Consider the following 55583-nt stretch of genomic DNA (forward strand, 5'->3'; position numbering starts at 1 on the left):
CTCCTTAACGTCTCCGTCATACCCAAAACGTGCCTTTACCCCGCTTATTAAACCTACCCCGCCACAACTCTTCTGACCGGATTTAATGCTCTCCCTTAACGCGGCAGCTCCTTTCTGACGTACGTCCCCGTCTATCGCCCCTGCCGCCATAAATACAGGCAAGCCCTCCGTTATCAGCTCAAGGCCCGCCTTCCGGTTCCCTTTATATACCGCTATAATCTCCCGCCCTAATTGCTTTAAATACGCTTTCCCTTCGTCCTCGCTCCTTTCTAAACCCTCTTCCTCTAAAGCTGTATATTCCTTATACGCAGCACGCGTCCCCTCTTCACTCACTAAACCACCCCAAAAACTTTTTACCCACTCCTTCTCCTCTTCCGTCTTCGCTTCCATCAACCCACGCGCTAAAACCTCTTTCATCTCCTTTTCATACGCCAATTTAAACGCTTCATACGTCAGACCCTCTTGCCCGCTTTCAGAATCAAAGCCTTCACGCAATAACTTCACTACCCCTTTTACCTCCGCCACCTTGTCCGCTACCGCAAATTTGCCGTTGCGTACACGCGCGCGCTCTACCGCATGCTCTATACCATCAGATACCTGGGCGGAAATACGGGCTTTTTGTTGAGAAATGGAAGAGGCTGCCTCCGCGTAAGAGGGCACTAAGGAGGTGAATATTAATGTGGCGCTCAAAAGCAAAGACAGAAATTTCATCATAAAAATATTCTCCTACGGATATTCTGACAAACGAGAGGGCAAAAAAACAGGGCCAAAAGTCCTATATTTATAAGATTTTTGGCCCTATGTGGGATATATGAAAAAAGAGATTCTTCAGCTAAATTAAGAGGAGACCGGCGTCTGCAGCGGGTTTGTTCTGAAAATATGCTTTCCCGGGAAAAAGGGAAAAGCAGAACACGCCCCGCCTTGCAGGAAAGGCTCCCGCCCGGCAGGCATGTACGCAACCGAAACCCTTGTTTCTTGCAGTACATACACTATCTCCTTTTAATTGCTCCAACTATATTGTAGTAAACTTAAAAAGAGATACACAAGGGGCCAAAAGACCTAATTTTTTTCTGGGTCTTTTGAGCAGGAAGGAAGATTTTTTGCAGGGAATTTGACACGCAAAGCGCGGGCGGTTTCTTCGGACACATAACCCGGAATTTCCCTGCCGTAAGAAAAACTTTCACGCACGGCAGACGAGCTGACAAAACAGAACTTAGGATCTGCCGGAAGCCATACAAATTCTACAAAAGGAGCCAACAACCGGTTGGCGTAAGCGTAGGAGGCTTCTTCTTCCGCGTCCGCCACACCGCGCACACCGCGCACTACCACAGACAAGCCTTCTTGCGCCAAATAATCCACCAACAGCCCGCCGTAACCGGCAACGCTTACGCCTGGGATATCCGCTGTGTTTTTACGGATTAAATCCAGTCTTTCCTGCACAGAAAACAACGGTTTTTTATGCGGGCTGGACAAAACAACCACCCGCACCGTTCCAAACACGCGCGCCGCGCGGCGGATAATGTCCACATGTCCGTTGGTGATAGGATCAAACGAGCCGGCATATACCACAGGTTTCATATTACTAAATACGCTCCAAACATAAGGCCTCTCGCGGGGCTTTATATTATGGTATCATAATTTTATGAATAAAAACCCCTTTGCTGAAGAATTGTATTTAAGCCGCAGCCATCCGCACACACCGGACGTGCGGGACGAATATTTCCGGGACCAAACAAAAATTATTCATTCTCTTCCGTTTAGAAGATTAAAACATAAAACGCAAGTATTCTTTGCGCCGGACAATGACCATATCTGCACCCGTATAGAACACGTCCTGCATGTGGCTACTATTGCGGCCAGCATTTGCCGGGGGTTAAATAAAAGCGGCAATTGGGACTTAAACCAAGACTTGGCTTACGCCATCGGCCTTGGGCATGACATTGGACACGCGCCTTTTGGGCATGAAGGGGAACGGGCCATTGCCGCCTGTATAGCCCCCAAAACCTTTTTGCATGAAATTAACAGTTACCGCGTAGTGGAACACCTGGCCAACTGCGGGGAAGGGCTCAATTTAACTTTTGCCGTAAAAGACGGAATTATCTGCCACTGCGGGGAAGATTTCGCCACAACCCAGTTACGCCCGGCCGCAAAACCCAATGATTTGGAAAAAATTACCGGACGAAACCAAATGCCCTCCACCTACGAGGGCTGCATCGTGCGCCTGGCGGACAAAATCGCCTACTTGGGCCGGGATATTGAAGACGCCATCAAAGCAAAATTAATTACAAAAAAAGATATCCCCCAAGCCGTACAGCGGGAACTGGGCACGAATAACGGGGAAATTATCAGCACGCTTTCGCTGGATTTGATACATCACTCGGCAGATAAAGATTATATAGGCTTTTCCCCGGAGAAATTTGAACTGCTGTCCTGTCTGCGCACATTTAATTATGAGCATATTTACCACAACGCCCAAATGCGCCAACGCAAAGAAACCATAGACCGCCGCATAGCCGATTTATTTGACTATCTGCGCACTTTATTTGACCGCTACGGTTTTGATTTCCCCTCCTATGATAAAGAAGGAAAACAAACCGCGCATACCTTCGCCAATTATATACGCTCCATGCAACGTGTATACACGCAGCTAAGCCAGCGGGATGAAATTATTGTGGATTATATCGCCGGGATGACGGATTCCTACGCGCTTAGCGTAATGGAAGACGTTATTTTGCCCAACTCCATTAAATTCTTAGGGTAACACGCCGCGGATTTTATTTGCGCTTGTTCTTTTTAACCGGGCGGAGCAGTTTGGCAAAATCCTGCGGAAGAAGCGGCTTATGGAACAGATAACCTTGAGCCAAATCACACCCGATAGACTGTAAAAACTGCGCTTGTTCCGGCGTTTCCACGCCTTCCGCCACAATACGGCTGTTTAACCCTTTTATCATGCTGACCAAGCCCGATATAATAGCCCGCATGCGGCTGTTGCTCTCCTCACACATTAAAAATTCTTTATCCAGTTTAATACAGTCAAAATCCAAATTCTTTAATACGTTCAAAGAAGAGTACCCGGAGCCAAAATCATCCATAGCTACGGAAAATCCTTTCGCGTGCAAATCATCTACAAAACGCTTCATTACAACCGTATTGCCAAAAACCACGCTTTCGGTTAATTCCGCCTCCAACAAGCGGTGTTCCACGCCGTATTCGTCCGCCAAGCGGGAAAGTTCTTCCACAAAATTAGGTTCATCTAAATGCAAACGGGAAAAATTAATCCCCACAGGCACCACTTCCAGCCCAACCTCTTGCCATTGTTTAAGCAAAGAAAGGGTGCTCTTAAACATAAACCAGTCCAACTTTAAAATAAAGCCGTTTTTTTCAAAAACGGGAATAAAATGATCCGGCGCTATAAGCCCCTTTCCGGGTTGTTCCCAACGCACCAGCGCCTCGGCGCTTTCCACTTGGCCCGTTTCAAAATTGCATTTAGGCTGCAAATAGATTTTAAATTCTTCGTTTTGCAGAGCGTCTTCCATATGGCTTTCTATGTTTTTCTCCGCCACGATTCGGCGGCGGAACTCCTCGTCATAAAAAGCATACACGGCGCCGGCCCGCTGGCGGGCGGAAGACAGGGCCAGTTTGGCACGGTCCACCATGATATAAAAAGGAACGTCTTCATCCACCACATACACCCCGCAAGCAAGGGAAAGGGGCATACATTTCCCATCCGCCTGGCAAAAACGCCCGGCGCGCTGGGCGACATTGTCTAACCGAAGAGCCAGATCCGTACGGCCGGGGCAGGCAAGCAATAATAAAAACTCATCCGCGGAAGAACGGCAAAACAACTCTCCTTCCTGTAAGCCTTCCTGTAAAGCATGGGCCACTTGTTTTAAAATTTTATCCCCTTCTTCAAAACCGTAAATATCGTTAACGGCTTTAAAACGGTTGATGTTTACCACTACCAAAGCAAAAGGAACCCCTTTCTGTTTAAAACTTTCCACAGCCGCCGCGTATTTAAAGTGAAAAGCGTTTAAATTGTCCGCTTGAGTGAGCGCATCCACAAAACCCATTTGATACAAAGCCCGTCCGTTTTGGTGCTGCATACGCAAAATAAACACAATAAAAACAACCAATACCGCTATGACGGAAAAACAAATCAGCCACGCCATTACCATCAGTCCCAACGCTTTTTGCGCCACAAAGGCCGTAGGCAACACGGCAAAAGCATACCATTGGTTGAATTTTAACGGATAATATGAAGCAAACCGGTGTTCCCCATTAAAAGAATACCCGCTCAGCCCGTCCCCGCCGGCAGAAATATCTTCTTGTATTTTAGCGGAAGAAAACCCGCGGTCAAAAACAAAATCCTCCGCCATATCAAAAATATTGCCAAAAGAAGACTTGGGGGCGGATAAAACAATATCGCCCGATTTATCCATAATAATCCCGATACCGTTCCCTTGCCATAAATTAGCCGTCAGCGTCTGGCGGTAAAAAGAAGCGGAATGCGTGGCAAAAACAACGCCTGTTTCTTTCCCCTCTTTTAACGGAACGGCAAAAACCAAAATATCATCATTGTCAAACGGATCTGTACGGAGAGCCGACATATATCTTTTCTGTTCGTAAACGGTTTTTACCTCTTGGGGAGACAAAAACCACTTTATCTGTTCTCCGTTAGAAAACCAAGCGGTCCCGTCCGGCGCCTGATAACCGGTGGAATCAAACAAATTACGATTGTTTTGCCTTTCCAAATAGGATACCAGCCGGTCCTTATAATTTAACACGGCAGGGGTTTCTAAAGAAACGGAAATGGAAGAAAGTATTTGAAATTCCGCTTCCAATAAATAATTAAAATTTTCAGCCAGCTCCCGCCCGGCCGAAGCGATAGACTCCCTGGCATCTTGGGACAAACGACTAGTAACTTGCTGCCAAGCCAAAACGGACCCCGTAGCCACCAATACGGCGGCCACTAAAATAAAAACAAACGCCCGTTTAAAACCGCGCAAATTATAACTATTTTTACGTATACGGCCCAATTCTTTGTTTTCCATGATTATAGTCTAGCAAAAAAGTTCGCCCGTGATAAAAACAAAACCCCGGATAATTGGGTTATCCGGGGAGAGAGGCTATGAAAAAGTACAAGTTATAATAAAGAGAAGTTTTCGTCAAACAGGCGGGATACTTCTTTCATTCCAGGTTGGCGGGAAACACGGCGCACCGCCTGCGGAAGGGTTAATCCGCTTAAGTCTTTTGTCTTTTCTAAAATATCCTGTTTTTCATCTTGGGCCACTTCCGCCAGCAAGCCCCCTCTGGACAGTTTGGCCTGTATACGCTGCATGCGGGCAAACAAGCGGGTCTTGGGGAAATATTTTACAAAGATATCCGCTTTTCCGTAATTTAACTGGGCGCGCAGCGGAGTTTCCCGCAAATCGTTCTTTTGCTCCAGCAGCTGCTGGAAACGGGCTTCAAAATCTTGCGGATAGAAATGGCGCAAAGACCGCAACAGCGCTTTAAAAGTTTTCATATCCCGCGCCACATGCAACACGTTGTTGCCGTCTTTTCCGGTGTGAAGCAAATACTCCCCGTTGGGGGCAACTTGCTGCAGCCACGCCAAGCCGCGCACGTCTCCTTTCAGAGCCGCCGCAAACACCAGCGTATTGCCATAGGCGTCTTCTTTATTAAAATCAATCGTGGGGGAAAAGCGCAAGTTATTTACCAGCTGTTGTTGGGCAACCGGCTGTACACGCCACATTTTATGCAAAGAATTTTCCGGTTTGGCTTGTAAACCGGACGCGCAAAACAGAATAAATAAAAAACCTAGAATCTTTTTCATAACGGCCCCTTACTTTACAGTATAATTTCCCGATAGAGAACAACCAGGGCCCTTGGACCTATTTCATCGCCCTTTTGGGCCTATATAAAAATGGGACCCATAAAAAAACCCTCAGGTATCTCTGAGGGTTTTTAAATGGAGCGGGCGAAGAGAATCGAACTCTCGTCTCAACCTTGGCAAGGTCGCGTTCTACCATTGAACCACGCCCGCAAAATCTGTTCTTCTTGCAACAATACTATTATAACAAATTTTATTTTAAAAGTATAGGAGCTATTTTTTTAAGATAAGTGTTCTGCTGTACGGCCTTGCGCACCAACGGATTCTTCTTCATTTCCACCAAATAATGGTTGGAATTAATAATCTGGGCGGCTTCCTGGGGATGATCCCGGTAGTATTTGCCGGATTTGCTAATCAATAAAAACGCCATAAAACGGCTGTTGGCTATTGTATTTAACAATTTTTCGTCAGACAAAACCCGGCGCACCGTCCCGTCTTGGAAGAATTCATCCATGGCAGCTTGGTCTTCCACAAACAATTTAAGTTCTATGGGATCATTTAACAAGTTGGCGGCGTCCGGACGGGTGATAAAAGCTTTAATCATATCATCACGGTTAAGCAGATAAGGGAGAATGTCCGGGTCATCCACATTGGAACCAATATTCAGCGTCAGCGCCCAGGGCGCCGCGCCGATGGTCTCCAAATTCCCCTGGTTTAGCGTTTGCAAATTAAAACGGCTGATGATGGGGATAGTGGTTCCCAGGCCGATAACGGTGGCGCTGCGGTCCTGCCCCTCGCTCACTTGCACGTAACGGACCCCGGAGGATGGGTTAAAGTCCTTTTGTACGGATAAACCCTGTACGTTTTCCGGGTCTAAAGAGGCGGGAATATTCTCCGCTTTGTTTTTAGATGCCATCACAAAAATGAGAGACAAAAATAACACCCCAAGCGTAATACCCATCGCTATTAAGGGCAAAAAATCCAACCAAGTCTTAGGCCGCGCAGCCTCTTTGCGGCGGTTTTCCGCAAGCTCCGCCTGGCGGGCTTGTTCTTTGACTACTTTTTGCGGGGTACGCAAACGCTTTTTTATTTCCTCTAAATTCATATTCTCATTGTAACAAATCTAAGCAATAAATTCAGCCCGCATAATAGGTATAATAATATATATGAAATCACATACCGCATATTTGCATATAAACACGCCAAAGAGATACCAAATTGTTAATATTACCCCGCAAGTGGAAGAAGAATTAGCCAAAAGCGGTATTCAGGAAGGGTTTTGCCTGGTAAATTCTATGCATATCACTTCCAGCGTGTTTATTAATGACAATGAGTCCGGCCTGCACCAGGATTTTTTGCGTTGGACGGAAGAATTAGCCCCGTACGGAATAGATAAATACCAGCATAATTTGACCGGGGAAGACAACGGCGATGCCCACCTAAAGCGCACTTTGCTTGGGCGCGAGGTAGTGGTAGCCGTTACCAAAGGGCGGTTGGATTTTGGCCCCTGGGAAACCATTTTTTATGCAGAATTTGACGGACAGCGCGACAAACGCGTTCTTGTAAAAATTATCGGAGAATAATCATGAAAAAAACCATTTTTTACCACGATACGGACTGCGGAAACGTAGTTTACTACGCCAATTATTTGAAGTTTTTTGAGGAAGCCCGTACATTATATATGGCGGAAAAGGGCTTCAGCGTACCCGCCCTTATCCAACGCGGTTTGTACTTTGTGGTGGCCCGGCAGGAAGTGGAGTATAAATATTCCGTACGCTATGCGGACGTAATTGACGTAAGCACCCGCGTGTTGGAAGTGTCTGACATCAAAATCGTGTTTGAAAACATCATCACCAACCAAAACGGGCGTTTATGCACCAAAGGTAAAACCACTTTGGTATGTGTAGACAAAACCGGTATGCCCACCCCCATGGGGGCCGATGTAAAAGCGGCCATGGCTCCCGCGGCATAACGCAAAAACCATTTAAAAACCCCGGCTGTTAAGCCGGGGTTTTTTATTAAGCATTTCAACTGGCTAATTAGTAAAAAAGTTACGTAACGCAATGCGTATGTTGCGGGAGCGGCTTTCCGTTTCCGTTTGTTGGACGTCGTTTATTTTTTCAAACGCGATGCGGGCTTTTAACTGCGCCGCCAAATCCAGCGGGGTGCGTCCTTTCCCGTCTTTAAGAAAAACGCTGTACGGGTTTCCCTTAAGAAAGCTTTCCAATAATTCCAGCGCTTTGGGCGCATTGCCGGAGCACTGACGCACCAATATATGCAAAACCGTGTCCCCGGCTACGGTTTTACGGTTCAAATCCGCGTTTTTGGTGAAATACAAAAAAGCCACGTCATACCGCCGGGCGCGTACTTGATACATAATGGGCGTTTCGGAGCGCAAATCCCCGGCATTAATTAAAGCGGTTTTAAAAGCGCGGCGGTCAAAAACATCCGTCAAATCATCCGTCTCACGCCCGCGCAAAATGGCGTAGGTCTTCATCAGTTCCAAGGCCGTGTTGTAATCCCCGGCCAAGTGAAAGGCGTTGCGTTTGCGCCCGTCTTTAGCTTGAAAAATGCGCGTATCCGGCAACACTTGGGCCAATTTGGCAATTAACTCCACGTCCCGGTCTTGGCTGGCCGCCAATAATAAAGTTTGGTCATTTTCCCGGTAAGATAAAACACGGCGGACTGTTGCTTCCGCCGCCGGGCCTTGATGCAAAGACATAATTTCATGACGCAAACCCGCCAAGGTTTTAGGCCGCGGAGCCTGCGCCCACGCAGAAAAAGAGAAAAACAAAAACGACAAGAACAAAAAAATTGCCTTGGTATGTGTCATAAATCCTTCCATTTATGGGGCCCCGTACAAGCGGCTCCCCCTCATTTCCTTTATAACAAATCTTGGCAAAAAAACCAAGCCCCTGTTTGCAAGGAAAGCAAAAAATTGGATTTATCTATAAAAAATAAAGGTTTTTATCAGCTTGGCTTGTTAAAATGAACATGCCACAGGTATTCCGTGTTGCCGTGCGTTCCTTTGATAGGGCTTTCCATAAGGGCCATGGAGCGGGCGCCAAAGCGTTCTTTTAAATGTTCTTCAAAAAAACCTTGCACGCTGGCGATGGCCGCGCGGCGGTTTTCTTCCGTCTTTACAATACCATGAGGAACCTGCTTGGGGGAAAGCTCAAACTGTGGCTTAATTAAAAAAATAATATCCCCTTCCCGCGCCATGGCGTTAAACAAAGGCTCCATAATCATTTTTAAAGAAATAAAAGACACGTCCACCGCCGCAAACTGCGGGGCATTGGCAAACAAGTCCGGCGTCATATACCGGGCGTTGGTTTCCGGTTTAAAGTGGAAATTTTTATAGCGAAGCATCTCGCTGGCCAGCTGCCCTTTGCCTACATCCACCCCGTACACTTCTTTGGCTCCGGCCTGCAGCATGCAGTCCGAAAATCCGCCCGTGGCCACGCCTATATCCACGCATACTTTGTCTTTTACGCTTAGGTTCCACTCTTTCAGCGCGCCCGCCAGTTTAAGCCCCCCGCGGGAAACATACGGACAGCTTTTTTCTTTCACGCTAAGTACGTCCTCAGACAAGACGGAGCGGTCCGCGCGGGTGTCCACCTGCCCGTTTACCAAAATTTCACCGGCCATAATGCTGGCTTGCGCGCGGGTGCGGCTGGGGAAAAAGCCCTGTTCCACCAAGGCCATATCCAAACGGAGTTTTTTACTCGGCATCGTCGTCTGCTTCCTGCGCGTCAAACGGGGTTAAGGAGAGGCTTTCTCCCTGGCGCTTTAACGCGTTTACTTTAAATTTTACGTCTTCCAGCTTGGCGCTAAGCGCTTGGGAAAGCGCCATACCCTCTTCAAATAATTTTACGGAAGCGTCCAAATCCGTCTGTTCCGCTTCTAGGGCGGAAACAATTTCTTCCAAACGAACAAGCTGTGCTTCAAACGTTTTTTTAGTAGTCATGCGGTCCTCACTTTACTTCGGCGCGGATAGTGCCGTCCTGCACTTGAATAAAAAGGGTTTCCTTTTCCGCGGTTTGTAACATGCGGCTGATAATTTGCCCCCGCGCGTTGCGCGTAATGCTGTACCCCCGTTTCAGCACCGCCTGTGGGTTTAGCGCGCTTAATTTATGGCGGGCGGCCTCCAAGCGGTTAAAATAGTTTTGCACGGCCTGCTGCATGTGTTCTTGCAGGGAAAGGGTTAGCTCGTCCACGCGCTGTTCTTTTTCCCGCGTTAAGACGGACGGATCCAAAAACACCCGGTTATTCACGGCGGCTTCCAACCGGCGGGCGGCGCGCTCATACAAAACAGACACAGCTTGGGCCAAACGTTTGGCCAGCTGGGATACTTTTTCCCGCGTGTTTTGCGCGTTTTGCACCACCAGCTCCGCCGCCGCGGACGGAGTGGGGGCGCGCAAATCGGCCACGAAATCGGCGATGGTAAAGTCCACCTCGTGCCCTACGCAGGAAATCACCGGTACCCGGCTGGCGGCAATGGCTCGGGCGACGGGCTCCTCATTAAACGCCCATAAATCTTCCATACTGCCGCCGCCGCGGCCCACCAGCATAACGTCTATGGCGGGTTTTAACTGGTTTAAATCTTTAATGGCCTGCACGATTTGCGGGGCGGCCTCGTCCCCCTGCACCAAAACGGGCGCAATAATCACATCCAGGTTGGGGTTGCGGCGGCGGAGAACGGATAAAATATCCCGCACCGCCGCACCGGTGGGAGAGGTAACCACTCCTATGCGTTTGGGATAGGCGGGAATGGGTTTCTTGCGGGCCTCGTCAAACAGCCCTTCCAGTTGGAGTTTCTTTTTGAGTTTTTCAAATTCCAAAAACAATTTGCCCTGGGAAAGAGGCTCCACCGATTTCACCACAATCTGATACCGCCCCTGTTTGGCGTAACAGCTTACGTCCCCCATTACCCGCACGTTTAAACCGTCTTCCAGCATTTGGGCAAAACGCCAGCCGTATCCCTTAAACAGCACGGCGGCCAGCACGCCGTTTTTGTCTTTTAAATCAAAATAAATATGCCCGCTGGCGGCCTCGCGCAGGTTAGAAACTTCCCCCTCCACAAAAATGCCGGCAAATACGCCCTCCAGCATTTGTTTGATAACGCCGTTTAGTTCCGACACGGAAAATACCTGCCCGCAAAAAGGTCTTTCGGGTTCCATTTATTCCTCTTTCATTTTTTTAAGGCGTTGGGCCAAGGCGGATTCTTTGCCCAGTTCCCCGGGGTGGTAAAACTGCAGCGGGCTGGGCATGTACTGCTGTTTCACATAATGGTTGGGAAAATCATGCGCGTATTTATACCCGCGGTTTTTTCCGCCGGAGCGCAAATGGTCCGGCACCGGGCGGTAGCGGCCTTCGCGCACTTCGGCCAGGGCGGAATTAATGGCATTGTAGGCGGAATTACTTTTGGGGCAGCAGGCAATATAAATAGCCGCGTGCGCCAGCGGAATGCGTACTTCCGGCATGCCCAGCACTTCGGCGGCTTTAAAGGCGGCCTCGGCAATCATAATGGCGGCGGGCTCGGCCAGGCCCACGTCTTCACTGGCGCAAATTAAAATGCGCCGGGCGATAAAGCGCGGGTCTTCCCCGCTTTCCAACATGCGCGCCAGCCAGTAGACGGCCGCGTCCGGATCGGACCCGCGCATGGATTTTATAAAAGCGGAAATAATATCGTAATGCTCATCGCCTTTTTTATCATAATTTAAGTGGCGTTTTTGAATGCACTCTTTGGCGATATCCAAATCAATTTGTTTAATGCCCCGCGCGTCCGGCTCGGTGGTCAGTACGGCTATCTCAAACGCGTTAAGCATTTTGCGCCCGTCCCCGTTGGATTGGGTAATGAAATAATCGGTTGCGTCATCGGTAAGGGCGGCGCCTTCTTTTTTGGCGGCGCGGAAGAGAATTTGCCGCAAATCGCCCGGCCCCAGCGGCTTAAACTCAAACACGCTAAAGCGGGAAAGAAGCGCCGTGTTGATGTAAAAATAAGGGTTTTCCGTAGTAATGCCAATTAAGATAATGTCCCCGCGTTCCACGGAAGGGAGCAGCACGTCCTGCTGGGTTTTGTTAAAGTGGTGAATTTCGTCCAAAATCACTAAGGTGCGGCGTTCTTCAAAACCCGGGTTGCGCATGCGTTCTTTGGCTTCGGTCAATACTTTTTTTAAATCCGCCACGCCGGCGGCCGCGGCGTTAAGTTCCACCGTTACCGCGTGCGTACGCGAGGCGATATAGCGCGCCGTAGCCGTTTTGCCGCAGCCGGGCGGGCCGAAAAACACGGCGGATTTAATGGTGTCCGTTTCCAGCAAACGCCGCAGCATTTTGCCTTTGCCCAACAAATGCGGCTGACCGGCAAAATCCTCTAACGTTTTGGGTGCCTGGCGCGCGGCCAGAGGTATTAAATTTTCATCATCCGCCATAATTTTCCTTACTGCAGAGAAGATTTTAATTTAGCGATTAAGCCGTCCACCCGGGTTTCTTCTTCCTTGCGCCGGCCGCCTTCGTTTTCCCCCTGCACATAGGCTTGGGCGGCAAAATAAAGAGCCGCCAGCAAAGCCTGTTTGAGGGTGTCAATTTCCCCGTTTTCACGGATTTCGGCCATTTTTTTGTCCACTTCTGCCGCCAGGTTGGTAATTTCCACCCCGCCCAAACCTTGTATTTCCACATCCAGCGGGATTTTGCGTATTTCCACTTGTATAATATCTTTTGCCATATTTGTATTGTACCTTTTTAACGCCGCCAAGCAAGCCCGCAAAACAGGCTAAAAAAGGGGAGCCGCGCCCCCCTTTAAAACCTACCCGGGAAGAAAAACGTCACACAATTTCGTTGCGCTTCTCTTGGGCTTTTTGGATTTCCTTATCCAAGCGGGCGGCTAAACGTTTCAGCACCGTTTGGGTGTTGCGCTTCCACTCCCGCAAGGTTTTTAGCTCGCTTTCCGTTTCACGCAACTTGGCGGAGGCTTCTTCCAGCTGGCGTATGCGCTGGCGCAGGGCGGCGTTTTGGGCTTCGGCCTCTTTGCGCCGCGCCATTACCTGTGAAACCAGCAGTTCCAGCTGTTTGAGTTTTTCCTGCATAAATTACCTTAAGCTGGCGCCCAGTTTGGCGCCCAATTCCGCCACTATTTTATTAAAAGCGGCGTCCGTTTCCGCGTCTTTCAGCGTGCGCTGCGGGTGGGAAAACGCCAGGCTAAACGTCATGCTCTTTTTGCCGGCAGGGAGGTGTTCCCCTTGGTACAAGTCAATCAGTTCATAGCTCATTTTCACGTCCAGCCCGGTTTGGCCCAATACGCTTTCCACCTTGGCGTAGGGGACGTTTTCATCCAGCACGACGGATAAATCCCGCAAAGACGGCGGGAATACGGCCGGCGCCGTCATGGGTTTAAAATCCTGCGCGCAGAAAGCTTTTTCCAGCGCTTTGCAGGAGAATTCAAACCCCCACACGTCCTGCCCTTTTACGCCAAAAGTCTTTAGCGTAAGCGGGTGGAATTTGCCCAGCACGCCTATTTTTTTGCCGCCGTCCAAAATATCCATAGAGATTTTGGGGTGCATATACACCGGCGCCTGGGCGCTGGGGACCAGCTTTACCGCCGTACCCAACAAGTTTTGCACCACGCCTTTTACAAAGTAAAAATCCGGCTTAGCCAGCCCGCCCGCAAAGAAAGGCCGGGTTTGCAAATGGCCCGTAAGCACGCCGGCTACGGTATAATTTTCACCGGGGTAATTTTTAAACAAGGCAAATGTTTTGGTGGCTTCAAAAAACGCCAAATCATGCTGGCCGTGCTTTTGGTTAAATTCAATATTCTTTAACAAAGAAGGCAGCAGCGTGGGGCGTAAATAATCCCACCCCAGGGCCATGGCGTTTTTAATGTGTATGCAATGTTTGGGCTCAAAACCAAAAGCTTTTAATTCTTTCTCACCCAAAAAATCAATGTTTTTGCATTCATAGAAGCCCATGCCGATAAGCTCCGCACTCATCTTTTTGGTTAAATCAATGCCTTTGGGGTTATCGGCAAATACCACGGTGGCTTTGCTGGGGGCCAGCGGGATATTGTCATACCCGGCAAAGCGGGCGGCTTCTTCGGCCAGGTCCCAGCGGGTGGTTAAATCGCGCCGGTAGGTGGGGGCGCGGAAAGTCCACTTGTCCGCCCCGGCGTTAAATTCAAGCGCCAAGCGGGAGAAAATGCCTTTTAGCGTTTCCTCATCCAACCGGGTGCCTAAAATACCGTTAATTTGGGCCGGGGTAAATTCCACCACCGGGTTTTGGTATACCGTGGGATAAGCGTCGGCCAGTTCGCTGGGGGTGCCGCCGCAAATATCGCAAATCAGCTGGGTGGCGCGGCGCATGGCCAGCATGGCGCCTTCTATATCCGTGCCGCGTTCAAAACGCTGGGAAGAATCCGAAGAGACGCCAAAGCGTTTAACCGTTTTGTTAATGGTGGGCGCGTCAAAATAAGCGGCTTCCACAAATACGTCTTGCGTGTCTTCTTTAATACCGGAATTGAGGCCGCCCATCACCCCGGCTAAAGCCGTGGCTTTTTTGTCATCGGCAATGACTAAAGAGTCTTCCGCCAGTTCCAATTCCCGCCCGTCCAAAATGGTAAATTTCTCACCGGGCTTGGCAAAGCGCACCACCACATTATCGCCCTCCACTTCCGTGCGGTCAAACGCGTGCAGCGGGTGGCCCAGCTCAAACATCACGTAATTGGTGATATCCACCAAAGCGTTTTTGGGGTTGAGCCCCATGGCGCTGAGGCGCTCTTGTATAAACTCAGGCGAAGCCGTGTTTTTTACCCCGCGTATCACGCGGCCGATATAGCGCGGGCAGCCCTGCGGGGCTTGAATGTCAATATGCAAAGAGGCCCCTTGGGTTTTTACTTCCGGTATTTGGGGAAGCTTGACGGGTTTGTTTAATAAAACGCCCAGTTCCCGCGCTACCCCTAAATGGGAAAGCAAATCCGGCCGGTTGGAAGTGATTTCCAAATCAAACACCGTGTCTTTTTTGCCGTACAGGGTGGAAACGTCCGTCCCCAGCGGAATATTTTCATCCAACACCAAAATACCGTGGGCGCGGGTGCGGGTAAGGCCCAGCTCATCGGAAGAACAAATCATCCCTTCCGAAGCAACCCCGCGGATAACCGCCGCTTTCAACACCGTCTGCCCCAGGCGCGCGCCTACATGGGCCAGCGGCACCTTCTGCCCCACCGCCACATTGGGCGCGCCGCATACCACACGCTGGGTTTTGCCGCCGCCTAAATCCAAATCCACCAAGTGGAGGTGGTCTGAATTAGGATGGTCCTCTATATGGGTAATTTGGGCCACGTAAACGCCTTCAAAATCGGCCCCGGTGGTTTCTACTGAGGCTACTTCTATGCCCAAGTGAACAAAGTTCTGCACCATTTCCTCAGGCGTTAAATCCAAATCAATAAAATCTTTTAACCAAGAATACAGTATTTTCATTTTGCAAAGTCCTTAAAATTGGGAAAGCACGCGCACGTCGTTTTCATAAAACGTGCGGATGTCATTAATATTCATCATCATCATGGCCAGGCGTTCCACCCCTACGCCAAACGCGTAACCGCTGTATACTTCGGGGTCAATGCCGCAGTTTTTAAGCACATTGGGGTGCACCACGCCGGAACCCAGCATTTCAATCCAGCCGCTGCCTTTGCAAACCGGGCAGCCTTTGCCTTGGCAGAATACGCATTTTACGTCCACCTCCGCGCTGGGTTCCGTAAACGGGAAGAAAGACGGGCGGAAACGTATTTGCGCTTTATTGCCAAAAAGCCCCTGCATAAAAGCGGTTAAATCTTGCTTTAAATTCGCCATGCTGACGTGTTTATCCACATACAAGCCTTCTATTTGGTGAAAAACGGGGCTGTGGGTAGCGTCTAAACTGTCATTGCGAAACACGCGCCCCGGCGCCATAATGCGTATAGGGGGTTGGTGTTTTTCCATATACCGGCTTTGCACGTTGGAAGTATGCGTGCGAAGCACCATGGAAAGCATTCCCGTATCGGCAAAAAACGTATCCTGCGCGTCCCGCGCCGGGTGGTGTTTGGGAATATTAAGCATATCAAAGTTATGCTTTTCATCTTCCACCCAAGGGCCTTCCGCCCATTCAAACCCCAAGCGGGAAAGAATGGTGGTCATGCGGTCCATCGCCACGGAAAGCGGGTGCCGGTGCCCTTTGGCAACGGGAAAGGCGGGGAGGGTTAAGTCTAAATTGGTTTTATTTAATTCATCATTAATTTGCTTGGCGGCAAAAAAAGCGGTTTTTTCATCCAGCGCGGCCGTTAAAGACGCCTTGAGGGCATTGCCCAGCGGGCCGGCGGTTTTTTTGTCTTCAATAGAAAAATCTTTTAAGCCTTTTAAAAGTTCCGTCAGCGCGCCTTTGCGCCCCAGGGCGGCAACGCGCAGCTCTTCCACGGCGGGCAAATCCGCCGCCGCGGCAATTTTGGTTTTATATTCCTGCTCTATGGCAGAGCAAGCGGTTTTGAATTCTGTAATAGTCATAAATATATTATAGTATTTTACACGTTATATAGGAAATTTAAGCTTTTTTAAACTTTTTTTGCGCCATCATGTTAATTTTAGATAAAAAAACGGGCATGCGCCCGTTTGCCTTTTTTCCCGTGAGGCTTGGGGTTAACCGTTAAAGCGGCTCATCGTTTTTTCCAGCCCATTGGCAAGCCAGCTTTCCACCGCGTCCGCCGCTTTGCAAAGCGCCGGTGAGAGTACGTCCATATCCGCCCGGGAAAAGCGCGACAGCACAAAAGCCGCCGTATCAAAAGCCGCAGGCTTGGGCCCAATACCTACCCGCAGGCGGGCGATATTTTGGGTACCCATTAGCTCAATGATGTTTTTCATTCCCTTTTGCCCGCCGGCCGAACCGGACGCGCGCATGCGGATATGCCCCAAATCAAGCGATAAATCATCAAAACACACCAGCATGTTTTGGGCCGGAACTTTAAAAAACCGGGCCAGACTAGACACCATCCGGCCCGATTCATTCATATAAGTAAGCGGTTTGGCAAACAAAACGTCTTTGCCTTGCAAACATACTTTGGCATATTCTCCCAGGTTTTGCCAGGCTTTGCAGTCCGCCCCGTGGCGGCGGATTAATTCATCCAGCACCATAAACCCGGCATTATGCCTGGTTTGCTGGTACTCTGCCCCGGGGTTGCCCAGCCCGGCAACCAGGAAGAGTTCCGCCATGTTATTTCTTCGCTTCGGCGTTTTTGGTCAGGTTGCCGTCCTCGTCTTTTTTGCCCTTGGTGGAAGAGCTTTCCGGCTCAGCGGCGGCATCAGCAGCCGGGGCGGCGGCAGGGGCTTCTTCCTCTTTCGGAATCATTAAGTGAGCCACAGGGGCTTGCGGATCGGTTACCAATTCTACGCCTTTGGGCAGTTTAATATCGCCCGCGACAATCCCTTTGTTGATAGTCATGGGGGTCATATCCACTTCAATTTCATGCGGAATGGCGCTTACCAAGGCTTTGACTTCTATTTCGCGCAAAATGTGTTCCACCAAAGCGCCGTAGCTTTTCACGTCGGCGGCTTCGCCAATCAATTTAACCGGCACAACAACGTTCATCTTGTCGGTCAAGGATACGCGCTGGAAATCAATATGAATAGGGGTGTCTTTCACCACGTGGTATTGAATTTCTTTTACCAATACTTGTTCTTTGCCGTTAGGCAAGGCAACTTCTACAATGGTGTTTTTACCGGCTTTAATGATTTTTTCCACATCTTTCAAGCTTACGGTAATGCTAATAGGTTCTTTATGGCTGCCATAAATGACGCCGGGTACATTCTTTTCCGCCCGGATTTTAGATAAAGCACCTTTTACGCCGATGCCTTCTCTTAAAGAGGCGGTTACATTCAATTCTTCCATTTTTATTTCTCCTGTATTTCCACTAAGTGAAATTAGTTAAACATATCGCTGATAGAGCGTCCGTCATGGTTGCGCTTAATGGCATCCGCCAATAAATACGAAACGGACAAAACATCCACCTTCGGCCCTAAGTCCCGTATGGGCAAAGAGTCCGAAATAATCAGCTTTTGAATATCGGATTTGTTAATTTTGTCCAAAGCGTTTCTGGACAATAACCCGTGGGTGCACGCGGCGTAAATTTCCCGCGCGCCCCGTTCTTTGATTTTTTGGGCCACGGTGGTGAGGGTGCCGGCCGTGTCCACGATATCATCAAAAATAATGGCTATTTTGTCTTTTACGTCCCCAATGACGTTATACACCACCGCTTCGTTGGCTTTCGGGCGGCGTTTATCAATAATAACCAGCCCCGCGTCCAACCGGGCGGCAAATTTGCGGGCGCGTTCCACGCCGCCCACATCGGGGGAAACCACTACGATATCGGAATGGTTTAAGTGGTCAAAATAGTCCAAAAACACTTTGCGCGCGCGCAGGTGGTCCACCGGGATATCAAAAAAACCCTGGATTTGCCCCGCGTGCAGGTCCACCGTCATGATGCGGTCCGCGCCGGCTTCGGTAATCAAATTGCTGGCCAGCTTGGCGGTAATCGGCACGCGCGGGGAAGCTTTGCGGTCCGCCCGGGCGTAGCCAAAATAAGGGATAACCGCCGTAATTTTACCCGCGCTGGCGCGTTTAAAAGCGTCTATCATAATTAACAGTTCCATCAAGTTCTCATTGACGGGCGGGCAAGTAGGCTGGATGATATAGCAGTCATGCGCGCGGACGCTTTCCAAAATTTGTACGTCAATTTCGCCGTCGGCAAATTTTTCTACGCGCAATTTACCCAAATCCATATTCAGGTGTTCGCAAATTTTGCGGGCCAACGCCGGGTTGGCGTTGCCGGTAAAAATTCTCAAATCGCCGTTTACGCTTTTAGTCATGTTTGATACCTTTTTTCTCCAAAACTACCTGGCGCGAACGGGCTATTGCCAAAGACTCCTGCGGCACCAACTTGGTAATGGTTGACCCCGCGCCGATTTTTGCATAATTTTCCACCGTTACCGGTGCCACAAAATTGACGTTGGACCCTATAAACACATGGTCCCCTATTACGGTTTTATGTTTGTTTTTCCCGTCATAATTGCAGGTGATGGTCCCCGCCCCCACGTTTACGCAGGCGCCCATTTCCGTGTCCCCGATATAGCTTAAATGGTTCACTTTGGAGCCTTCCCCAATAACGGATTTTTTAATTTCGGAAAAATTACCTACTTTGGCGCCTTTTTTAAGTACGCTCTGCGGGCGCAAATGCGCGTAGGGCCCCAGCTGGCATTCTTCCTCTACGGAGGAATCCTCTATATACGTCCCCATTTTAAGGATGACATTATCCCCTATGGTGGAATCTTTAATAAACACATTGCCTTCCAGCATGCAGTTTTTGCCAATCACCGTTTTGCCGCAAATGTAGCAGCCGGGGCAAATGAAACTGTCCGCCCCGATTTGGGCCTGCGCGTCAATAAATACGGCCTGCGGGTTGGGAATAGTGACGCCCTCATCCATCAGCCGGCGCGCCACGCGCCCGCGCATAATCAGCTCCGCTTGGGAAAGCTGAAACTTGCTGTTTACGCCAAGGGCTTGCTCATAATCTTCGCTGCCGTAAACTAACACAGGGTGTTTTTGCGATTTAATATAAGATAAAGTGTCCGTCAGGTAATATTCGTGCTTAGGGCCTTGCGGGGTAAGCGCTTGCAAGGCTTTGTCTAAATGGGCAAATTTAAAAATATACATGCCGCTGTTAATTTCATGAATTAACAAGGTTTTTTCATCCGCGTCGCTGTGTTCTACAATTTTTTCAAAAGTGCCGTCCCCCGCGCGCACCACACGCCCGTAACCGGAAGGCTCCGGCACGCTGACGGCCAGCAACATGGCACCCGCCTCATTGTCTTGGAAAGCGCTGTACATTTGTTCCAACGTTTGCGCTTCCACTAAGGGCGTGTCCCCGTTAAGCACCATGACGTCTTCAAAACGTTTCAGCAAAGGCAAGGCGGCTTTTACGGCAGAACCGGAACCGGATAAATCTGTCTGCTCCACAAACACCAACGGAGCCGTTACGCCCCACTGGGGAAGCCCTTCTTTCACCGCTTCTTCCATTTTTTGGGCCTCATGACCGACAACAAGGCCGATAGCGGCCGGGTTCAACGCCTGGGCCGCTTGCAAAATATGCGCTATAATGGGAAGCCCGCAAACCGGATGCAATGGTTTGGGGAGAGGGGATTTCATCCGGGTGCCTTTGCCGGCCGCCAAGATGAGCACACACAGATTTTTTTTGGCTACCATTTTGTTTAACTCTTGCCTAAAAAGAATCTAACTTGTTAACTAACAAATTATATTAATATTATACCAAAAACAAAAAACGCCGCCAACTGCAAGGGTTTGGTATTTCCTGCCTAGGCGAAGCATTACCTATATTGTAGCATTAAAATACAATACCCGTTCAGCCCGCTGTTACAGCCGGCAGATATATCGCCCGAGGCAAACGCCCTCTTGGGCTTGCTCTATTTCCGCCGTCACCAACCCTTTGGCCCCTTGCGGCGCGCCGCGCAGCAACACCTGCTGAAAGTTAGAGGTAACGCCTTTTACCCAGCCCTCATGCCATGTTTCTATAAACACTTCCTGCCGGGTTCCTATTAAAGAGGCGGCTTCGGCCGCGCGGAGCTGTTTATCCAGTTCACGCAGTTTGTCCGCGCGGCGTTTGATTTCTTCATGCGGCAGCTGCGGCAGCAGGGCCGCTTTGGTCTTAGGACGGGGCGAATAACTAAATACATGAAGCCCCGCCAAACGCAGGTTTTTAATAAAAGAGAAAGTCTCCTCAAAATCCGCTTCGGTTTCCGTAGGAAATCCGGCTATCACGTCCGCAAATATGGCTATACCCGGCACGCGGGAGCAGAGAAGCGCCACCTTAGCCCGGTAGGCAAGCGTATCATAATGGCGGTTCATATCTTTAAGCACTTTATCGCACCCCGCTTGCAGCGGCAGGTGGAAATAATTGCAAAACCGGTCCGGCCGGGAAGACATGCAATCTATAACGCCATCGGTTACCGTTTGTAATTCTATAGAGGAAAAACGTACCCGGAACCGCCCCGGCATTTGGGCTATTTGGCGGCACAAAGCGGCTAAATCCGCCCCTGTTTGAGGGCAAAGATAATTTCCTATATTAATACCGGTAAGCACAATTTCCGCAAAGCCTTTTTGCTCCAGGGCAGCTATTTCCCGCAACACGTCCGCCGCGGGTTTGGAGCGTTTGTCCGGACGCGCAAAAGGCACAATGCAATAAGAGCAAAAACAGTCGCACCCGTCTTGTATCTTTATAAAAGCGCGGCTGTGGCCTTCATGGCCGGAAACCGTCCAACATAAATCTTCGGTGCCGAACAGGGCTTTGCCCAAATCATACTTGCCCACAATTTGCACTTGGGGAAAAGTTTGGCGGATATGTTCCTGATGAGCCGCCGCGTAGCAGCCCGTAAGCACCAGCCGGGCGGCGGGATTGCGGCGCAAAATTTGGCGGATTTGTTTTTCCACGTCTTTATCCGCCTGGTGGGTAACGGTACAGGTATTTAAAAGGCAAATGTCCGCCTCTTCAAAAAGAGGGGTTTGCTGCCAGCCGTGACGGCGGCAATTTTCAAGCAGAGCCTGGCTTTCCACTTGGTTCACGCGGCAGCCAAACGTTTTTATAAAAAATTTCATAAGATTTTAGCCGCTGAGGCAATACAGGCGGTTTCCGCCCGCAAAATATTAACCCCCAGCGTAACGGGAAGCACGCCGTATTGGGCGGCAATCACAATTTCTTCATCCGTCCAGCCGCCGGCGGGGCCCACATATACGCGCAACCGTTTGGGGCGTAAAAGGCTGTCCAACCCCCAAGCCACAGTATGGGATTCTTCCGCCTCATAGGTAATTAAAGAAGGGATTTTGTCCTGCACCGCGGTTAAGAAAGAAACCGGCTCCTGGATTTCCGGCAGACGGGGGGTGTCGCACTGTTTGCAGGCGCTAAGCATAATTTGACGCCAGCGGGGGTATTTGTCTTCCCATTTGCGCATCACATCGTACTCGCTGCGGGCGGTGGTAATGGGGCAAAAGGCCGCCACTCCCAGCTGGGTGCATTTATCCAGCACTTCCTCCAACCCGGTGCGGGAGTTAGGCGCAAAATAGAGTTCCAGCTCCACCGGGGGCAGCCGAAGCGGCACTTTTTTAATTAAAGACCCTCTTATAAATTTTTTTTGTATCCGGTCTATCCGCCCCGTAAATTGAAGCCCTTTGCCGTTAAATACGGTGATTTCGTCCCCTTCTTTATGGCGCGCGACAGCCGCCACGTGATGGGCTTCTTCCTCCGTAATAAAAAATTCGGTTTCTTTGATATCGGCAAAATATTGGCTCATAATTTTATTTTAATAAACTTTACGCCCCTGTACCAGCCATACCCAAACAAAAACCCGGGGTGTTTTCCCCGGGCGGTTATGAATCAATGCAATTTAAGAAAACAGCTCTTGAAAGAAACTTTTTTTGCCGCCGGTTTCTTTAGCCAGCTGTTCCAAAAGTTCTTTCTGTTTGGCTGTGGGTTTTTTAATCACTTCTATCTTTACGTTTACCAATAAATCCCCAAAGCCTTTTTTGCCCAGGCGCGGCATGCCGTTGCCCTGCATTTTAAGCACTTCCCCAAATTGGGTTCCTTTGGGGATATCCACTTCCAATTCTTTGCCTTCAATGGTGGGCACTTTAATGCTTCCGCCCAAAACGGCCTGCGGATACGTAATGGGTGCGTCTATGATTAAATCATCGCCTTCCCGGCGGAAAATTTTATGCGGTTTTACACGCACCTCTACATACAAATCCCCAAAACCGCCGCCGTTGGTGCCGATGTTGCCGCCGTTTGCCACGCGAAGCGTAATACCCGTGCGTACGCCGGAAGGGATTTTAACCGTCAGTTTCTCTTTCACCCGCTCCGCGCCGCTGCCATGGCATTTTAAGCAGGGTTTTTCTATCACGGTTCCGGTGCCGTTGCAATCCGGACAGGTTTGGCGCATGGAAATAAAACCCTGGGAATAGGTTACCGTACCGCTGCCCCCGCAGGAACGGCAGGTTTTGCGCGCGCTTCCTTCCTGCGCGCCGGTACCGTGGCAGACGGAGCAAGTGTCTAAGCGGGTGTAGGAAACTTCTTCCTCTTTTCCGCTAAAGGCTTCCTCTAAAGAAACCTCCACATCTACTTTTAAATCTTCCCCGCGCTGGGCCCGGGGCTTGCCCGCACGGCGGCCGAAACCGCCGCCGAAAATATCCCCAAACACGGAACCGAAAATATCGTTAATGTCGGCAAAGCCGCCGGCGTTAAAGCCGTTAAACCCGCCCGCGCCGGAAACGCCCTCGTGACCGTATTGGTCATACATCTGGCGTTTTTGCGGGTCAGACAAAACGGAAAAAGCCTCATTTACTTTTTTAAATTGTTCTTCAGCCTGTTTATCCCCGGGGTTGCGGTCCGGGTGGTATTTCATGGCTTGGCGGCGGAAGGCCGATTTTATTTCCACTTCCGTTGCCGTTCTTTCTACATTTAAAATTTTATAGTAATCTTCTTTCATAGCGGTAGGCATACAGTAAAAACCTTCTTATGTATATTTTATGAAATTTAGCCCCCTCCTGCACGCATTGCTGCGCTGGCATAACGGTTTGTTATAATACCGTTATGCCTCCCATTACGGAAACTTTTTATCCCCATACAAGAGAAGCCTGGCATTTATGGCTTAGCCAAAATCATCAAAATAAAAAGGAGATTTGGCTTCTCTATCCGCATAAAAACACCGGCCTGCCCGGCATAGCCTACCCGGACGCCGTGCAAGAAGCCATTTGTTTTGGTTGGATTGATGGACAACGACGCAAGTTTAACGAAAAATTTTCCTGCCAACGCTGGACTCCTCGTTCTGCTGTTAGTTCTTGGAGTGAATTAAATAAACATCTTGCCCGTTTGGCGCTAAATAAAGGGATGATGACCCCTGCCGGGTTAAAAACGCTGCCGGATTTAAACCCTAATACCTTTGCTATTCCGCCCCTTTTGTTACAAGAACTTAAAAAAGATACGCGGGTTTGGAAGCACTTTTGCGCATTTCCTTCGCATTACCAGCGCATACGCCTGGATTATATAATCCGCCGTATGAACCGCCCCGCGCTATACAAAAAAACGCTGGAGCATTTTATAAAACAAACCCGGGCCGGGAAGCGATACGGCCCTTTCAAAGACAGTCCGGATATATATTAATCACATACCTAAAACACTTGCCAATCAGCGGGCTGAATCCCCCTTCCCTGAAAATAAAAAACCCCGCTTTTTAAGCGGGGGCACAAACAAATAAAATGAATTTTACTCCTCAAGCATTAAACAAAAGTCTCTGCCTTCTTGGGTAATGCCTTGGCATTCCCGCAAGCCGGGGTGGGAAGACTGGTCCAGCCACATAGAGTAAATAAAGTTAGAGTTTACACGGCACGCCTCCCAAGAAGACGCCCCGGGACAATGGTATATTTTTACATTCCAGCTGTCTTGGTCCAGGCCGGCGTTTTCCAAATTATCAATATAAAAATGGTTATCACACTGCAATATATCGGCACCCGTACAAGAGCCTTGGTAATCATAATCTAAATTTTCCGTATCGGGAGTGTATTGGTTATTTGCGACAAAATAAATTTCTTGTGCTTTTCTTATGCTTTCCGCCACCTGCTGCGCGCCGGAAAAGCGTGAGCGGAGAACCGCTTTCTCATACTGAGGAACAGCAATAGAAGCCAAAATGCCAATAATTAAAACTACTACCAATAATTCTATTAATGTAAAACCTTGTTTCATAAATCCTCCAATACCCAGTATTATATAATAAAAACAAAAAAAGGGGCAGGTTTTTACCTGCCCCTTTGGTGATTTACCACCCAAACTTATTTGTCAACCACTTCGGCTTCTACCACATCGTCCTTACCGGCGTTGGCACCCGCCTGTTGGGCGTCAGGCCCCGGCTGAGGGCCCGCCTGTTGGGCGCCCGCCTGGGCGCCGGCCTGAGCCTGCTGGGATTTGTACATCGCTTCACCCAGTTTTTGGCTGGCCTGCAAGGCGGCGTCCGTAGCGGCTTTCATCTTGGCGGCGTCTTCGCCTTTCAGCGCGTCGCGCAAGTCGCTCAAAGCGCGGTCAATAGCCAGGCGGTCATCTTGGGAGACTTTATCCCCGTATTCTTTCAGTGCTTTTTCAGTCTGATAGAGCACGCTGTCTCCCTGGTTTTTAGCCTCAATGACTTCTTTGTGTTTTTTGTCTTCATCGGCAAATTTTTCCGCGTCTTTTACGAACTTTTCCACTTCCGCATCGCTCAGCTTGTTGGGAGAGCTGATGGTGATATGCTGTTCTTTATTGGTACCCAAGTCTTTGGCGGAAACGTTCAAAATACCGTTGGCATCAATATCAAAGGTTACCTCAATCTGCGGTACGCCGCGCGGAGCGGGCGGAATGCCGTCCAGGTCAAACTTGCCCAAAGGCACGTTGTCTTTGGCCATGGGGCGTTCCCCCTGCAAGACGTTAATGGTTACCGCCGGCTGATTGTCAGACGCGGTGGAGAAAATTTGCGTCTTGCGCACCGGTATCGTGGTGTTGCGCTCAATTAACCGGGTGCATACGCCGCCCAACGTTTCCAACCCTAAGGAAAGAGGGGTAACGTCCAACAAAAGCACGTCTTTTACTTCACCGGTCAAAATACCGGCTTGTACCGCCGCGCCAATGGCCACGCATTCCATGGGGTCAATACCGCGTTCAATTTTTTTGCCTACCAAATCTTCCACATATTTTTGCACAATCGGCATACGGGTGGGGCCGCCTACCAAGATAATGCGGTCAATCTGGGAAGCCGTTAAATTGGCGTCAGACAAGGCTTGATTAACGGATTTGCCGCAGCGTTTTACAATCTCATCCACCAAGCTTTCCAGTTTGGCGCGGGAAAGTTTAAGCTCCAAGTGTTTGGGGCCGTTGGCATCCGCAGAGATAAACGGCAGGTTGATGTCCGTTTCCATGGTGGTGGAAAGCTCAATTTTGGCTTTTTCGGCCGCGTCTTTTAAGCGTTGAGCGGCTTGTTTGTCGTTAGACAAATCAATACCGGTCTGCTTGCGGAATTCGTCCACCATCCAGGCGATAATGGCGTTATCCATATCCGTACCGCCCAGCTGCGTATCGCCGGACGTAGCCAACACGTCAAACGTGCCTTCTTTGCCCATTTCCATAATGGTTACGTCCAAAGTGCCTCCGCCCAAGTCAAACACCAAGATTTTTTGTTCTTTGCCGGCTTTATCAATACCAAAAGCCAAGGCGGCGGCGGTCGGTTCGTTTACCAAGCGGACCACGTCCAACCCGGCAATACGGCCTGCGTCTTTGGTGGCTTGGCGCTGGTTGTCGTTAAAATAAGCGGGTACGGTGATAACCGCTTTCTCAACCGGTTCGCCCAAAAAGGCTTCCGCGTCTTTTTTCACTTTCTGCAACACAAAGGCGGACAACTGCTGCGGGGTGAATTCCTGCCCGCGCAAGTTGTATTTGAAGTTTTCCCCCATTTTGCGTTTAAAGGCGGTTACCGTCCCTTCCGGGTTGGCAATGGCCTGGCGGCGGGCGGGTTCACCCACCAAACGCTGCCCGTCTTTGGTAAAAGCCACATAAGACGGAAAAGCTTTCCCCCCGATAGAGCTTCCCTCGGCGGACGGGATAATGGTCCCGCGGCCGCCTTCCATAACGGCAGCAGCCGTGTTGGAAGTTCCTAAATCAATACCAATAATCTTTGCCATACTTAATTTCTCCTTACTGTTTCTGTTAAAAAATGATTAATCTTCCGATTCTTGTCCGACAATGACGCGCGCCGGGCGCAATACATTGCCGTCCATCATAAAGCCCATTTGCACTTCCTGCAACACCAAACCGGCTTGTTCCGCAGAAGACGGAATCATGGCCACTACTTCTTGGGTGTTGGGGTCATAAGGCTTGTCTAACACATCCATGCGGGTTATGCCTTCTGCCGTGAAGGCTTTTTCCAGCTCGCTTAGAATCAGGCGCATGCCGTCGCGCAAGCTTTTTGCTTCCCCCGTCAACTCCTCCCCTTTAGGGGCTTTGTCCATTTTCTCGCGCTCGCGCAGCATTACTTCATACGCCGGGAGCAGTTTTTCTGCAAATTGTTTTTTTCCGTAGGCTAAAAAGGAAGCCTTTTCTCGCTCCGTGCGTTTGCGGTAGTTGTCAAAATCCGCGCTTAAACGCACAAATTGTTCATAATAGTCCGGACGGCCGTCCGGGTGGGATTGCTCCTGCTCGGGCAGGGGCCCTTTTTGCGCTTGGGCCTGCGGGGCCTGCGGCTGCTCAAGGGTTTCTTCTTGTTCTGCTTGACTGCGGTTTTTTTTACTCATAATCGTCTTCTTTAGCGGGCAGCGCGTTCCAGTTGCGTATGGTCGCTTCCAGCAAATTTCCTATGAAATTCACCAGGCTCATCACCCGGGTGTACTCCATGTGCTTGGGGCCTATAATGCCCAGCATGCCCACTGTTTTATCCCCCACTTGATAGGCAGAAGAAACAATACTTAAGTTTTTTAACTCTTTCAGTTCGTTCTCACTGCCGATGCTTACGTTTAACTTCTGGTTGGATTTCTGCATATCGGTCATCTTCTCGCATAATAAAGAGGAAAACCGCTCGCGTTCTTCCACCACTCTCATCATTTGTTTCAAATCTTCATAATCGTCTGAACTGGTATTCTCCAGCAGGCGGCCAAAACCTTCCACATACAATTCATCCGCGCTGGCCTGCGGGCGTTCCATATCTTTTAAAACCTGTACGGCCAAATCCGCCACGTCCGCAATTTCTTTATGGCCGGAATTAATATACTGCCATAATACCCGCTGGGCCTGCCCCAAAGGCAAACCGGCTATTTCCGCATTGATAAAATGGCTTAACATGCGCAGGCGGTTAGGCGCCAATATATACCCAAAACGTACCGGCCAATGCCTCACCATGCCGGATTCCGTTACCAGCACCGCCAGCACCACCCCCGGGGCAAGCGGGATAAAGTCCAACCGCCGCACACACTGGTCTTTGACGTTGCTGGCGTACACAAACCCCGCCGCGCCCGATAACATGGCCAGCAGGCGGGAAGTTTGCACCATCACGTTGTCCACCTCGTTTACACGCTGGTCATATTGGCGTTCTATCTGCTGGCGTTCCTGCGCGGCCATTTTCTGCACGCTGGTCAGATAATCCACATAATACCGGTAGGCTTTATCCGTGGGAATACGCCCCCCCGAAGTATGCGGCTGGTACAAAAAGCCCTCGTCTTCCAAATCCTTTAATATATTGCGAATGGTGGCGCTGGAAACATCCGGCAAGGCACTGTCCGCTATCATTTGCGAACCGACCGGCCGGCGGGTTTCCACATACTGCTGGACCACCCAACGCAGGATTTTTTCTTTACGCTCTTTGGCAACTTCGGGTTTAAGTATTCTCATAATTCTCTGAGGTAAACCAGCTTTTATTTTAGCACTCTTTACTATCCACTGCTAAAATTATAATCAATTATTTTATTTTTGTCAACCCCTTTTTTAGACTGCTAGTTTTGAATCCCTTTTCAAAGAACATAAACTACCCTTACAGGATAGAAAGAGCTGGCGCCAAAAACAACGCTCTTTTTATACTAGGCCGCAAAAAGCTAGAATAATATATATGAACCTTTTTATTGATTCCCATGCACACATCAATGACCCGGCCTTTGACGCAGACCGCCAAACCTTGTTATCCCAAACACTGCCCCAGGCCGGCGTTATACACAGCGTGGAAATAGGCTGCGCGCCGGACGAATGGCAACCCGCTTTAGCCCTGTGTGACGCCTACCCCCAACTGGTGCGCGCCGTCTTGGGCGTTCACCCGGAATACGCCCCCCAACTAACTCCTGACGGGCTGCGGCAATTAGCCGCTTTATTGCCGGACAAACGCAACAAAGCCGTGGGAGAAATAGGGTTGGATTATACCTGTCAAGACATCAGCCCCAAAGACCTGCAACAAAACACGTTTATCCAAATGCTGGAACTGGCAAACCAAGTACAAAAACCGCTGGTTTTACATGTACGCAGGGAAGGAGAAGATTACTCTGCCTATGAGGATACTTTCCGCCTGTTAAAACACAACTGGAAGCCCGCCGCAAACGCCGCTTTTCCCGGCGTGCTGCATTGTTTTTGCGCCCGGTATGAAGAGGCAAAACGCGCCCTGGATATGGGCATGCTGCTAGGGATAAACGGTTGTTTTTCTTATAAAAAAAATGAATACATCCGCGAGGCGGTAAAAAAAGCCGGAGCGGACAAAATTATTTTGGAGACGGACTGCCCCTACCTTTCCCCCCAAGGCAAACGCGGACAAAGAAACGACCCTTCTAATATCCCGTTAATTGCCACTTTTGTAGCGGATTATTTAAATATCTCGCTTGCGCAGCTGGCCGAAATAACCACCCGCAACGCAAAAGCATTGTACGACTTGCCTTAAAATTTGTTATATTGCCTAGAAGAGGATTTCTATGAGCAAAAAACATTTTATACTTTTACTGCCCGCCCTGTTATTGCTGGGAGGCTGCGAAACAAGAGACAAAGTAGTTTCTTTTTGGGCCGGACAAGCCCAAAAATTAATGACCACCCCTTACGGTATGATGATGTTAATGGGGGCCATGCAATACGGCGCCAAGGCGCATAAAAATTTAGATATTTTAAATATGCCGCAAGGAGCGGAGGAAAATATACCCTGGTTACAGGGGATGCAAAGTCTTCCCGCCGGCAATGCTTTGGAACCACGCACGGAGCCGAATGCGGCCCCTGCAAAAAACACCCAACGCGCCGCCGCAAAGCCCAAACCGCAGCCGCAGCAGTTTATGGAGATTTCTATTGAGAGGGAAACCCCAGAGTTTAAAGGACTGGCTTCCGAGAAAGACCAGCGTGCCATGCAACAGAGCATTGATTTTATTAAAAACACCAATCAACAAGCCCTGGGAGACGTGCAGCGCTTAATGGGAAATGCCGCCCGGGATGAAGTGATTTTATTAAACACCCGTACGGAAAAGAAACTGGAAAAAGTCAGCTTGCAGGCCAAGACATTAAAGCAATACCAACAACAACAAAATATCATCCTGCAACAACATAAAACCCAGTTCCAAAAAATATTGGCAAAATACCAACACAAGCTAAACAGTTAGTTAAGCGCAGACACGCCGGGGAAAATATTCATGAGAACAGGACAGTTAATTGTTATGCTGTTGGCGGTGATGATTGTAATGACGCTGGTATCCCAAAATTTAAAAAGGATTACTCCGCTGATCGGGCAATTTGCCTTTGTACAAAAACAAAACCAACCCTCTCCCTCGGATGCCAAACTGCTAAAACAGATTGGAGCGCAAGACTTACAATCCCCCCAATACCAGCAGGTACAAAAAATATTAAGCCAGCTGGCAGGGGCATCAAACGTTGAAACTGCGTCTTGGCACGAACAACCGGACTTGCCCAAAGAAACCAGCCTGTTTAAAGACTGGGTGGACGCGGCAATAAAAGACGTACAAACAGAGGCAAAATCTTTAAACAAAGAAAACGCTGCTTTTTCGCCTGCCGACAACACAAAACCTTTTATACAAATCACGCAAGAATTTCCTCCGGAAATCACTAACCCGCATTTCACCCCGCGCCAGCTGCGAAGCGCCCGCATACGCCTAAGAGAAATGAGACTTAATTACCAGGATACGGCAAAAGATGTGCGTCTTCAGTTTGGGGCCCAAGCCGAAGAACAAGTAAAACAAGCCGCCGCGCAGGCGGAACAAAAAGCGGTTAACGCCGCGCAAACCGACGAAAACTGGGCTTTGTTTGAAAAATCTTTGCAAAAGATTCATACCGAATACGAAGCCAAACTAAAACAAATCCTCCAAAAATACATCTGATAATTTTTACACCGCCGGAGGATTTCCTCCGGCTTTTGTTTAGAGGGCGCCGCCCTTTGCCCTCCATAGGTTTTATACATCGTTCTAAAACTCAGCAAATCCACGACGCAAACCCCGCAGTTTTTAGTATTTACCCCAACAAAAAACCCCCGCTTTAGGCGGGGGTTTTGTGCCTTTAAAAGAAACTTAATTGGCGGCGGCTTTTACCACATCAACCAATTTTTTGAAGGACACCGGGTCTTTAATAGCCATTTCAGACAACATTTTGCGGTTAAGCGTAATATTGGCTTTGGCTAAGCCGCAAATGAATTTGGAATAGGAAAGACCTTCTTCACGCACAGCCGCGTTGATGCGGGTAATCCACATCTGGCGGTAGGTGTGTTTTTTGTCCTTGCGGTCCACATAAGCATGGACGTAAGATTTGTCCAGCTGTTGGGTGGCCATGCGTAAGCGGCGGGATTTGTCCCCATAATAACCGCTGGCGCGTTTCAAAACTTTTTTCTTTCTGGCATGTCTTGCGACGCTGAATTTAATTCTCATGTTCTAACCTCTTATTTGGCAACGGGAAGATACTTTTGCAAGGTCTTCCCTTTGGCGGACTCGGGCGTGATGACACCGGTCGCTCTCATATCATGCTTTCTGGAGGCAGAAACAGGCGTAAGCAAGTGTTTTCTGCCGGCTTTGCGATGTTGATATTTACCCGTGGCGGTGATGCGAAATCTCTTTTTCGCGCCGCTGTGGTTTTTGAGTTTTGGCATTGTATTACCTCTCGTTTTAAATGGTTCTTTTTGACTTACTGCTTGCGCCAGGAGCCGACACGCCCCGCACGCAATACTGCTCCAAAAGAACCTGAAAATTTATTTTTCGGTCTTGGGGACAAAGGTCATAGACATCCGGTTGCCTTGGGACTGCAGCCCTCCGTCTACATTGCCTAAAGGTTCCAAACGTTTGGCCGCGTCGTTTAACAACTGCATGCCCAAGTCTTTATGCTGGTTTTCACGCCCGTGGAAAACAACCGTCAGGCGCACCATGTCTTTCTTGCGCAGGAACTCTTCTATTTGTCTTAGTTTGACGTCCAAATCATGCGCCGCGATGCGGGATTTAATACGCAATTCCTTCAGCGTTACTTTAGCCTGCTTTTTCTTGGCGTCTTTGGACTTTTTCCCTTGTTCGTAAACATACTTGTTGTAATCCAGTATTTTACAAACAGGAGGCTCGGCGTTGGGTGAAATTTCCACCAAGTCAAGCTCTTGTTCTTTTGCCAGAGCGATGGCTTCCGCCACCGGTTTAATTCCAATCATGGTGCCGTCAGAATCAATCAGTCTAACTTCCGGCACGCGAATATTCTGGTTTCTTCTGTATAAATCTTTTTTAAATTCTCTTTTAATATCGTATCTGGCCATTTAATTATCTTTATTGTGCACAAAAATGTCCCCCCTCATCAGGGGACCTTTTTATTATATCAACTTCCTTTTATCCCTGTCAACGAGAGGAGCCCGGCGGGTTGCCCGCTTGGTAGATAAGCAGATCCCCCTGGTACAAAAACCATCCGTCCGGCATACGTTCCAGGCGCAGGTCCGCTTTTTTCCAGATAGGGCCGTCCGGCGTAAGCGTGCGGTTTAATACCACGGGTTCCCCCTGCGGCAAAAACAGCTCTGTAAGGGATCCGTCCGCAGAGATAATGACAAAAGCGGAAGCTGTGGCTTTTTCATCTTGCGCGTTTTGCAAACGCACGCCCGCTTCCCACAAACGCAGGCAGTCCCCGGCCACAGAGCTCCAGGTATATCCGGCGGAGGCGATACAGCCTTGCGCGTCCCGGTCGGCCCCGGTTCGCGGGGCGGTGGCGCCGCAGGCGGTCAACATAAAAACAGAGGTTAACAAGAATAATTTCTTCATAAAAATATTGTAGCAAAATACACCGCGCGCAATAACCTTTTTATACAGGACGCAAAAGCGTTAAATTTGCTAAAATTTACACAAGATCATTTATAATTTTGAAGGTGGACTGCTATGAGCAACAGAAGAACAGCCAGAGAAAACGCTTTACAATCCCTTTATTACGCGGACAGCCTGAAAGAATTGGATATAGACGATGTGTTGGATTACGCTCAAGATTACCGAAAAGAACTGGCGGACTGTTATCCCTTCTGTGAAGATTTGGTAAAGGGAACATTATCCCATTTGCCGCAAATAGACAAAATGGTATCCGCCTATGCTAAAAACTGGACGGTTGCCCGCATGTCCGCGGTGGACCGTTCCATCCTGCGCATGGCCACGTATGAAATGGTTTTCAGCCCGGAAAAAACCCCTGTACCCGCCATTATAGACGAAGCCATAGAACTGGCCAAAAAATACTCTACCGAAAATTCCAGCAAGTTTATCAATGGTCTGCTAGACCAATTAAAAAAAGAGCGTAAATAACGGATATGGAATTTAACCCCAAAGAAGAAATTGAACGGCTTAAAAAGCTGGTCAATTATCATAATAACCTTTATTATAATTTGGACAACCCTATCCTGTCCGATACGCAATATGACGAACTTTACAAACAGCTGAAAGATTTAGAAAACAAATACCCTCAGTTTCGCACCAAAAATTCCCCCACTCAGCGCGTTGGCGGCAAAGCCAGCGGACTATTCTCCCCGGTTGTGCATGCCGTGCCCATGATGTCTTTGGATAATTCTTATTCGGCAGATGATATACGGGAATGGCACGCCCGCGCCGCAAAACTGCTGGGACGCGCGGATTTTAAAATGGTGGTAGAGGCCAAAATAGACGGCATTTCCTGTTCCCTTACGTATCAAAACGGGCAATTGGTTACCGCCGCCAGCCGCGGGGACGGCAAAACCGGGGAAGACATCACCCCCAACGTGCTGACGGTAAAAGACATTCCCCATACACTCAACCATGCACCCTCCGCCCCCTTGGAAATACGCGGGGAAATTTACTTAGAAAAAAAAGATTTGCAAAGCTTAAATGAAAAACAACGCCTGCTGGGGGAAAATATTTTTGCCAATACGCGCAACGCGGCGGCAGGATCTCTGCGGCAGAAAGACTCTTCCATTACCGCTCAACGCCCGCTTAAATTTTTTGCCCACTCCTTTGGCGCTGGAGACATCGCCGCGGACAGCTTCAGCGGGTTTATCCGCCTGTGCCGCCAATGGGGGTTTGCGGTAGGGCCTGTGCGGCTGGAAACATCATCCTTAGAAGAAGTCATTTCTTTTTACAACCAATTTAACGACACACGCCACAACCTGCCTTTTGACGTAGACGGGCTGGTGGTAAAGGTGGATTCTTTTGAATGGCAGCGCGTGCTGGGCAATACGGCCAAAAGCCCACGCTGGGCCATTGCATTCAAATACCCGGCGGAGCAAGCCACCACAACGGTAAAGGATATTGTTTTTTCCGTAGGCAGAAGCGGCATTATCACCCCGGTGGCGGAATTGGAACCCGTGCCTTGCGCGGGGGTGATTATTTCCAACGCCACGCTGCATAATTTTGATGAGATAAAACGCCTAGGCGTACGCGTGGGGGACCAAGTAATCATAGAACGCGCCGGGGAAGTAATCCCCAAAGTAATCAAAGTGGCCCGGTCTATGGGGACAAAAGAGGTTCTTCCTCCCGCGCAATGCCCTTCCTGCGGCGGCATGGTATACAAAGAAGAAGCCGAAGTAGGCTACTATTGCGTCAACCCCGCCTGCCCCGCGCAAATACGCGCGCGCATTTTGCATTTTGCCTCCCGCGGCGCCATGGATATTGAAGGGCTGGGAGAAAACGTCGTAGACCAACTTTTAGAAAGAAAATACATCACAAACTTTACGGATATCTACCGTTTAACTTTTCTGCATTTGCTAAGTTTAGAAAATTTTAAAGACAAAAAAGCCCAAAACCTCTTGGACGCCATTGAAGCCAGCAAACACCGCACATTGGCCCGGCTGTTATTTGCCGTGGGCATTGCGTTTGTAGGGGCCAAAACGGCCGAACTGCTGGCGGACCGTTTCCGCACGCTGGACGCGTTAATGAACGCCTCTTTGGAAGAATTACAGGCTATACCGGAAGTGGGGCAAGCCGTTTCCAAAAGCGTGTATGATTTTATGCGGGACCCTAAAGCCTGTCAACAACTAGAAGAACTGCGCCAAGCGGGGCTGAATTTTACCCAACCCCAAAAGCAAATTTCCGCCAATATTTTTGAGGGGAAAACCTTAGTGTTTACCGGGGAACTAACCACCATGACGCGCGCCCAAGCCGAATTAAAAGCCAAAGAATACGGCGGTAAAACCAGCGGCAGCGTATCTAAAAAAACGGCGTATGTGGTGGCCGGGGCGGATGCCGGCAGCAAATTAAAAAAAGCGCAGGAACTGGGCGTTGCCGTACTTACGGAACAAGAGTTTTTAGACCTGATTGCCGCCGCCGGGAAATAATTTTTCCGGCAGACAAAAGCCTAACACGTTTTAAAAACCCCGGGGATTTTACCCGGGGTTTTGGTTTACTTCCGCATTTATTTTTTTAAAATAATTTGCATATCAAATCCGGCGTAACGCCCCTTCAGGCGGTTTTTCCACAACAATACTCCCGGTTTATAAAAACGCCAGTCTGTAAAGGCGTGAAACATTTCCTGCTGGGAAACTTCTTGTTTGTACCCCGCCACCAAAAAAGAAATAACAAAACTTTCCTGCGGGGAAAAATGCCGCGCGAGGGAAAACAGCTCATCCAGCATGCAATGCCCGCCCCCGGTATACACAAAGAAAACGGCATCCGGATATTGAGCCCGCCATTTATAAATGCGTTTTAGCCAATGCGCGTTGCGCACGGCAACCCCCAGCACGCTGCTGCTGATATGTGTGCCGGAAAAATTTGTTACTTGCGTATTCATGCAGGCTTTTTCCTCTAAACCGGCGGTTTTAATGCTTCTTTTAGGAAACAGAGAAAAAAACTTTTCCAAATAAGCATTTTCTTCTTTCTCTCTTACAGACAAAAAGCGTGGATAAGAATCCGAAGCGAATTCCGTCAGCAAAATAACCTGCCGGTTAGGATACATCTGCTGGTACGCTTTCAACAAAGAGGCTGCTTGTATTTGGACTTTGGGAAGATGATATTCCCCTATAAAAATAATATTTGCCTGGGAAGGAATTTGTTTCGCCCAATCCGCCGCACGCCCCAAAGGCAAATTAAGTGTATTTTCCAAAACAGGCTGTTTACGTTGAAGCAAACGGCGGGATATTTTTTCTTTAAACAAGCGGCGGCTTATAGCCAAACGGTTGCTTTGGCGCACCCAGCCGGCAAGCCACGGGCCGCAGTCTTTACCCATAAAATCTTCAACCAAATCCGCTTGTTCTTGATAAGCGCGGTGCAGCCAAGCGTGTTTGTTTTTTTGTAAAGATTTTTCCACTTGCCGCAACAGTTGTTCCGACCGCGGCCCCGCATGGCTACGGGCGGCTTTGGCGGCAGTTTTTTGCAATATCCCCTGCCACTCCTGTGCGAAGGAAACACCCCCCATGCAAAGAAACCACCCTAAAAACAAGAAATGCATTGCTTTCATAAAAATACACCGCCGCGTCATGCGGCGGTGTGTAAACCTGCAAAAAGAATTATTCCCATAGTTCGCCGTCGTCAGAACAGACGGAGTAGTCATACAGCTTATACATTTCCACTAAAGAATTCTGCGGCACCTGAACCCGTGGATTGCGGCGGGACTGCGCTTCCATAAAATAATAGTACGGTATGGTTTTTTTATCCTCGTTGGAACGGGTTAAAATAAAATAACGCAAATTGTTTTTGGTAACAGGCAGCACATATACACCCATTTTTTTGCGCAAAGTATCTAAAGAGCATTTTGTTTTATTTTCAATATTTTTTAAGTCCGAACGGGATATTTCCATATATCCGGCACGCTGTAAATCTTGTACTTGCCGCTGCACTTTTTGCAAATGTTCTTTGGTGGGAGGGACGGCCTCGCTGGGGAGCAGAAACGCTTTGCGGCGTTGAAGCGCCTCGGAAAATACAAAAAATCCGCTGTCCGTAAGCGTAGAGTCTTGGTTAAAAATTTTATTGCCGCGCATATCACGCAATTCAAAAACGTCCCGCACCGGCACCCCTGCTTTTTGAAAAGCGGAAACGGCGTCCTGCCCTAACTGTTTTTGCAGCGCTTTATAGCCGGTCAGGGTAAGCACTTCACGCGAAAATTCGCTGTCCCGGTACAACTCCACCACATAACCGGGAGGAAGCTTGCTGTGTTTGCTTTTTAAATAAGCGACACCCTGCAACTGCTCCGCGCGGTGAATTTGAGAAAAAAGCTCTTTGTCTTTTTCATCTAATTCTTTTTTATCCGGCGCCACGGCATAACGCTGTTTCAGCGCGTCCAGCATTTCCGCGTCCGTTAAATAATACGGCTCCAAATTGATTAAACGTTTCCGGGCCACTAAATTAAGCGGCTCCACCGCTAAGGCGGAACGGTACGCGTCAGAAGCACCCAGTTTATCCCCTTGATACTCCGTAATAACCCCTTTGCCTACCAAAGAGTTTACATTAGCCGCGTTATAAGTGAGGGATTGATCGTATAATTTCAGCGCCTCTTCATATTTTTGGCGTTTTAACGCGATATCCCCCAACATGGAATAGGTGTATGATAAATAGGGAGAGTTGCGTTTCATCTTTTTCAACGCGGAACGAAAATGCTTCTCCGCCCCGCCCAAATCTTCCTGCGTAAGCAGTACCCCCGCCAGGGAAAGTTCCGCGTCCGGCTTGGTTTTATCCAATTTAATACAACGGGCAAAAGTATCCTGCGCCAATGAATAATTCTGCGCGGAAAACTGTTTTTTACCTTGTTCCATGCACTCGTCCCACTCCGCGGCGTAAACGCTGGCCGCAAGCAGGGCGCACAACGAACAACAAGAGATTTTTTTATAAATTTCTAAATAATGCATATACAATGTTGGTCAATTTTTCCATACGGGTTAATTTTATTTTATGTTGAAAGATAAAGCCCGTTTTTTCTATTTTAGCAAGATTTGCCCGGTATACCCAGCCCATAATGCGGCAAGGCAACGCCACACGCCAAGCGCACCCGGCCAAAGCGTCGCCCGCCCGGCTGTACAGCCCGCGGGATATCCCCGCCATTTTTGCCAGCACACCGGCCATTTGCTGCTGTTTGGTGTTTTCCAGCACGTCTTGAAAAGTAAGGCCTTCTTCCGCCAGCATATCCGCCGGCAAATAAACGCGCCCGGCAAGAGCGTCTTCGCGCACATCACGCACAATATTGGTGGTTTGCACGGCCGCCCCAAGCGCCAAGGAAAGAGTTTGCGCCTTCTCCCCTTTCAGGCCTAAAATATCTAACGTAGCCAAACCCACCACCACGGCTACACGGTATAAATACCACTCTAAATCTTTAAACGTGGCGTAGCGGCGGCCTTGCAAATCCGCCTCCATGCCGTCTATAAGCAACAAAAACCGGTCCGAAGGGATATCAAAATCCTTTACCAGTCCCGTTAAAGACTGCCCTAACGGGGTTTGGGGATTCCCCTCATATACGCGGGCGATTTCTTCCCGCCAAAAAAGAAGCTGGCCCTGCGGGTCCGGCACGTTTGGTTCGTCGGCGATATCGTCCATTAAACGGCAAAACGCATAATATACAGCCAACGCCTGGCGTTGTTTTTTGTTTAAGAACAAAAACGCCGGCCCAAAGCTGGATTTTTTATATGCGTTGGCATCTGCTTTCATTTTTTATTTTTTTCCTTTTTTTGCAAAAAAGACAAGGCCGCCCCGGTTGCCGTGGCGTAAATAGCGTTTTTAGGAATAATAAAATTTACTTTGTGCATTTTTTGCAAAGCGTCAAACACACGCTTGGCATAAGGAACTTGAGACAAGGTTCCCGTTAAGATAACGTCTTTTACCGCGTCATTTCGGCAGGCGAAAACCGCCATCATGCCAATGGTTTGAAACGTCATGTTTAAAATACCCAGCGTAATGTCCTGCGGGGTGGCGCCGTCTTCCATTTTGCCAAAATTGGAAGCGGTGGTCTCCGGAGGAAGCGTGGGAATAACGCCTTTGCTGATGTCTTCTATATTTAAATCCACGTGGGAGAGTTTTCCCCCTTGGCTCATTTCCACCACCGTGCGAAAAGAACTGGCCCCGCACATTTTGCCGCACAATCCCAGCACCGTGCCGCCGCCCACGCCGCTGCCGCCGATATGGACAATGCCTTCTTTGCCGGCGCGCACAAAAGCCGTACCGGTACCCATGCTGACGATGAGCCCTTCTTTCTTGCCGGACAAAGCCAGCCCCCCTAAACCAATGGCGGCAAACTCATCCACGCCGGAAGTGGGAATGCCGTAAATGTCTTTTTTAAACAGAGAGGAGCCCACCCCGGTTAAAATGATTTGGGTTACGTCTTTTAAAGATAAATTGTTTTCATTAATAAACTTGCCCAGCGCTCCATAGGCGGAGGTAAGCGGGTCAGCCGCTTCCACTTTTTGCATGGAAACCAGCTTCCCGTCCGCGCGGTAACCTACAATTTTAGTGGTGGAACCGCCTACGTCTATACCAATTACAACGCTCATAAAATCTCCTATTTGCTAAGCCCAATGGATTTAAGAAACGGCTCGTTAGAAGCTTGGCGCCCTAAGAAATTTTCCACCATTTCCTCTTCATCCAGCGTGCCGCCGCGCTCTAAAATTTCTTTGCGGAATTTCCGCCCGATTTCCGGATTGCGAAGACCGGCTTTGGCAAACTCACCAAAAAAATCTTCCGCAATCACTTCAGACCACAAATACCCGTAATACCCGGCGTCATACCCGCCCATTAAATGCCCGAAAGACGCCTGGGGAATAGTGCCCGGGGTAAGCGGCAGCGCTCCGCCGCGTATTTTTTTAGTTAAAGAAAAATACAGTTTGGTGGAATCCGGCGTTTTGGCGCGGGTGTGCAGCGTCATATCGTATTGGGCAAAAAAGTTCTGCCGCAAGTACTGTCCGCCGGCACCGTAGTTTTTGGCGTTCAGCATGCGTTTAATTAAATCATCCGGAAGAGGCTCCCCTGTTTTATAGTGTTTGCTGATGGATTTTAAGACGGAGGGGTCCCACGCCCAGCGCTCCAGCATTTGGCTGGGCACTTCCACAAAATCCCAACTGACATTGGTGCCGGACAAAGCGGAATATTTGGCCTTGGTCAACGCGTTGTGCAGCACGTGTCCAAACTCGTGAAACAAGGTTTCCACTTCGCCGTGTTTTAAAAGAGAAGGCGTCTCTTTGGACGGCTTGTTCATATTGGCCACAATAGCCACAAACGGGGGTTGGTAAGTGCCGTCTTCTTTCAGCTCGCCGGAAACCAAATCAAAACAGGCGGCGTGCTTGTATTTGCCTTCGCGCGGGTATAAATCCATATAAAAATACGCCAGTAATTCTTTGCTTTGCGCGTCTACAATTTTAAAGGCTTTTACGTCCGGGTGCCAAGTAGGGATATCCACCGGCTCAAAAGCGATGCCAAACACCGTGCCAAAAAGTTCCAGCATGCCGTCTATCACTACTTGGGAAGGGAAATACTCTTTTATCTTTTCGCTGTCCAGCTCTAAATATTCTTTGCGGTATTTGTTGCTCCAATATCCGCTTTCCCAAGCGGCCAAGGTTTTGTTTTTGGTACCGGTTTTGGCGTTTTTATAAGCAATAAGTTCTTTGTCTTCTTGCTTGGCCATGGGTTTTAATTTCTTTTCCAAATCTTTCAAAAAAGCAAATACCGTTTCCGGGTTTTTGGCCATGCGGTTTTCCAACTTGGCGTGGGCGTGGGTTTTGTAACCCAACAGTTTGGCTATTTTGCGGCGCAGGGTAACGGTGTCTTCCAACAGCGCAATATTTTCTTCCCCGCCGCGGCGGTTGTATTTAAATTCCAACGCTTTGCGGGCCGGTTCGTCATCGGCGTTAAGCATGAAAGGAACGTAATCCGGGTAATCCAGGGTAACTAGGTATTTGCCGTCGGGTGTTTTTTCCAGCTTGCCGATATAATCTTCTCCCAGCCCGTTTAACTCCTCGCGCGTAACGGGCAGCGGGTCTTTGTATTCCTGCACGTTTTTGTCAAACTTCATAATGTATTCGGCTTTTTGTTTATTAAGTGCCTTGAACGTTTCCAAATCTTTGTCATTTAAATCCATACCGCTGTTTTTAAAACCAATAAGCATATCCTTAACCAGCTTGGCTTCTTCCCCTTCCAGCTTGGGGTTGGTGTCCGTGTATTCGCGGATAGCGCGGTACACGTCGCGCCGGGTGGCTACGTCCACCATATATTGGCTGATTTGCATTTGAAGGGCCAGGGCCGCGTCTCTAAATTCCTTATCCGTGGAGACATAGGAAAGAAATCCGCTCATCCCCAAGGCTTCGCCGTAACGGTCAAAAGCTTTTTCATAGCCTAAAATGGTATTTTCAAACGTGCGCTGCGCGGCGGGGATGGCAATGAGGGCCGCCAGGTCTTTTTCCAGTTGGACGCGGGCGGCCGCTTCGGCCGGGGCCAGGTCTTCTTTTTTATAGTCAAAATGTAAAACGCCGTTTCTAAACATGCTTTCCATACACATCGCTCCCATGGGCACCGCCCAGACCAATAAAACCAGTAAAATTATTTTTGTTTTTTTCATTGGAATATATTACACTTATTGTATCGGTTTTGGAACCGTTTGAAAAATAAGAAAAATCCGTACCCGGTTATAACGGTAAAGAAAGGATTTTCCTTTTTTTATTTGTTATAATTAATATTATATTAATTCACAATAGGAATTAGTGGAAAAAATAAAAATGTACGAAGCTTTTGTACCCAAAGAGATATTCCTTACCAAAGGAATCGGCAGACACAAAGAAAAACTGGCCAGCTTTGAAGAAGCGTTGAGAGACGCCAAAATCGCCAGCTTTAACTTGGTGCCTGTTTCCAGCATTTTCCCTCCCGGCTGCAAAACGGTGCCTGTTACAAAAGGCCTTAAAGAATTGCGCCCGGGCCAAATTCTGCATTGCGTAATCAGCAGAAACACAAGCAACGAATACCGCCGCTTAATTTCCGCGTCCGTCGGGCTGGCTATTCCGAAAGAAGGGCAAAAAACCCACGGTTATATATCGGAACACCACAGCTTTGGCGAGACGGACAAACAAGCCGGCGATTACGCCGAAGATTTGGCCGCCCTTATGCTTTCCACCACTTTGGGTATTGAGTTTGACAACAATACCACCTGGGACCAGAAAGAAGAAATCTGGCGCATGAGCGGCAAAATCGTCCGCACCACCAACATTACCCAATCCGCCATCTGCGTGGAAGGAATGTGGACCACCGTCGTCGCGGCTGCCGTATTTGTGAAATAATATCACCGGTAACATTGTGAGCGATAACGTACAAACCGATAAGTTTATGGGGCTAGAGAGCAAAAACAGCTCTCTGCCCCTTTGTAAATTTGCGGTAGTGCCCGTACCGTTTGAGAAAACGGTCTGCTACGGGCACGGCACCGCCAAAGGCCCCGCAGCCATTATTGAAGCCTCCACCCAAATTGAGCTTTGGGACGAAGAAACCAAAACCGAAACTTGGGAATTGGGTATTCATACCTGCCCTGCGGTAAATTGCAAAGGTTCCACCAATACGGTTTTTAAACACATTGATAAAACGGTGCGCAACTTAATGCAATATAAAGCCGTTCCTTTTTATATCGGCGGGGAACATACCGTTACCCAGGCATTGGCCCAGCCGTATATTGAAAAATACAAAAACCTGAGCATTTTGCACTTTGATGCCCACGCCGACTTGCGGGAAACCTTTGAAGGCACACCCAAAAGCCACGCCTGCGCGTTATACCCGGCCAGCCGCCAGGTGCCTGTGGTGCAAGTGGGGATACGCTCCGTTGCCAGCGAAGAAAAACAATACTGCAACGCGGGCAAAGTAACCACTTTTTTAATGCACGAACACCGTGATATTAAAAAATTAATTCCCCAAGTGCTAAAAAAATTAACGGATACGGTCTATATCACCATAGACGTAGACGGGTTTGACCCGTCCGTCATCCCGGCTACGGGTACGCCTCAGCCCGGCGGTTTTATGTGGTATGAAGCGTTGGACCTGTTCCGCGAAGTAATAAAACATAAAAAAATTGTAGCGGTAGACGTGGTGGAAGCCTGCCAAAGAAAGGCAGACACCATTACCGAATTTAACGCGGCTAAACTCATTTACCGTTTAATGGGTTACTTGGCGTTAAAAAAATAAAGCCGTTTTATGCGAAAGACCCCGCTTTTAGGCGGGGTCTTTTGCATATAAGGCTGTTTATAATCCTTGTTTCAAAATAAATAGGACAGTTTAAATAAACCGGAAATATATCCGTGACGCTTCTTGCCGGATACTCCCGCCAAATTATATCCGCCGTTATCAAACCAAAAACCTTGGTAACGCATTTCCAATCCCCAAGCCCAATGGCTGGCAAACTGCTTTTCCATACCTAAACCCAGGTAATAGGCAAAAGACGTATCCATAGCGGTTGTTTTGCTATGCAGATATTGCGACGACACCAAATTCGTTTCGCTTACTTCCAGCGTCCCTTTGCTGCGCGCCACACCCGCCCCAAACGGAACATAAAAACGCACCCTGCTTTGCGGGTTAAAAGTAAAACGGCCCACCGCCAACATATTATGTACGTTCATGCGGCTTTCTATATCTCTCTCCCACCAGCCAAACGGCGGGAACAGAATTCCTCGGCTCTGAAGGGCATCGTCAAAATTATTGCCATTATATTCCAAGCCAAAAGACCAGCGGTCATGAACCCGATAAATGTATTGCAGCCCATAAGATCCGGCTAAAGAGCCCCAATCCAAAGCATCATTACCATCGGAGTCAGGGTCTACCTCTTTCTCCATCAGCCCAGAATGACCCAAGGCAACGGCTCCTCCAAAAAAATGCTTACCGCCTGTTTGGGAGCGGCTATTGCCTGCGCCTGTATGGGAGGTGCCCATACGCTTACTATACCCAGTACCAGGGTGATTGCTAGTTGTTTTTTCATCATTTATCTCCGTATCACTCTCGCGCCGTAACGCCTGCTAAAGAAACAGCAAGCCACGGCAGCGTTCTTCCTATTACAAAAAGAAGAGTACTTTTATTCTTTTTTCCTGCAAACAAAAACCCGTCTTCATAGACGGGTTTAAAATCACAAGGAGGGGCAGGGCTCCACTGAGCCGTCTTCCCTGCGGATAAAACAATCCCCTCTTCCGGCGCGCCGCTTTGCCGCCGCTTTTTTACGAGCCAGCACCGCGGCATATTCCTCTACCCGGATTCTTTCTTCTTCCGCCACCAGTTTTTCCGCCAATTCTTTAAATCCGGCCTTTAAAGCATAATAAGAAGCGGTGTATCCAGCTTTATCCCGCGTGGTGACATTTGCCCCTAATAAAAGCAGGCTGGCGGCCAGTTTTTCATTCCCTTGCTTTACGGCCGCCAATAAAGGCGCGTCTTGCTCTGTACCTGGGCAGCCGTCAATAGGCAAAATATTGCGGATAAGCAAAGAATCCACCTCCGTTTGGTTTTTGCTGACCAAGGCCGCAGGCCAAAAACACCGGGAAGAAAAATCCGGAAAACTTTGTGCTTTGCTTAAGATATATTCTATGGCCAAACTTTTTGGATTATATGCAATAGCGCCGGACAAAGCCTGATAAACTTCCTCGGCGGAAGCATCTCCCGGCATCATAAAACGCACCAACTCCGGAGTCATACTTCCGGCATAAGCTACCCACAGCGGGCGCCCGTCTTTCCCTAAATCTTTACCACTGGCGCCGTTTTGCAACAGGAATTTCACACTGCGGTCATTATTTACCTGTAAAGCCACTTCCAACGGGGAGTAGCCGTCCTCATTAAGCCCGCGCGGGTCCGCTCCTTGTTCCAGCAACATTTGCATAGAAAGGGTATTGCCGTCTATGGCGGCCTCATGCAAAGACAGCACGACTTTTTTCTCTTCGGACGCAGAGGCCGCTTTCGGATTTTTCTGCATAGGAGTATCCGTTTTTCCGCAGCCAAATCCCAAACTTAAAAACAAACAAACAATTACAATATAAAAATTTTTATCTTTTTTCATAGATGTTATTATCCTACCAAACTCAAAACCCTTTGGCAATTAACAAAAATCCCGCCATACGGCGGGATTAAATTTTTACAGCGGCGGAAGCGGCCCCGGGTCATTCCCTTCCGGCAACACATAAGGCTTTTTCAGTAAAGATTTGGCTAAATCATCAAAGCCCCATTTATCTTTGAAAGACAATACATATTTATATTGTTTTACAGCTAAATCCCTTTCTCCCAGCAAGTCATATACCTGCCCCAGGCGCAGCTCATTCCACAGCCCCCAGCGGCTTACCGCTTGGTCTTTTAAAGCAAGTTTGCCCTGTTCAAACACAGCGCGGGCTCCTAGTATGTCTCCGCGCGCCATAGCCGCCGTACCCAGCGCCGTATAAGCGCGCGATATGTAGATATCTTTATAAAAAGGGTCTTTGCCTATCAGCTCTAAAAATTGGTTTGCCTGCCGGGTTACTTCATCTAAATTACCGGTTTCATACAGGCAGATAATTTCCACATAATGCATTAAAGGGTTTTTGGGATATTTGGCGCGCAACTGGCGGATATATTCCAACGACTTTTGCGGATTATAATATTTGCTCCCTCTTACATTTTGTATTTCAATCAAAATCAGTTTGGAGCTGTCCGCCGTGAACATGGCCTTCTCCCGGGACAGGTTTAGCTGTTTTACCCCTTCGTCCGGGTTGCCTTTAATGGCAACGATTTTGGCTAAAATTTTAATAACGGAAGGGAGCGTCCCCGCATAGTATTGGTAAATACCCAAGCCGAAGTAAGCGTCGTAATAGGTAGGGTCCAACTCTAGGGATTTTTCCAAATTAGAAATAGCTTTGCGCCCGGAAAAATAGGCCGTAATCCAACTGCGGTTGCGCATGCTGAACATGGCGCGCAAACCGTATAAAGCACCAATACCCATATAGGCGTTGGGGTCATCGGGGTGCTGTTTCATCCAGCGTTTAATGCCGGAAATAGAATCGTCTAGAATCTGCTCAAAAACTTTTTGTTGTTTTTCGTCGCTTTTTTCAAACTCGTATTCATAGCGGGACCAGGCAATCATGGCGTTGCCAAAATGAGCGAAAGGATGATCCGGATATTGGGAAAATACTTTTTGAATGTTTTGTTGGGCAACGTCAAAATCCAAGCTGTATACGCCGTTAATGCCTTCGCGCGCTTGGGCCATTACTTCCGCGGGGAGCTGTATCTCCGCATAAGACGGGGCGGCCAGCAACGCCGCCCCTATAAAACCTGCCAGCCATTTACGCATTATTTCTGGGCCTCAATTTTATCTTTGCCGAAATACGGGCGCAAGGCCTGCGGAATAATGACAGACCCGTCTTCCTGCTGGAAGTTTTCCAATATGGCGGCAAACGTGCGTCCTACGGCTAAGCCGCTGCCGTTTAACGTGTGAACATACTCCAGTTTGCCTTGGGCGTTTTTAAAACGCATGCCCATGCGGCGGGCCTGGAAGTCTAAACAGTTGGAGCAGGAGGAAATTTCTCTAAAGCGGTTTTCACTGGGCATCCATACTTCAATATCATAGGTCTTGGCGGAAGAAAAGCCGATGTCCCCGCTGCACAACTCCACCACATGATACGGCAGCCCCAATTCTTTTAACACTTCCTGCGCGTCAGAAACCATAATTTCCAACATTTGATAAGAATGCTGCGGATGGGAAAGCATCACCAGTTCCACCTTATTAAACTGATGGTTGCGGATTAAACCGCGGGTATCTTTGCCGTAAGTGCCGGACTCTTTGCGAAAGCACGGCGTGTAAGCGGTTAATTTAATAGGAAGTTCCGCTTCGGCAATAGTGCGGGTGCGGTTTAAATTGGTAAGCGGAATTTCCGCCGTGGAAATTAAAAATTGTTTGGGTTCGCCAACCAGCTCGTACATGTCTTCGCGGAATTTAGGAAGCTGCCCGGTTCCCACTAAAATTTCTTCATTAACAATGACCGGAGGTAAAATTTCCGTATAGCCTTTTTTGGCGTGCATGTCCAACATAAAAGAAATAATGGCGCGTTCCAAGCGGGCTCCGTCCCCTTTATACAAAGCAAACCGGCTGCCGGATAAAGAAGAAGCGGCGGCAAAATCCAAAATGCCTAATTTTTCCCCAATGCTTTGGTGGTCCAGCGGTTTGAAATTAAATTTGGGCAAAGCAATCGTGCAAGGCAGATATTCCGGGTTATCCGCGTCCGAAGCGCCCACGGGAATATGCTCATTAGGGATATTGGGAATGGATAAAAGGGCATCGTCTATTTGTTTTTTAAGCGGTTCCAATTCCGCTTCTTTGGCGGCCATTTCTTCTTTTAGTTTGCCCACCTGGGCCATGGCTTCTTTAGCAGCCTCGTCGCCTTGTTCTTTCTTAATTTTGCCGATGTTTTTAGACATTTCGTTGCGTTTGGCGCGCAGTTCTTCCACCTTGGCCAACACGGTTTTATAATGGGAATATTGTTCCAGTACGCAGTCAATTTGTCCGGCCAGTTCCGGCTTGCGCAACGCAAGGCGCTTTTTTACTTCTTCTGGGTTTGCAACGATATGCTTAATGTCTAACATAAAATACCTCTTATTACTCCTCTTCTTCTAATTGGATTAAATACGGTTGCGGAAAATACGGGCGGAAAGGCTTTAAGTTTTTGGAAGCGTATTCAATCGTCAGCGCCGTAAGCAAACGGGTGCTTACCGGCGCCACGGAACTTTGCGCCGCCACCAAAGCCGCCACCGCCAACACCGCCAAAACGGTTATTGCTTTAAAAAAAATAAAGATAGTTTCTATACAAGCTTGGGCGTAGCCGCCTTCCAGCCCTTGGTTTTTGCGTTTCATTCTTTTTGTAATTTAGCCAATTCTTTGGTGAAACTTTTTACCAACACGCGGGCCAAATAATCCGCGGCGGACAAAGCGCTGGAACCTTCGGCGTCATCTGAACCAATCCACACCACCTCGCCGGTTTCCACGTCCACCAGTTTGGCTATCACGCCTACTTGGGCATTAATGGTGTATTCTTGGGGGGTAACTTCGCTGGAATGGGAATATTCCGTCCCCACCCGGCGGGAATACGCCGCGTATGACCCGTCCGGCAGCTGCATGACATCCTGCGTGTATACCGGGCGGCTTTCCGTGCGGCGGGTGGCTACCATGGTTAATTCCGTACGGGTTGGCGTGTAAGCGGTTACCTCGCCCACCAGCAATACGTCCACCCCTAAAATTTTGCCTATTTCCCGTGTGGTTTGAGGGGATAAATAACCCGATACGGAAATATTGTGCTCCTGCAAAACGCTTTCCAGCTGCGCGCGTTCCACCACTTTAAACCCGGCGCTGATTAAATACTTGGCAAACAGGTTTTCCACCCCTTGCAGAGAAGACCAGCTGCTTTCAAATGACATAATCCCTATGCGTTGCATTTGGTTAAAATCATACGTGCGGCTGATGACTGTTTTGGGCGTGCACCCTGTAAACGTCAGGCAAAAAGCCAAAAGAGACAGGCAATATTTCTTCATAATTTCATTATATAATTTTCAAACAAAGCGCACACCAATAAAAGCTATAATTTATATCAGGAACTTTTTATGAATGATACCGTGTTTGAACAAAAAGCAAAGCAAATTAAAATGTTTTTAACCGATGTGGACGGCGTAATGACGGACGGCACCCTCAGTTTTTTTACAGACCAAACCGGCACCGCAAGGGAAATTAAACGTTTTGAATCCTTAGACGGAATGGGACTGTTGTTTTTAAGGTATTGCGGCATTTCCACCGGCATTATATCCAAAGGGAACAGTCCTACTTTAGAATTTTGGGCCAAAGCCTTGGGAATGGACACATTATATTACAATATTTCCGCCAAAACCCGCGCGTTGGAGCATATACAAAAAACCCGCGGCATTTCCCCTCAGGAAATTGCTTTTGTGGGAGACGATTTAATAGATTTAGGCGTTTTAAAACAAGTAGGCCTGCCGTTAAGCGTGCCCAACGCCGTGCCGGAAGCCAAGGAAGCTTCTTTGTACGTAACCAGCAAAACCGGCGGGCGGGGAGCCGTACGGGAGCTGGCTGAGAAAATACTCAAAGCGCGGGGCCAATGGCAGCAAGTGGTAAAAGATGTGGAAAGCGGCGTTTTTCAAAACCCGCAGGGTCCGCTGGCCATTGTACGCGGGCTATAACGTATTGTAAAAATGCTTTAAAACAGTTACAATAATTTAACTTATCTCTTGTAAAGGAGCGGTATGAAAAAACTCATTTTGTTGTGTGCTGTATTAACGGTGGCCCCCTTAGGCGCTTTTGCCAAAGACGCTTACCATGATTATTACGGCCTGGAAGAATACGGGCTGCGCAATAACACCACCCGCGTAGAATTTTATGGCGGCGTGGCCGAACCCCAAAGCAGTTGGACCCATAACGGGCAAGAAGTTGAAATCGGCAAAACCGGTTTTTCCGCCGGGCTGGCTTTTCTGCGCAACATTGGGCCGTTCTTTACTTTAGGTTTAGACGGTAACTATACAGGCTTTGCCAGCGGCGATAAATTTAACGCCGGCACGCAACAAGCCAAATACACCTCCGGTATCGCTACGGGGTTAATCATCGGGCGGTTTAATTTCTTCCCCTCCCAGCCCACCCGTTTATATATTACTTCCGGTTTGGGTATTGGGCATATGTTCTCTAAAGAGAAATTTGACGATGACACCCACGAAACTTTCAACAGCACCAGCTGGGCGGGTATGATTGGTGCCGGGGTGGAATTTGATATTGACGACACGGTCATCTTTGGCGTAGAAGGACGTTACAACTTGTTGGATTTAAACGATTCTTATTCGGACGCCTTGGGCAAAGGCAGTTATCATTATTTAAGCGCCATGTTAAAAATCGGCTGCCGTTTTTAATTGGCTATCACGGACACAAACCCGTTGCCCTAACGGACAGCGGGTTTTTTTATAATATAAAATCTTTTGCGACAGGAGACTTTTTATGGAATTACAAACCTATTCCGCCTTTACAATGGGAGCCTTGGCTCTCGTTGTGTTGGCCGCGCTGACTTTGCCTTTTTTAATACACAAAATAGAAGAAGAACTGGAAATATTTTTGTTGGTGTGCGGGGTAACGGCCGTCAGTATTTCCGGTTTATGGTCCGGGCACTTGGTGGCCGAAGGGTTAAAAGAGCCGCTCACCATCACGGCCGCCGTGTTGGTGCTGGGAGTATTGTTTAAACAGTTCGGCGCGTATTTGGCGCATGCCGTGCACTGGCTGGAAAAGAAAACCGGACCCCGGGCTTTGTTGTTTTCCGCCGTGCTGATACTAGGGTTAACGTCCAGCATTATTACCGCCATTGTAGCCGCGCTGGCCGCGGCGGAAATGGTGAAACTGCTTGATTTGGAACCCCGCCTAAAAACCAAATTGACCGTGTACATTTGTTTTGCCATCGGTCTAGGGGCGGTGCTTACCCCTATTGGGGAGCCCCTTTCCACTATTATTGTGGCTAAATTAAAAGACGCCCCGTATTATGCGGACTTTTTCTTCCTGCTTAAATTAATGGGCGTGTGGATTTTGCCCGGCATTTTACTTTTTGCCGTCTTGGCGGCGCGGCTGGGCAAAGGCAAAAAACTCACCCAGCCCGCGCAGGAAAACAGCCGCGGGGAAACGTATAAAACCATTCTCATGCGCGCGGGAAAAGTGTATTTGTTTGTGGCCGCGCTTATTTGGCTGGGGGAAGGGCTTAAACCGCTGGCCGCGCAAACCATTACCAAACTTTCCAAATACGCTTTATATTGGATAAACTCTCTCTCCGCCGTGTTGGACAACGCCACCCTGGCCAGTATAGAAATTATGCCGGCTTTAGGGCAGGAAACATTGGTGTTTTTAACCATGTCTTTAATTTTGGCCGGGGGATTATTAATCCCGGGCAATATTCCCAACATTATCTGCGCTTCTAAATTAAACATCAAAAGCAAAGAATGGGCGCGCGAAGCGCTGCCGGTGGGAATTGCGCTTATGGTAATTTACTTTGCCGTAATGTCTATGGTATTATAAAGCTATGGATGAAATTTTAATTAAAGTGGTGTTGTCGTTAATCTTGGGCGGGGCCTTGGGTATGGAACGCCAATACCATGATAAACCCGCCGGCTACGCCACCAACTGCTTAATTTGTTTGGGGGCCACGCTGTTCACGATTCTTTCACAATATATGGGAGAATTTGGCGGAGATCCGGGCCGCATCGCCGCGCAAATTGTAACCGGCGTGGGCTTTATCGGCGCGGGCTCTATCCTGCGTGACGGGAACAAAATATCCGGCTTAACCACCGCGGCCGGCGTGTGGCTGGTGGCGGCTATCGGCATGGCGGTGGGATATGGACAATATATTTTGGCTTCTTTGTTTGCCGCTTCCATTCTGCTTATTCAGCTGGGTGTGCGCAAAACCATCAAACTGCTGGAATTTGTAAAACATTATGACACTATTTACCTGCTCTGCACACCCAAATGGGCCGTGGTAGAGGACATCTGCCGCCGGATTGAAAGCCACAATATTTCCATTTTAAAACAAGAAATAACCAAGCAGGATAATTTGTTTGTAGTAGCCATTACCGCCACATTCACCGGGCGGGAATTTTATAAAATTACAAAAGATTTATTAGAAATGCCTGAAGTTAAATCTTTATATAAATAAACCCAGGATCATTTATGCCAGACGAGCCTATCCCTCTATTTAATTTGCAAGCCCAGTACCAATCCTTAAAACCCCGCATTCACCAAGCGGCCTTGGAAGCGTTGGATTCCAACCAATGGCTGCTTGGCCCGCAAACCCAGCAATTTGAAGCCGAATTTGCCGAATTAATTGGCGTAAAACACTGCATATCCTGCTCCAGCGGCGCCAGTGCGTTGCAAATTGCCTTGCTGGCCGCCGGTATTGGCCCGGGGGACGAAGTAATCACCACGCCTTTTACGTTTATGGCCACCACCTCTTCCATTTCATTAACGGGTGCCCGCTTTGTATTTGCCGATATTGACCCGCGCACTTATAATTTAGACGTGCAGGATATAGAACGCAAAATTATCAAAAACACCAAAGCGATTTTGCCGGTTCATTTATATGGCTATCCCGCCAATATGGAAGCCATTATGCACCTGGCTAATGAGCATGGGTTAAAAGTAATTGAGGACTGCGCCCAAGCCCATTTGGCCCAAGCGGACGGCGTTTGCGTGGGTGGCATAGGCACGGCGGGGGCTTTTAGTTTTTATCCCAGCAAGAATTTAGGCGCCTGCGGAGACGCCGGCTGCGTCACCACCAACGATGACGACGTAGCCGCCAAAGCCCGCTCTTTACGCCATTGCGGGCGCGCGCCGGACAAAGCCTATGAATATTTATGGGAAGGGTCTACCCTGCGCATGGACGAAGTACAAGCGGCTATTTTGCGCGTAAAACTGCCGCTCTTGGAAGAATGGACAGACGCCCGCCGTAAAGCCGCCGCCTGGTATGAAGAGGGCCTGGCCGGGGTACCGGTAACGCTTCCCCCCACGCCGCCGGCGGGGTGGAGCCAGTCTTTTTACGTCTATACCATACGCGCGGAACGGCGGGACGAATTGATGGATTTTTTGCGTAAGCGCTCCATAGGCTGCGCGGTGTATTACCCTATACCGCTTTACATGCAGCCGGCGTATGCCCACTTACATTTGGACCCGCAAGACTTTCCGCACACGCAAAAAGCCTGCCAGGAAGTGCTTTCTTTGCCGATGTTTCCGGAAATTACTCCCCAACAAGTGCAGCGCGTGTGTGACGCCATACGGGAGTTTTACGAAGCGGACGCAACCGTATAAACCGCTTTGCCATAAACAAACCCCCGCCGTAAAAACAAGCGGGGGTTTTGTTTTGGAAAAATTTTAATTGTTTTTCTTCCAGCGTTTTAACGAAGAAAGCACCAATCGCATCATTTCATGGGCTTGGCGGGAAGAAAGTTCCGGGTGACCTTGCATCATAAACGGCACGCAGGTTTCTATCATTTCGTCCATGGTCAAATCAGCCGTAAAGTCTCCTTTTTGAAAACAATAGGCACAATATTGCGGGTTGGGAGTGCCGTCTTCATTGGTCCCTAAAGATTCTTTGTCTAATAAAGGCATACCGCAGCTTTGGCAAAAAACGATTTTGTTATCCATTTTAAAATCATAACAAATCAAAAAAGAAAACGCAGCAAAAGAATGGGGTTTAAAAATTAGTTTAACTAACTTTTTGGTTTTTGCGCTTCTTTTCGCCCCAAAAGAGCCTTTCTCAACTAAAAAAGAGGGGGAAACAGCTTTTTTCTCGTCGGAGAATTTTATTTTAAGCAAAAAGCCCTGTCTTTATTATTTTTACAGGGCAGTTAATATACTTTGTTGATTTGTTGCTAATCCCGGCCCTAAAGTGCTTTTTTGCTAAAAAGAGGCTTTTTGTGTTCTCTGTTACAAAAACAAGGCGCATAAAACGCTTGTTTTTATAAAAGAACCATAAAATACAGCCAAAAAGCAAGGATTAAATATTTTTCGCAAATAAAAACCCCGGGGAAATTTCCCGGGGCCATGTAGGAGGGTTTTTATAATAATTTGTTTTTTAAACGGCCGGCTATATTATCCAGTTCATCTAAAGAATGATAATGGATAACCAGCGTACCCTTTTTAGGGTTTTTTCCGCATTTTACTTCTACCTTGGTGCCCAGGGCCGTTTGCAAGTCAGACTCAAAAGCGGTAATTTCCACCGGTTTGGCGGCTTTGCTGGGCTTGCCGGCCGGCACCATTAAAGCGCGGGCGGCGTCTTCCGCCTGGCGGACGGACATTTTATTCTTTTGCAGCTTAGCAAATAAAGCGGTTCTTTTGGCCGCGTCCGTTACCATTAAAAGCGCTTTGCCGTGCCCTTCCGTAATCACGCCGTCCTGCAAGGCTTGCTGCATTTCTTCCGGCAATTCCAACAAGCGAAGCGAGTTGGACACCGCCGCTTTGGACTTGCCGCAATACGCCGCCAGTTCCGTCTGCGTAACATAAAACTTACTCATTAAACTTTTATAGCCCAAAGCGGTTTCTATGGGGTTTAAATCCTCGCGCTGTATATTTTCAATAAGCGCCAACGCGCACATTTGTTTATCATCCAAATGTTTATGGATAATAGCGTCAATCTCCGTCAGCCCGGCCAGCTGGCTGGCGCGAAAACGCCGTTCCCCCACCACAATTTCATATTTATCCAAGCCCGCGTCATACACCACTACAATGGGTTGGGTAAGGCCGTGCTCTTTAATGGACTGGGCAAGCTCAGCCAGTTTCTCATCATTAAACACCCGGCGGGGCTGAAAACGGTTGGGAACGATTTTAGATACGGCAATTTTAGCTACTTGGTTGCCGCTTCCTTGTATGGCGGAGACGGGGTTTTCCACCATTTCCCGGGTTTGTTTGAGTAAGGCGTCAAGGCCTTTGCCTAAAGCTTGTCTGGACATACAAATCAGCCTCCGAAATCATAATTATAGGCCGCCGGGCCGGTAAAGGCGGCTTTTTTATAATCTGTAACATCTATACCGCGGCGGCTTAAAAATTCCGCCGCTAAATCTATGTAAGCCGCAGCCCCCCGGCAAGCGGGGTCATAATCAAAAATTGCTTGGCCAAAGCTGGGGGCTTCCGCCAAGCGGATATTGCGCGGAATTGGGGTTTTATACACTTTATCCCCAAAGAAGTGGCTTACTTCTTCCAGCACCTGTTTGGAAAGATTCATGCGGGAATCATACATGGTAAGAATACCGCCGTCCAGCTTTAAACGGGGGTTTAAAAATTGTTTAATTTTGCCAATAGTGGTCATAAAATGGGCCAAGCCTTCCATGGCATAATATTCACATTGTACGGGAGTGATTACGCTGTCTGCCGCCATTAAAGCATTCAACGTAAGCAAACCCAATGAGGGAGGACAATCTATCAAAATAAAATCATACATAGAGCGCAAGGGATTTAACGCTTCCGCCAACATATTTTCCCGTCCGCTGACATTAACTAGTTCTACTTCCGCCCCCGCTAAATTTTTACAAGCGGGAAGCACGTCCAGCATTTCATTAGCGGTTTGGCGGACCACTTCTTCAAAGCGGGCCGTTTTGGTAAGCAGGTGGTAGACGGATTTGTCCGTTTCTTCTAAATTTACCCCCAAACCGGAACCGGCATTGCCTTGCGGGTCAAAATCTACCAATAAAACTTGGCGGTTTAAGGTAGCCAACGCATAGGCTAAGTTAATAGATGTAGTGGTTTTCCCCACGCCGCCTTTTTGGTTGGCAATACAAATTATTTCTCCCATAGAATTCCTCCGTAAGCTACCTATATATTAAACCATAAAATCTAAAAGAAAAGCAACAGCCCAGTTTTCACGTGGAAACTATTGAATAATCCTCCAACGGGATACCGGCCAATGAATAAACCAAGCCTTTCCTTTTATATTCTCCCGCGGGACGGGGCCCCAAAAACGGGAATCGCAAGAATCGTCCCGATTGTCCCCCATGACAAAATAGCTGTTTTCGGGTACAATAACCGGGCCCATACTGTCACGCAGTTCCAATCCCAGCTCATTATCCAACTGGTGTTTGGCCCATAAAATCTGATAAGCTTCCTGGTCATATTCCGCTTCCGGGGCGATTCTTTCTACGTCTTGGTACTTTTCATACGGCTGGGAAGGAGCCAACTCATCATTTATCCATACGCGCCCTTGGCGTATTTCCACTTTATCTCCCGGCATGCCAATCACGCGCTTTACATAATCTTTGCCATATTGGTAACCGCCGCAGT

The 55583-nt window shown here is 48.6% G+C and carries 61 protein-coding genes and 1 tRNA gene (1 of these 62 running past the window's edge); 16 read left to right on the forward strand and 46 right to left on the reverse strand.

The annotated features are described in order from the left end of the window. A partial coding sequence (locus ACQY33_RS01235; protein ID WP_428073337.1) for a hypothetical protein occupies positions 1-714 on the reverse strand: 714 nt, incomplete at its 3' end. A gap of 345 nt (positions 715-1059) precedes the next feature. Further along, positions 1060-1578 carry a pantetheine-phosphate adenylyltransferase gene (coaD, locus tag ACQY33_RS01240; protein WP_428073338.1) on the reverse strand — a complete coding sequence of 173 codons (519 nt, stop codon included), beginning with the start codon at positions 1576-1578 and terminating at the stop codon, positions 1060-1062. A 64-nt stretch (positions 1579-1642) separates the two neighbouring features. Here coaD and ACQY33_RS01245 point away from each other — a divergent pair, with 64 nt between their 5' ends. Next, the gene (locus ACQY33_RS01245) at positions 1643-2761 is read left to right on the forward strand and encodes a deoxyguanosinetriphosphate triphosphohydrolase family protein (protein WP_428073339.1); all 1119 of its coding nucleotides are present in this window, start codon (positions 1643-1645) and stop codon (positions 2759-2761) included. Between the two features lie 13 nt (positions 2762-2774). On the opposite strand, the gene ACQY33_RS01250 is transcribed toward ACQY33_RS01245, so the two are convergent. From ACQY33_RS01250 to ACQY33_RS01265, 4 genes are all read right to left on the reverse strand, one after another. Further along, a complete protein-coding gene (locus ACQY33_RS01250; RefSeq protein ID WP_428073340.1) occupies positions 2775-5051 on the reverse strand; it encodes a bifunctional diguanylate cyclase/phosphodiesterase in 2277 nt (758 codons plus the stop codon). A gap of 92 nt (positions 5052-5143) precedes the next feature. After that, positions 5144-5833 carry a hypothetical protein gene (locus ACQY33_RS01255; protein ID WP_428073341.1) on the reverse strand — a complete coding sequence of 230 codons (690 nt, stop codon included), beginning with the start codon at positions 5831-5833 and terminating at the stop codon, positions 5144-5146. A gap of 136 nt (positions 5834-5969) precedes the next feature. Then, a tRNA-Gly gene (locus ACQY33_RS01260) sits at positions 5970-6043 on the reverse strand. A gap of 40 nt (positions 6044-6083) precedes the next feature. Then, positions 6084-6935 (reverse strand): hypothetical protein, encoded by an 852-nt coding sequence (locus ACQY33_RS01265; protein WP_428073342.1) that lies wholly within the window; start codon positions 6933-6935, stop codon positions 6084-6086. 61 nt (positions 6936-6996) lie between these two features. Between ACQY33_RS01265 and ACQY33_RS01270 the strand changes: the two genes are divergently transcribed. Together ACQY33_RS01270 and ACQY33_RS01275 are read left to right on the forward strand one after the other, a co-directional pair. Next, positions 6997-7413, forward strand: a complete 417-nt coding sequence (locus ACQY33_RS01270) for a secondary thiamine-phosphate synthase enzyme YjbQ (RefSeq protein WP_428073343.1) — start codon at positions 6997-6999, stop codon at positions 7411-7413. 2 nt (positions 7414-7415) lie between these two features. Next, on the forward strand, positions 7416-7802 hold the full coding sequence (locus ACQY33_RS01275; protein WP_428073344.1) for an acyl-CoA thioesterase: 387 nt from the start codon (positions 7416-7418) through the stop codon (positions 7800-7802). Positions 7803-7865: 63 nt separating this feature from the next. Here the strand turns inward: ACQY33_RS01275 and ACQY33_RS01280 are convergent, their stop codons facing one another. From ACQY33_RS01280 to dnaJ, 16 genes are all read right to left on the reverse strand, one after another. Then, a complete protein-coding gene (locus ACQY33_RS01280) occupies positions 7866-8663 on the reverse strand; it encodes a hypothetical protein (RefSeq protein ID WP_428073345.1) in 798 nt (265 codons plus the stop codon). 137 nt (positions 8664-8800) lie between these two features. After that, positions 8801-9562 carry a TlyA family RNA methyltransferase gene (locus ACQY33_RS01285; protein ID WP_428073346.1) on the reverse strand — a complete coding sequence of 254 codons (762 nt, stop codon included), beginning with the start codon at positions 9560-9562 and terminating at the stop codon, positions 8801-8803. Further along, the gene (gene xseB, locus ACQY33_RS01290; RefSeq protein WP_428073347.1) at positions 9552-9797 is read right to left on the reverse strand and encodes an exodeoxyribonuclease VII small subunit; all 246 of its coding nucleotides are present in this window, start codon (positions 9795-9797) and stop codon (positions 9552-9554) included. The genes ACQY33_RS01285 and xseB overlap by 11 nt, the downstream gene beginning before the upstream one ends. A gap of 7 nt (positions 9798-9804) precedes the next feature. Next, positions 9805-11010, reverse strand: coding sequence for an exodeoxyribonuclease VII large subunit (gene xseA, locus ACQY33_RS01295; RefSeq protein ID WP_428073348.1), 1206 nt, complete (start codon positions 11008-11010; stop codon positions 9805-9807). Next, positions 11011-12261 carry a replication-associated recombination protein A gene (locus tag ACQY33_RS01300; RefSeq protein ID WP_428073349.1) on the reverse strand — a complete coding sequence of 417 codons (1251 nt, stop codon included), beginning with the start codon at positions 12259-12261 and terminating at the stop codon, positions 11011-11013. Positions 12262-12269: 8 nt separating this feature from the next. Further along, positions 12270-12554, reverse strand: coding sequence for a cell division protein ZapA (gene zapA, locus ACQY33_RS01305; protein ID WP_428073350.1), 285 nt, complete (start codon positions 12552-12554; stop codon positions 12270-12272). Between the two features lie 100 nt (positions 12555-12654). After that, on the reverse strand, positions 12655-12915 hold the full coding sequence (locus tag ACQY33_RS01310; RefSeq protein ID WP_428073351.1) for a hypothetical protein: 261 nt from the start codon (positions 12913-12915) through the stop codon (positions 12655-12657). A 3-nt stretch (positions 12916-12918) separates the two neighbouring features. Next, positions 12919-15297 (reverse strand): phenylalanine--tRNA ligase subunit beta, encoded by a 2379-nt coding sequence (gene pheT, locus ACQY33_RS01315; RefSeq protein ID WP_428073352.1) that lies wholly within the window; start codon positions 15295-15297, stop codon positions 12919-12921. A gap of 12 nt (positions 15298-15309) precedes the next feature. Next, positions 15310-16353, reverse strand: a complete 1044-nt coding sequence (gene pheS, locus ACQY33_RS01320) for a phenylalanine--tRNA ligase subunit alpha (protein WP_428073353.1) — start codon at positions 16351-16353, stop codon at positions 15310-15312. Positions 16354-16485: 132 nt separating this feature from the next. Next, positions 16486-17055, reverse strand: a complete 570-nt coding sequence (gene pth / locus ACQY33_RS01325; RefSeq protein ID WP_428073354.1) for an aminoacyl-tRNA hydrolase — start codon at positions 17053-17055, stop codon at positions 16486-16488. Between the two features lies 1 nt (position 17056). Further along, positions 17057-17731, reverse strand: a complete 675-nt coding sequence (locus tag ACQY33_RS01330; RefSeq protein ID WP_428073355.1) for a 50S ribosomal protein L25 — start codon at positions 17729-17731, stop codon at positions 17057-17059. A 32-nt stretch (positions 17732-17763) separates the two neighbouring features. Beyond that, positions 17764-18708: a ribose-phosphate diphosphokinase gene (locus ACQY33_RS01335; protein ID WP_428073356.1), complete on the reverse strand. Its 945-nt coding sequence runs from the start codon at positions 18706-18708 to the stop codon at positions 17764-17766. Continuing rightward, positions 18701-20101 carry a bifunctional UDP-N-acetylglucosamine diphosphorylase/glucosamine-1-phosphate N-acetyltransferase GlmU gene (gene glmU / locus ACQY33_RS01340; protein WP_428073357.1) on the reverse strand — a complete coding sequence of 467 codons (1401 nt, stop codon included), beginning with the start codon at positions 20099-20101 and terminating at the stop codon, positions 18701-18703. Before glmU ends, ACQY33_RS01335 begins: the two co-directional genes overlap by 8 nt. 168 nt (positions 20102-20269) lie before the next feature. Further along, positions 20270-21508, reverse strand: a complete 1239-nt coding sequence (locus ACQY33_RS01345) for a MiaB/RimO family radical SAM methylthiotransferase (protein WP_428073358.1) — start codon at positions 21506-21508, stop codon at positions 20270-20272. Further along, positions 21505-22200 (reverse strand): RsmE family RNA methyltransferase, encoded by a 696-nt coding sequence (locus ACQY33_RS01350; protein ID WP_428073359.1) that lies wholly within the window; start codon positions 22198-22200, stop codon positions 21505-21507. The genes ACQY33_RS01345 and ACQY33_RS01350 overlap by 4 nt, the downstream gene beginning before the upstream one ends. Positions 22201-22293: 93 nt before the next feature. Beyond that, positions 22294-23403 carry a molecular chaperone DnaJ gene (gene dnaJ / locus ACQY33_RS01355; protein ID WP_428073360.1) on the reverse strand — a complete coding sequence of 370 codons (1110 nt, stop codon included), beginning with the start codon at positions 23401-23403 and terminating at the stop codon, positions 22294-22296. 92 nt (positions 23404-23495) lie between these two features. Here dnaJ and ACQY33_RS01360 point away from each other — a divergent pair, with 92 nt between their 5' ends. Beyond that, positions 23496-24065: a YdeI/OmpD-associated family protein gene (locus ACQY33_RS01360; RefSeq protein WP_428073361.1), complete on the forward strand. Its 570-nt coding sequence runs from the start codon at positions 23496-23498 to the stop codon at positions 24063-24065. A 102-nt stretch (positions 24066-24167) separates the two neighbouring features. On the opposite strand, the gene ACQY33_RS01365 is transcribed toward ACQY33_RS01360, so the two are convergent. The 4 genes from ACQY33_RS01365 to hrcA all read right to left on the reverse strand — a co-directional run bounded on the left by ACQY33_RS01365 (position 24168) and on the right by hrcA (position 28304). After that, a complete protein-coding gene (locus ACQY33_RS01365) occupies positions 24168-24644 on the reverse strand; it encodes a type IV pilin protein (RefSeq protein WP_428073362.1) in 477 nt (158 codons plus the stop codon). Positions 24645-24730: 86 nt separating this feature from the next. Beyond that, complete coding sequence (gene dnaK, locus ACQY33_RS01370; protein ID WP_428073363.1) at positions 24731-26605, reverse strand: molecular chaperone DnaK; 1875 nt, start codon at positions 26603-26605, stop codon at positions 24731-24733. A 36-nt stretch (positions 26606-26641) separates the two neighbouring features. Next, positions 26642-27214 (reverse strand): nucleotide exchange factor GrpE, encoded by a 573-nt coding sequence (locus ACQY33_RS01375; RefSeq protein WP_428073364.1) that lies wholly within the window; start codon positions 27212-27214, stop codon positions 26642-26644. Further along, entirely contained in the window at positions 27207-28304 is a 1098-nt protein-coding gene (hrcA, locus tag ACQY33_RS01380) for a heat-inducible transcriptional repressor HrcA (protein ID WP_428073365.1), read from the reverse strand. The genes ACQY33_RS01375 and hrcA overlap by 8 nt, the downstream gene beginning before the upstream one ends. Before the next feature lie 214 nt (positions 28305-28518). On the opposite strand from hrcA, the gene ACQY33_RS01385 reads away from it, so the two are divergent. The 3 genes from ACQY33_RS01385 to ACQY33_RS01395 are packed head-to-tail and all read left to right on the forward strand — an operon-like array spanning position 28519 to position 30763. After that, positions 28519-29331 carry a TatD family hydrolase gene (locus ACQY33_RS01385; protein ID WP_428073366.1) on the forward strand — a complete coding sequence of 271 codons (813 nt, stop codon included), beginning with the start codon at positions 28519-28521 and terminating at the stop codon, positions 29329-29331. Between the two features lie 31 nt (positions 29332-29362). Beyond that, complete coding sequence (locus ACQY33_RS01390) at positions 29363-30031, forward strand: hypothetical protein (RefSeq protein WP_428073367.1); 669 nt, start codon at positions 29363-29365, stop codon at positions 30029-30031. A gap of 30 nt (positions 30032-30061) precedes the next feature. After that, positions 30062-30763: a hypothetical protein gene (locus ACQY33_RS01395; protein WP_428073368.1), complete on the forward strand. Its 702-nt coding sequence runs from the start codon at positions 30062-30064 to the stop codon at positions 30761-30763. Between the two features lie 186 nt (positions 30764-30949). On the opposite strand, the gene rplT is transcribed toward ACQY33_RS01395, so the two are convergent. The 4 genes from rplT to ACQY33_RS01415 all read right to left on the reverse strand — a co-directional run bounded on the left by rplT (position 30950) and on the right by ACQY33_RS01415 (position 32659). Next, on the reverse strand, positions 30950-31303 hold the full coding sequence (gene rplT, locus ACQY33_RS01400) for a 50S ribosomal protein L20 (RefSeq protein ID WP_428073369.1): 354 nt from the start codon (positions 31301-31303) through the stop codon (positions 30950-30952). A gap of 11 nt (positions 31304-31314) precedes the next feature. Continuing rightward, the gene (rpmI, locus tag ACQY33_RS01405; protein ID WP_428073370.1) at positions 31315-31521 is read right to left on the reverse strand and encodes a 50S ribosomal protein L35; all 207 of its coding nucleotides are present in this window, start codon (positions 31519-31521) and stop codon (positions 31315-31317) included. 99 nt (positions 31522-31620) lie between these two features. Then, positions 31621-32166 (reverse strand): translation initiation factor IF-3, encoded by a 546-nt coding sequence (infC, locus tag ACQY33_RS01410; protein WP_428073371.1) that lies wholly within the window; start codon positions 32164-32166, stop codon positions 31621-31623. A gap of 79 nt (positions 32167-32245) precedes the next feature. Beyond that, a complete protein-coding gene (locus ACQY33_RS01415; protein WP_428073372.1) occupies positions 32246-32659 on the reverse strand; it encodes a hypothetical protein in 414 nt (137 codons plus the stop codon). Between the two features lie 114 nt (positions 32660-32773). Here ACQY33_RS01415 and nusB point away from each other — a divergent pair, with 114 nt between their 5' ends. Continuing rightward, entirely contained in the window at positions 32774-33184 is a 411-nt protein-coding gene (nusB, locus tag ACQY33_RS01420) for a transcription antitermination factor NusB (protein WP_428073373.1), read from the forward strand. 5 nt (positions 33185-33189) lie between these two features. After that, a complete protein-coding gene (gene ligA, locus ACQY33_RS01425; protein ID WP_428073374.1) occupies positions 33190-35184 on the forward strand; it encodes an NAD-dependent DNA ligase LigA in 1995 nt (664 codons plus the stop codon). A gap of 77 nt (positions 35185-35261) precedes the next feature. Here the strand turns inward: ligA and ACQY33_RS01430 are convergent, their stop codons facing one another. The 5 genes from ACQY33_RS01430 to ACQY33_RS01450 are packed head-to-tail and all read right to left on the reverse strand — an operon-like array spanning position 35262 to position 41375. Continuing rightward, positions 35262-36302: a hypothetical protein gene (locus ACQY33_RS01430; RefSeq protein ID WP_428073375.1), complete on the reverse strand. Its 1041-nt coding sequence runs from the start codon at positions 36300-36302 to the stop codon at positions 35262-35264. 49 nt (positions 36303-36351) lie between these two features. Next, a complete protein-coding gene (locus tag ACQY33_RS01435) occupies positions 36352-37686 on the reverse strand; it encodes a tetratricopeptide repeat protein (RefSeq protein ID WP_428073376.1) in 1335 nt (444 codons plus the stop codon). After that, positions 37664-38479 carry a phytoene/squalene synthase family protein gene (locus ACQY33_RS01440; RefSeq protein WP_428073377.1) on the reverse strand — a complete coding sequence of 272 codons (816 nt, stop codon included), beginning with the start codon at positions 38477-38479 and terminating at the stop codon, positions 37664-37666. Before ACQY33_RS01440 ends, ACQY33_RS01435 begins: the two co-directional genes overlap by 23 nt. Beyond that, positions 38476-39318, reverse strand: coding sequence for a pantothenate kinase (locus tag ACQY33_RS01445; protein WP_428073378.1), 843 nt, complete (start codon positions 39316-39318; stop codon positions 38476-38478). The genes ACQY33_RS01440 and ACQY33_RS01445 overlap by 4 nt, the downstream gene beginning before the upstream one ends. A gap of 8 nt (positions 39319-39326) precedes the next feature. Next, complete coding sequence (locus ACQY33_RS01450; RefSeq protein WP_428073379.1) at positions 39327-41375, reverse strand: M3 family metallopeptidase; 2049 nt, start codon at positions 41373-41375, stop codon at positions 39327-39329. 157 nt (positions 41376-41532) lie between these two features. Between ACQY33_RS01450 and ACQY33_RS01455 the strand changes: the two genes are divergently transcribed. Together ACQY33_RS01455 and speB are read left to right on the forward strand one after the other, a co-directional pair. Continuing rightward, positions 41533-42087 (forward strand): pyruvoyl-dependent arginine decarboxylase, encoded by a 555-nt coding sequence (locus ACQY33_RS01455; RefSeq protein WP_428073380.1) that lies wholly within the window; start codon positions 41533-41535, stop codon positions 42085-42087. Positions 42088-42103: 16 nt separating this feature from the next. Beyond that, complete coding sequence (speB, locus tag ACQY33_RS01460) at positions 42104-42976, forward strand: agmatinase (RefSeq protein ID WP_428073381.1); 873 nt, start codon at positions 42104-42106, stop codon at positions 42974-42976. A gap of 71 nt (positions 42977-43047) precedes the next feature. Here speB and ACQY33_RS01465 read toward each other — a convergent pair whose 3' ends face one another. From ACQY33_RS01465 to ACQY33_RS01495, 7 genes are all read right to left on the reverse strand, one after another. After that, a complete protein-coding gene (locus ACQY33_RS01465) occupies positions 43048-43620 on the reverse strand; it encodes an outer membrane beta-barrel protein (protein ID WP_428073382.1) in 573 nt (190 codons plus the stop codon). Further along, positions 43620-43763 (reverse strand): hypothetical protein, encoded by a 144-nt coding sequence (locus ACQY33_RS01470; RefSeq protein ID WP_428073383.1) that lies wholly within the window; start codon positions 43761-43763, stop codon positions 43620-43622. Before ACQY33_RS01470 ends, ACQY33_RS01465 begins: the two co-directional genes overlap by 1 nt. A gap of 144 nt (positions 43764-43907) precedes the next feature. Continuing rightward, entirely contained in the window at positions 43908-44825 is a 918-nt protein-coding gene (locus ACQY33_RS01475; protein WP_428073384.1) for an ankyrin repeat domain-containing protein, read from the reverse strand. A gap of 75 nt (positions 44826-44900) precedes the next feature. Then, positions 44901-46085 (reverse strand): hypothetical protein, encoded by a 1185-nt coding sequence (locus tag ACQY33_RS01480; RefSeq protein WP_428073385.1) that lies wholly within the window; start codon positions 46083-46085, stop codon positions 44901-44903. Further along, complete coding sequence (serS, locus tag ACQY33_RS01485; RefSeq protein WP_428073386.1) at positions 46085-47374, reverse strand: serine--tRNA ligase; 1290 nt, start codon at positions 47372-47374, stop codon at positions 46085-46087. Before serS ends, ACQY33_RS01480 begins: the two co-directional genes overlap by 1 nt. Positions 47375-47387: 13 nt before the next feature. Next, positions 47388-47642: a hypothetical protein gene (locus tag ACQY33_RS01490; RefSeq protein WP_428073387.1), complete on the reverse strand. Its 255-nt coding sequence runs from the start codon at positions 47640-47642 to the stop codon at positions 47388-47390. After that, positions 47639-48316, reverse strand: a complete 678-nt coding sequence (locus ACQY33_RS01495) for a CsgG/HfaB family protein (protein WP_428073388.1) — start codon at positions 48314-48316, stop codon at positions 47639-47641. Before ACQY33_RS01495 ends, ACQY33_RS01490 begins: the two co-directional genes overlap by 4 nt. Positions 48317-48385: 69 nt before the next feature. Between ACQY33_RS01495 and ACQY33_RS01500 the strand changes: the two genes are divergently transcribed. The 5 genes from ACQY33_RS01500 to ACQY33_RS01520 all read left to right on the forward strand — a co-directional run bounded on the left by ACQY33_RS01500 (position 48386) and on the right by ACQY33_RS01520 (position 52619). Then, positions 48386-48976, forward strand: a complete 591-nt coding sequence (locus ACQY33_RS01500; protein WP_428073389.1) for a KdsC family phosphatase — start codon at positions 48386-48388, stop codon at positions 48974-48976. A gap of 63 nt (positions 48977-49039) precedes the next feature. Next, positions 49040-49693, forward strand: a complete 654-nt coding sequence (locus ACQY33_RS01505) for an outer membrane protein (protein WP_428073390.1) — start codon at positions 49040-49042, stop codon at positions 49691-49693. A gap of 85 nt (positions 49694-49778) precedes the next feature. Beyond that, positions 49779-50837, forward strand: coding sequence for a DUF1646 family protein (locus ACQY33_RS01510; protein WP_428073391.1), 1059 nt, complete (start codon positions 49779-49781; stop codon positions 50835-50837). A gap of 4 nt (positions 50838-50841) precedes the next feature. Beyond that, on the forward strand, positions 50842-51471 hold the full coding sequence (locus tag ACQY33_RS01515; RefSeq protein WP_428073392.1) for an MgtC/SapB family protein: 630 nt from the start codon (positions 50842-50844) through the stop codon (positions 51469-51471). Between the two features lie 14 nt (positions 51472-51485). Continuing rightward, positions 51486-52619 carry a DegT/DnrJ/EryC1/StrS family aminotransferase gene (locus ACQY33_RS01520; protein WP_428073393.1) on the forward strand — a complete coding sequence of 378 codons (1134 nt, stop codon included), beginning with the start codon at positions 51486-51488 and terminating at the stop codon, positions 52617-52619. A gap of 63 nt (positions 52620-52682) precedes the next feature. On the opposite strand, the gene ACQY33_RS01525 is transcribed toward ACQY33_RS01520, so the two are convergent. From ACQY33_RS01525 to lepB, 4 genes are all read right to left on the reverse strand, one after another. Then, the gene (locus ACQY33_RS01525; protein WP_428073394.1) at positions 52683-52955 is read right to left on the reverse strand and encodes a zinc ribbon domain-containing protein; all 273 of its coding nucleotides are present in this window, start codon (positions 52953-52955) and stop codon (positions 52683-52685) included. 413 nt (positions 52956-53368) lie between these two features. Next, a complete protein-coding gene (locus ACQY33_RS01530; RefSeq protein WP_428073395.1) occupies positions 53369-54259 on the reverse strand; it encodes a ParB/RepB/Spo0J family partition protein in 891 nt (296 codons plus the stop codon). A 5-nt stretch (positions 54260-54264) separates the two neighbouring features. Further along, positions 54265-55098 carry a ParA family protein gene (locus ACQY33_RS01535; protein ID WP_428073396.1) on the reverse strand — a complete coding sequence of 278 codons (834 nt, stop codon included), beginning with the start codon at positions 55096-55098 and terminating at the stop codon, positions 54265-54267. Between the two features lie 78 nt (positions 55099-55176). Then, a protein-coding gene (gene lepB / locus ACQY33_RS01540) for a signal peptidase I (RefSeq protein ID WP_428073397.1) crosses the window boundary here: on the reverse strand, positions 55177-55583 show its 3' portion. 565 nt of this gene lie beyond the right edge of the window; 407 of the gene's 972 nt are visible here — the last part of the coding sequence; its start codon lies beyond the right edge, outside the window; the stop codon is at positions 55177-55179.

The sequence above is a fragment of the Candidatus Avelusimicrobium aviculae genome (assembly GCF_949292495.1).
Classification (GTDB): domain Bacteria; phylum Elusimicrobiota; class Elusimicrobia; order Elusimicrobiales; family Elusimicrobiaceae; genus Avelusimicrobium; species Avelusimicrobium aviculae.

Coding starts and splice junctions, on each gene's coding strand:
- coaD (WP_428073338.1), bottom strand. CDS start 1,578: ATGAAACCTGTGGTATATGCCGGCTCGTTTGATCCTATCACCAACGGA.
- ACQY33_RS01245 (WP_428073339.1), top strand. CDS start 1,643: ATGAATAAAAACCCCTTTGCTGAAGAATTGTATTTAAGCCGCAGCCAT.
- ACQY33_RS01250 (WP_428073340.1), bottom strand. CDS start 5,051: ATGGAAAACAAAGAATTGGGCCGTATACGTAAAAATAGTTATAATTTG.
- ACQY33_RS01255 (WP_428073341.1), bottom strand. CDS start 5,833: ATGAAAAAGATTCTAGGTTTTTTATTTATTCTGTTTTGCGCGTCCGGT.
- ACQY33_RS01265 (WP_428073342.1), bottom strand. CDS start 6,935: ATGAATTTAGAGGAAATAAAAAAGCGTTTGCGTACCCCGCAAAAAGTA.
- ACQY33_RS01270 (WP_428073343.1), top strand. CDS start 6,997: ATGAAATCACATACCGCATATTTGCATATAAACACGCCAAAGAGATAC.
- ACQY33_RS01275 (WP_428073344.1), top strand. CDS start 7,416: ATGAAAAAAACCATTTTTTACCACGATACGGACTGCGGAAACGTAGTT.
- ACQY33_RS01280 (WP_428073345.1), bottom strand. CDS start 8,663: ATGACACATACCAAGGCAATTTTTTTGTTCTTGTCGTTTTTGTTTTTC.
- ACQY33_RS01285 (WP_428073346.1), bottom strand. CDS start 9,562: ATGCCGAGTAAAAAACTCCGTTTGGATATGGCCTTGGTGGAACAGGGC.
- xseB (WP_428073347.1), bottom strand. CDS start 9,797: ATGACTACTAAAAAAACGTTTGAAGCACAGCTTGTTCGTTTGGAAGAA.
- xseA (WP_428073348.1), bottom strand. CDS start 11,010: ATGGAACCCGAAAGACCTTTTTGCGGGCAGGTATTTTCCGTGTCGGAA.
- ACQY33_RS01300 (WP_428073349.1), bottom strand. CDS start 12,261: ATGGCGGATGATGAAAATTTAATACCTCTGGCCGCGCGCCAGGCACCC.
- zapA (WP_428073350.1), bottom strand. CDS start 12,554: ATGGCAAAAGATATTATACAAGTGGAAATACGCAAAATCCCGCTGGAT.
- ACQY33_RS01310 (WP_428073351.1), bottom strand. CDS start 12,915: ATGCAGGAAAAACTCAAACAGCTGGAACTGCTGGTTTCACAGGTAATG.
- pheT (WP_428073352.1), bottom strand. CDS start 15,297: ATGAAAATACTGTATTCTTGGTTAAAAGATTTTATTGATTTGGATTTA.
- pheS (WP_428073353.1), bottom strand. CDS start 16,353: ATGACTATTACAGAATTCAAAACCGCTTGCTCTGCCATAGAGCAGGAA.
- pth (WP_428073354.1), bottom strand. CDS start 17,055: ATGGCGGAACTCTTCCTGGTTGCCGGGCTGGGCAACCCCGGGGCAGAG.
- ACQY33_RS01330 (WP_428073355.1), bottom strand. CDS start 17,731: ATGGAAGAATTGAATGTAACCGCCTCTTTAAGAGAAGGCATCGGCGTA.
- ACQY33_RS01335 (WP_428073356.1), bottom strand. CDS start 18,708: ATGACTAAAAGCGTAAACGGCGATTTGAGAATTTTTACCGGCAACGCC.
- glmU (WP_428073357.1), bottom strand. CDS start 20,101: ATGGTAGCCAAAAAAAATCTGTGTGTGCTCATCTTGGCGGCCGGCAAA.
- ACQY33_RS01345 (WP_428073358.1), bottom strand. CDS start 21,508: ATGAAATTTTTTATAAAAACGTTTGGCTGCCGCGTGAACCAAGTGGAA.
- ACQY33_RS01350 (WP_428073359.1), bottom strand. CDS start 22,200: ATGAGCCAATATTTTGCCGATATCAAAGAAACCGAATTTTTTATTACG.
- dnaJ (WP_428073360.1), bottom strand. CDS start 23,403: ATGCCTACCGCTATGAAAGAAGATTACTATAAAATTTTAAATGTAGAA.
- ACQY33_RS01360 (WP_428073361.1), top strand. CDS start 23,496: ATGCCTCCCATTACGGAAACTTTTTATCCCCATACAAGAGAAGCCTGG.
- ACQY33_RS01365 (WP_428073362.1), bottom strand. CDS start 24,644: ATGAAACAAGGTTTTACATTAATAGAATTATTGGTAGTAGTTTTAATT.
- dnaK (WP_428073363.1), bottom strand. CDS start 26,605: ATGGCAAAGATTATTGGTATTGATTTAGGAACTTCCAACACGGCTGCT.
- ACQY33_RS01375 (WP_428073364.1), bottom strand. CDS start 27,214: ATGAGTAAAAAAAACCGCAGTCAAGCAGAACAAGAAGAAACCCTTGAG.
- hrcA (WP_428073365.1), bottom strand. CDS start 28,304: ATGAGAATACTTAAACCCGAAGTTGCCAAAGAGCGTAAAGAAAAAATC.
- ACQY33_RS01385 (WP_428073366.1), top strand. CDS start 28,519: ATGAACCTTTTTATTGATTCCCATGCACACATCAATGACCCGGCCTTT.
- ACQY33_RS01390 (WP_428073367.1), top strand. CDS start 29,363: ATGAGCAAAAAACATTTTATACTTTTACTGCCCGCCCTGTTATTGCTG.
- ACQY33_RS01395 (WP_428073368.1), top strand. CDS start 30,062: ATGAGAACAGGACAGTTAATTGTTATGCTGTTGGCGGTGATGATTGTA.
- rplT (WP_428073369.1), bottom strand. CDS start 31,303: ATGAGAATTAAATTCAGCGTCGCAAGACATGCCAGAAAGAAAAAAGTT.
- rpmI (WP_428073370.1), bottom strand. CDS start 31,521: ATGCCAAAACTCAAAAACCACAGCGGCGCGAAAAAGAGATTTCGCATC.
- infC (WP_428073371.1), bottom strand. CDS start 32,166: ATGGCCAGATACGATATTAAAAGAGAATTTAAAAAAGATTTATACAGA.
- ACQY33_RS01415 (WP_428073372.1), bottom strand. CDS start 32,659: ATGAAGAAATTATTCTTGTTAACCTCTGTTTTTATGTTGACCGCCTGC.
- nusB (WP_428073373.1), top strand. CDS start 32,774: ATGAGCAACAGAAGAACAGCCAGAGAAAACGCTTTACAATCCCTTTAT.
- ligA (WP_428073374.1), top strand. CDS start 33,190: ATGGAATTTAACCCCAAAGAAGAAATTGAACGGCTTAAAAAGCTGGTC.
- ACQY33_RS01430 (WP_428073375.1), bottom strand. CDS start 36,302: ATGAAAGCAATGCATTTCTTGTTTTTAGGGTGGTTTCTTTGCATGGGG.
- ACQY33_RS01435 (WP_428073376.1), bottom strand. CDS start 37,686: ATGCATTATTTAGAAATTTATAAAAAAATCTCTTGTTGTTCGTTGTGC.
- ACQY33_RS01440 (WP_428073377.1), bottom strand. CDS start 38,479: ATGAAAGCAGATGCCAACGCATATAAAAAATCCAGCTTTGGGCCGGCG.
- ACQY33_RS01445 (WP_428073378.1), bottom strand. CDS start 39,318: ATGAGCGTTGTAATTGGTATAGACGTAGGCGGTTCCACCACTAAAATT.
- ACQY33_RS01450 (WP_428073379.1), bottom strand. CDS start 41,375: ATGAAAAAAACAAAAATAATTTTACTGGTTTTATTGGTCTGGGCGGTG.
- ACQY33_RS01455 (WP_428073380.1), top strand. CDS start 41,533: ATGTACGAAGCTTTTGTACCCAAAGAGATATTCCTTACCAAAGGAATC.
- ACQY33_RS01465 (WP_428073382.1), bottom strand. CDS start 43,620: ATGGAGAAAGAGGTAGACCCTGACTCCGATGGTAATGATGCTTTGGAT.
- ACQY33_RS01470 (WP_428073383.1), bottom strand. CDS start 43,763: ATGAAAAAACAACTAGCAATCACCCTGGTACTGGGTATAGTAAGCGTA.
- ACQY33_RS01475 (WP_428073384.1), bottom strand. CDS start 44,825: ATGAAAAAAGATAAAAATTTTTATATTGTAATTGTTTGTTTGTTTTTA.
- ACQY33_RS01480 (WP_428073385.1), bottom strand. CDS start 46,085: ATGCGTAAATGGCTGGCAGGTTTTATAGGGGCGGCGTTGCTGGCCGCC.
- serS (WP_428073386.1), bottom strand. CDS start 47,374: ATGTTAGACATTAAGCATATCGTTGCAAACCCAGAAGAAGTAAAAAAG.
- ACQY33_RS01490 (WP_428073387.1), bottom strand. CDS start 47,642: ATGAAACGCAAAAACCAAGGGCTGGAAGGCGGCTACGCCCAAGCTTGT.
- ACQY33_RS01495 (WP_428073388.1), bottom strand. CDS start 48,316: ATGAAGAAATATTGCCTGTCTCTTTTGGCTTTTTGCCTGACGTTTACA.
- ACQY33_RS01500 (WP_428073389.1), top strand. CDS start 48,386: ATGAATGATACCGTGTTTGAACAAAAAGCAAAGCAAATTAAAATGTTT.
- ACQY33_RS01505 (WP_428073390.1), top strand. CDS start 49,040: ATGAAAAAACTCATTTTGTTGTGTGCTGTATTAACGGTGGCCCCCTTA.
- ACQY33_RS01510 (WP_428073391.1), top strand. CDS start 49,779: ATGGAATTACAAACCTATTCCGCCTTTACAATGGGAGCCTTGGCTCTC.
- ACQY33_RS01515 (WP_428073392.1), top strand. CDS start 50,842: ATGGATGAAATTTTAATTAAAGTGGTGTTGTCGTTAATCTTGGGCGGG.
- ACQY33_RS01520 (WP_428073393.1), top strand. CDS start 51,486: ATGCCAGACGAGCCTATCCCTCTATTTAATTTGCAAGCCCAGTACCAA.
- ACQY33_RS01525 (WP_428073394.1), bottom strand. CDS start 52,955: ATGGATAACAAAATCGTTTTTTGCCAAAGCTGCGGTATGCCTTTATTA.
- ACQY33_RS01530 (WP_428073395.1), bottom strand. CDS start 54,259: ATGTCCAGACAAGCTTTAGGCAAAGGCCTTGACGCCTTACTCAAACAA.
- ACQY33_RS01535 (WP_428073396.1), bottom strand. CDS start 55,098: ATGGGAGAAATAATTTGTATTGCCAACCAAAAAGGCGGCGTGGGGAAA.